This is a genomic window from Streptomyces sp. NPDC023723, assembly GCF_040639815.1.
In the GTDB taxonomy this organism is placed as follows: domain Bacteria; phylum Actinomycetota; class Actinomycetes; order Streptomycetales; family Streptomycetaceae; genus Streptomyces.
The window spans coordinates 1-56,548 of sequence record NZ_JBFAAP010000029.1 but is presented as its reverse complement, the minus strand read 5'-3'; the positions used below and the strand labels follow the sequence as shown (position 1 = coordinate 56,548).

51 protein-coding genes (1 of these 51 cut by a window edge) are annotated in these 56,548 nt (G+C 72.6%); 27 read left to right on the top strand and 24 right to left on the bottom strand.

The features are described from left to right. The 3 genes from AB0G32_RS26265 to AB0G32_RS26255 all read right to left on the bottom strand — a co-directional run. On the bottom strand, window positions 1-581 hold the 5' portion of the coding sequence (locus tag AB0G32_RS26265; RefSeq protein ID WP_361168044.1) for an ABC transporter permease. Its footprint begins 376 nt before the window's first position; the window shows 581 of its 957 coding nt (coding positions 1-581); it begins with the start codon at window positions 579-581; its stop codon lies beyond the left edge, outside the window. Between the two features lie 292 nt (window positions 582-873). Further along, entirely contained in the window at window positions 874-1,524 is a 651-nt protein-coding gene (locus tag AB0G32_RS26260) for a response regulator transcription factor (protein ID WP_361168041.1), read from the bottom strand. Next, window positions 1,512-2,666, bottom strand: coding sequence for a histidine kinase (locus AB0G32_RS26255; protein WP_361168038.1), 1,155 nt, complete (start codon window positions 2,664-2,666; stop codon window positions 1,512-1,514). Before AB0G32_RS26255 ends, AB0G32_RS26260 begins: the two co-directional genes overlap by 13 nt. A gap of 273 nt (window positions 2,667-2,939) precedes the next feature. Here AB0G32_RS26255 and AB0G32_RS26250 point away from each other — a divergent pair, with 273 nt between their 5' ends. Continuing rightward, window positions 2,940-3,797: a calcium-binding protein gene (locus tag AB0G32_RS26250; RefSeq protein ID WP_361168035.1), complete on the top strand. Its 858-nt coding sequence runs from the start codon at window positions 2,940-2,942 to the stop codon at window positions 3,795-3,797. Between the two features lie 120 nt (window positions 3,798-3,917). Here the strand turns inward: AB0G32_RS26250 and AB0G32_RS26245 are convergent, their stop codons facing one another. The 3 genes from AB0G32_RS26245 to AB0G32_RS26235 form a co-directional block, all read right to left on the bottom strand. Further along, window positions 3,918-4,547, bottom strand: coding sequence for a response regulator transcription factor (locus AB0G32_RS26245; RefSeq protein WP_361168152.1), 630 nt, complete (start codon window positions 4,545-4,547; stop codon window positions 3,918-3,920). A gap of 128 nt (window positions 4,548-4,675) precedes the next feature. Continuing rightward, a complete protein-coding gene (locus AB0G32_RS26240; protein ID WP_361168149.1) occupies window positions 4,676-5,800 on the bottom strand; it encodes a histidine kinase in 1,125 nt (374 codons plus the stop codon). Window positions 5,801-5,886: 86 nt separating this feature from the next. Beyond that, window positions 5,887-6,435 (bottom strand): hypothetical protein, encoded by a 549-nt coding sequence (locus AB0G32_RS26235; protein WP_361168032.1) that lies wholly within the window; start codon window positions 6,433-6,435, stop codon window positions 5,887-5,889. A 563-nt stretch (window positions 6,436-6,998) separates the two neighbouring features. Between AB0G32_RS26235 and AB0G32_RS26230 the strand changes: the two genes are divergently transcribed. The 9 genes from AB0G32_RS26230 to AB0G32_RS26190 are packed head-to-tail and all read left to right on the top strand — an operon-like array spanning window position 6,999 to window position 21,013. Next, entirely contained in the window at window positions 6,999-8,054 is a 1,056-nt protein-coding gene (locus tag AB0G32_RS26230) for a ketoacyl-ACP synthase III family protein (RefSeq protein WP_361168029.1), read from the top strand. After that, window positions 8,038-9,180, top strand: coding sequence for an acyl-CoA dehydrogenase family protein (locus tag AB0G32_RS26225; RefSeq protein ID WP_361168026.1), 1,143 nt, complete (start codon window positions 8,038-8,040; stop codon window positions 9,178-9,180). Before AB0G32_RS26230 ends, AB0G32_RS26225 begins: the two co-directional genes overlap by 17 nt. Continuing rightward, window positions 9,177-10,643 carry an AMP-binding protein gene (locus tag AB0G32_RS26220; RefSeq protein WP_361168023.1) on the top strand — a complete coding sequence of 489 codons (1,467 nt, stop codon included), beginning with the start codon at window positions 9,177-9,179 and terminating at the stop codon, window positions 10,641-10,643. The genes AB0G32_RS26225 and AB0G32_RS26220 overlap by 4 nt, the downstream gene beginning before the upstream one ends. After that, complete coding sequence (locus tag AB0G32_RS26215; RefSeq protein ID WP_361168020.1) at window positions 10,640-11,362, top strand: methyltransferase domain-containing protein; 723 nt, start codon at window positions 10,640-10,642, stop codon at window positions 11,360-11,362. The genes AB0G32_RS26220 and AB0G32_RS26215 overlap by 4 nt, the downstream gene beginning before the upstream one ends. A gap of 27 nt (window positions 11,363-11,389) precedes the next feature. After that, the gene (locus AB0G32_RS26210) at window positions 11,390-11,668 is read left to right on the top strand and encodes an acyl carrier protein (RefSeq protein ID WP_361168017.1); all 279 of its coding nucleotides are present in this window, start codon (window positions 11,390-11,392) and stop codon (window positions 11,666-11,668) included. 20 nt (window positions 11,669-11,688) lie between these two features. Next, window positions 11,689-13,038, top strand: a complete 1,350-nt coding sequence (locus AB0G32_RS26205; protein WP_361168014.1) for an NAD(P)/FAD-dependent oxidoreductase — start codon at window positions 11,689-11,691, stop codon at window positions 13,036-13,038. A 14-nt stretch (window positions 13,039-13,052) separates the two neighbouring features. Next, a complete protein-coding gene (locus AB0G32_RS26200; RefSeq protein WP_361168011.1) occupies window positions 13,053-13,691 on the top strand; it encodes an HAD family phosphatase in 639 nt (212 codons plus the stop codon). Beyond that, a complete protein-coding gene (locus AB0G32_RS26195) occupies window positions 13,688-14,734 on the top strand; it encodes a ketoacyl-ACP synthase III family protein (RefSeq protein WP_361168008.1) in 1,047 nt (348 codons plus the stop codon). Before AB0G32_RS26200 ends, AB0G32_RS26195 begins: the two co-directional genes overlap by 4 nt. A 42-nt stretch (window positions 14,735-14,776) precedes the next feature. Then, window positions 14,777-21,013, top strand: a complete 6,237-nt coding sequence (locus AB0G32_RS26190; RefSeq protein WP_361168005.1) for an SDR family NAD(P)-dependent oxidoreductase — start codon at window positions 14,777-14,779, stop codon at window positions 21,011-21,013. A gap of 82 nt (window positions 21,014-21,095) precedes the next feature. Here AB0G32_RS26190 and AB0G32_RS26185 read toward each other — a convergent pair whose 3' ends face one another. Beyond that, window positions 21,096-21,563 (bottom strand): ArsI/CadI family heavy metal resistance metalloenzyme, encoded by a 468-nt coding sequence (locus AB0G32_RS26185; protein ID WP_361168002.1) that lies wholly within the window; start codon window positions 21,561-21,563, stop codon window positions 21,096-21,098. Window positions 21,564-21,642: 79 nt separating this feature from the next. Here AB0G32_RS26185 and AB0G32_RS26180 point away from each other — a divergent pair, with 79 nt between their 5' ends. From AB0G32_RS26180 to AB0G32_RS26170, 3 genes are read left to right on the top strand one after another with little or no spacing between them, the layout of a single operon-like run. Further along, window positions 21,643-22,089, top strand: a complete 447-nt coding sequence (locus tag AB0G32_RS26180; protein ID WP_361168000.1) for a metalloregulator ArsR/SmtB family transcription factor — start codon at window positions 21,643-21,645, stop codon at window positions 22,087-22,089. Beyond that, window positions 22,086-23,210 (top strand): ACR3 family arsenite efflux transporter, encoded by a 1,125-nt coding sequence (gene arsB, locus AB0G32_RS26175; protein ID WP_361167997.1) that lies wholly within the window; start codon window positions 22,086-22,088, stop codon window positions 23,208-23,210. Before AB0G32_RS26180 ends, arsB begins: the two co-directional genes overlap by 4 nt. Further along, entirely contained in the window at window positions 23,203-23,679 is a 477-nt protein-coding gene (locus tag AB0G32_RS26170) for an arsenate reductase ArsC (protein WP_361167994.1), read from the top strand. The genes arsB and AB0G32_RS26170 overlap by 8 nt, the downstream gene beginning before the upstream one ends. 19 nt (window positions 23,680-23,698) lie before the next feature. On the opposite strand, the gene AB0G32_RS26165 is transcribed toward AB0G32_RS26170, so the two are convergent. Then, window positions 23,699-24,625, bottom strand: a complete 927-nt coding sequence (locus AB0G32_RS26165) for an oxidoreductase (protein ID WP_361167991.1) — start codon at window positions 24,623-24,625, stop codon at window positions 23,699-23,701. A gap of 259 nt (window positions 24,626-24,884) precedes the next feature. Between AB0G32_RS26165 and AB0G32_RS26160 the strand changes: the two genes are divergently transcribed. Continuing rightward, a complete protein-coding gene (locus AB0G32_RS26160; RefSeq protein ID WP_361167988.1) occupies window positions 24,885-25,559 on the top strand; it encodes a TetR family transcriptional regulator in 675 nt (224 codons plus the stop codon). Window positions 25,560-25,714: 155 nt separating this feature from the next. Here AB0G32_RS26160 and AB0G32_RS26155 read toward each other — a convergent pair whose 3' ends face one another. After that, window positions 25,715-26,521, bottom strand: a complete 807-nt coding sequence (locus AB0G32_RS26155) for an SDR family oxidoreductase (protein WP_361167985.1) — start codon at window positions 26,519-26,521, stop codon at window positions 25,715-25,717. 449 nt (window positions 26,522-26,970) lie between these two features. On the opposite strand from AB0G32_RS26155, the gene AB0G32_RS26150 reads away from it, so the two are divergent. The 8 genes from AB0G32_RS26150 to AB0G32_RS26115 all read left to right on the top strand — a co-directional run bounded on the left by AB0G32_RS26150 (window position 26,971) and on the right by AB0G32_RS26115 (window position 35,943). Further along, on the top strand, window positions 26,971-27,732 hold the full coding sequence (locus AB0G32_RS26150; protein ID WP_361167982.1) for a methyltransferase domain-containing protein: 762 nt from the start codon (window positions 26,971-26,973) through the stop codon (window positions 27,730-27,732). Next, a complete protein-coding gene (locus AB0G32_RS26145; RefSeq protein WP_361167979.1) occupies window positions 27,729-28,682 on the top strand; it encodes a UbiA family prenyltransferase in 954 nt (317 codons plus the stop codon). The genes AB0G32_RS26150 and AB0G32_RS26145 overlap by 4 nt, the downstream gene beginning before the upstream one ends. A gap of 433 nt (window positions 28,683-29,115) precedes the next feature. Continuing rightward, on the top strand, window positions 29,116-29,907 hold the full coding sequence (locus AB0G32_RS26140; RefSeq protein WP_361167976.1) for a GntR family transcriptional regulator: 792 nt from the start codon (window positions 29,116-29,118) through the stop codon (window positions 29,905-29,907). A 35-nt stretch (window positions 29,908-29,942) separates the two neighbouring features. Beyond that, a complete protein-coding gene (locus AB0G32_RS26135; protein WP_361167973.1) occupies window positions 29,943-30,170 on the top strand; it encodes a ferredoxin family protein in 228 nt (75 codons plus the stop codon). Window positions 30,171-30,184: 14 nt separating this feature from the next. Further along, window positions 30,185-31,525, top strand: coding sequence for an ABC transporter substrate-binding protein (locus AB0G32_RS26130; protein ID WP_361167970.1), 1,341 nt, complete (start codon window positions 30,185-30,187; stop codon window positions 31,523-31,525). After that, entirely contained in the window at window positions 31,522-32,406 is an 885-nt protein-coding gene (locus AB0G32_RS26125) for an ABC transporter permease (protein ID WP_361167967.1), read from the top strand. Before AB0G32_RS26130 ends, AB0G32_RS26125 begins: the two co-directional genes overlap by 4 nt. Then, on the top strand, window positions 32,390-33,157 hold the full coding sequence (locus AB0G32_RS26120) for an ABC transporter ATP-binding protein (protein WP_361167964.1): 768 nt from the start codon (window positions 32,390-32,392) through the stop codon (window positions 33,155-33,157). The genes AB0G32_RS26125 and AB0G32_RS26120 overlap by 17 nt, the downstream gene beginning before the upstream one ends. A gap of 29 nt (window positions 33,158-33,186) precedes the next feature. Continuing rightward, window positions 33,187-35,943: a fumarate reductase/succinate dehydrogenase flavoprotein subunit gene (locus AB0G32_RS26115; protein WP_361168146.1), complete on the top strand. Its 2,757-nt coding sequence runs from the start codon at window positions 33,187-33,189 to the stop codon at window positions 35,941-35,943. 90 nt (window positions 35,944-36,033) lie between these two features. Here the strand turns inward: AB0G32_RS26115 and AB0G32_RS26110 are convergent, their stop codons facing one another. Beyond that, window positions 36,034-36,891 (bottom strand): helix-turn-helix transcriptional regulator, encoded by an 858-nt coding sequence (locus AB0G32_RS26110; protein WP_361167961.1) that lies wholly within the window; start codon window positions 36,889-36,891, stop codon window positions 36,034-36,036. 146 nt (window positions 36,892-37,037) lie between these two features. On the opposite strand from AB0G32_RS26110, the gene AB0G32_RS26105 reads away from it, so the two are divergent. From AB0G32_RS26105 to AB0G32_RS26090, 4 genes are all read left to right on the top strand, one after another. Beyond that, window positions 37,038-37,991, top strand: a complete 954-nt coding sequence (locus tag AB0G32_RS26105) for an aldo/keto reductase (RefSeq protein ID WP_361167958.1) — start codon at window positions 37,038-37,040, stop codon at window positions 37,989-37,991. A gap of 327 nt (window positions 37,992-38,318) precedes the next feature. Beyond that, on the top strand, window positions 38,319-38,591 hold the full coding sequence (locus AB0G32_RS26100; RefSeq protein ID WP_361167955.1) for a hypothetical protein: 273 nt from the start codon (window positions 38,319-38,321) through the stop codon (window positions 38,589-38,591). After that, window positions 38,588-39,808, top strand: coding sequence for a histidine kinase (locus AB0G32_RS26095; RefSeq protein WP_361167952.1), 1,221 nt, complete (start codon window positions 38,588-38,590; stop codon window positions 39,806-39,808). Before AB0G32_RS26100 ends, AB0G32_RS26095 begins: the two co-directional genes overlap by 4 nt. Then, complete coding sequence (locus AB0G32_RS26090) at window positions 39,805-40,497, top strand: response regulator transcription factor (RefSeq protein WP_361167949.1); 693 nt, start codon at window positions 39,805-39,807, stop codon at window positions 40,495-40,497. Before AB0G32_RS26095 ends, AB0G32_RS26090 begins: the two co-directional genes overlap by 4 nt. A gap of 36 nt (window positions 40,498-40,533) precedes the next feature. Here the strand turns inward: AB0G32_RS26090 and AB0G32_RS26085 are convergent, their stop codons facing one another. The 12 genes from AB0G32_RS26085 to AB0G32_RS26030 all read right to left on the bottom strand — a co-directional run bounded on the left by AB0G32_RS26085 (window position 40,534) and on the right by AB0G32_RS26030 (window position 53,305). Next, on the bottom strand, window positions 40,534-41,751 hold the full coding sequence (locus tag AB0G32_RS26085) for an FAD-dependent monooxygenase (RefSeq protein ID WP_361167946.1): 1,218 nt from the start codon (window positions 41,749-41,751) through the stop codon (window positions 40,534-40,536). Next, a complete protein-coding gene (locus tag AB0G32_RS26080) occupies window positions 41,748-43,145 on the bottom strand; it encodes an MFS transporter (protein WP_361167943.1) in 1,398 nt (465 codons plus the stop codon). The genes AB0G32_RS26085 and AB0G32_RS26080 overlap by 4 nt, the downstream gene beginning before the upstream one ends. A gap of 209 nt (window positions 43,146-43,354) precedes the next feature. Further along, the gene (locus tag AB0G32_RS26075) at window positions 43,355-43,795 is read right to left on the bottom strand and encodes a cupin domain-containing protein (RefSeq protein WP_361167940.1); all 441 of its coding nucleotides are present in this window, start codon (window positions 43,793-43,795) and stop codon (window positions 43,355-43,357) included. Continuing rightward, on the bottom strand, window positions 43,792-44,688 hold the full coding sequence (locus AB0G32_RS26070) for an isochorismatase family cysteine hydrolase (protein ID WP_361167937.1): 897 nt from the start codon (window positions 44,686-44,688) through the stop codon (window positions 43,792-43,794). The genes AB0G32_RS26075 and AB0G32_RS26070 overlap by 4 nt, the downstream gene beginning before the upstream one ends. Further along, complete coding sequence (locus tag AB0G32_RS26065) at window positions 44,685-46,274, bottom strand: amidase (RefSeq protein ID WP_361167934.1); 1,590 nt, start codon at window positions 46,272-46,274, stop codon at window positions 44,685-44,687. The genes AB0G32_RS26070 and AB0G32_RS26065 overlap by 4 nt, the downstream gene beginning before the upstream one ends. Then, window positions 46,271-47,350 (bottom strand): acetamidase/formamidase family protein, encoded by a 1,080-nt coding sequence (locus AB0G32_RS26060; protein WP_361167931.1) that lies wholly within the window; start codon window positions 47,348-47,350, stop codon window positions 46,271-46,273. The genes AB0G32_RS26065 and AB0G32_RS26060 overlap by 4 nt, the downstream gene beginning before the upstream one ends. Before the next feature lie 79 nt (window positions 47,351-47,429). After that, window positions 47,430-48,851 carry an amidohydrolase family protein gene (locus tag AB0G32_RS26055; RefSeq protein WP_361167928.1) on the bottom strand — a complete coding sequence of 474 codons (1,422 nt, stop codon included), beginning with the start codon at window positions 48,849-48,851 and terminating at the stop codon, window positions 47,430-47,432. Next, window positions 48,848-49,696 (bottom strand): creatininase family protein, encoded by an 849-nt coding sequence (locus AB0G32_RS26050; RefSeq protein ID WP_361167925.1) that lies wholly within the window; start codon window positions 49,694-49,696, stop codon window positions 48,848-48,850. Before AB0G32_RS26050 ends, AB0G32_RS26055 begins: the two co-directional genes overlap by 4 nt. 94 nt (window positions 49,697-49,790) lie before the next feature. Beyond that, window positions 49,791-50,693: an ABC transporter permease gene (locus AB0G32_RS26045; protein WP_361167922.1), complete on the bottom strand. Its 903-nt coding sequence runs from the start codon at window positions 50,691-50,693 to the stop codon at window positions 49,791-49,793. Further along, window positions 50,690-51,463 carry an ABC transporter ATP-binding protein gene (locus AB0G32_RS26040; RefSeq protein WP_361167919.1) on the bottom strand — a complete coding sequence of 258 codons (774 nt, stop codon included), beginning with the start codon at window positions 51,461-51,463 and terminating at the stop codon, window positions 50,690-50,692. Before AB0G32_RS26040 ends, AB0G32_RS26045 begins: the two co-directional genes overlap by 4 nt. A gap of 32 nt (window positions 51,464-51,495) precedes the next feature. Beyond that, window positions 51,496-52,566 carry an ABC transporter substrate-binding protein gene (locus tag AB0G32_RS26035; protein WP_361167916.1) on the bottom strand — a complete coding sequence of 357 codons (1,071 nt, stop codon included), beginning with the start codon at window positions 52,564-52,566 and terminating at the stop codon, window positions 51,496-51,498. A 37-nt stretch (window positions 52,567-52,603) separates the two neighbouring features. After that, window positions 52,604-53,305, bottom strand: coding sequence for a FadR/GntR family transcriptional regulator (locus AB0G32_RS26030; protein WP_361167913.1), 702 nt, complete (start codon window positions 53,303-53,305; stop codon window positions 52,604-52,606). 189 nt (window positions 53,306-53,494) lie between these two features. On the opposite strand from AB0G32_RS26030, the gene AB0G32_RS26025 reads away from it, so the two are divergent. Further along, window positions 53,495-54,376, top strand: coding sequence for an amidohydrolase family protein (locus AB0G32_RS26025; protein ID WP_361167910.1), 882 nt, complete (start codon window positions 53,495-53,497; stop codon window positions 54,374-54,376). A gap of 339 nt (window positions 54,377-54,715) precedes the next feature. Here the strand turns inward: AB0G32_RS26025 and AB0G32_RS26020 are convergent, their stop codons facing one another. After that, window positions 54,716-55,762: an SPFH domain-containing protein gene (locus tag AB0G32_RS26020; RefSeq protein WP_361167907.1), complete on the bottom strand. Its 1,047-nt coding sequence runs from the start codon at window positions 55,760-55,762 to the stop codon at window positions 54,716-54,718. A 3-nt stretch (window positions 55,763-55,765) separates the two neighbouring features. After that, window positions 55,766-56,197, bottom strand: a complete 432-nt coding sequence (locus tag AB0G32_RS26015) for an NfeD family protein (protein WP_361167904.1) — start codon at window positions 56,195-56,197, stop codon at window positions 55,766-55,768. Window positions 56,198-56,548 lie beyond the last annotated feature (351 nt).

Below are 56,548 nucleotides of genomic sequence, written 5' to 3'. Positions count from 1 at the left end.
ATCTCGGTCAGGGCGATGGACAGGGCCGGAAGCAGGGCGCCGCGCAGGTTCGCTCCGAGGCCGTCCGTACTGACCCGGGACCACCCGCTGACGGGGAGCCCGCCCAGTTGCAGGGAGAAGATGTAGATCAGCAGGGGGCCCGCGATGAACGCCGGCACCGACAGCAGCACCGACGAGAGGGCGGTGGCGGCGCGGTCCACGGCGGACCCTTCCCGCGCCGCGGAGACGATGGCCAGGAGCACGGCGACGACCAGCGACAACGTCAGCGCGAGGGCCGCGAGTTCCAGTGTCACGGGCAGCCGGGCAAGGACGGCGTGCAGGACCGATTCATTGGTGACCGGCGAAGTGCCGAGATCGCCGGTGACGGCGTTCCCGAGCCAGTCGGTGTACTGGTGCCAGAGGGGCTGGTCCATGCCGAGGCTGGCGTTCAGCCGCGCGACCGCCTCCGGTGTGGCGTTCTCCCCCAGGATGACGGAAGCGGCCGATCCGGGCGCCAGACTCAGCAGCGCCACGGAACCCAGCGTGACCAGGATGATGACGACCAGACTGCGAAGGACTCGTCTCGCGGCGGTGAGCACCATGCGCCTCGCTTCCTTGTGGGTGGGGCTGAGGTGACATGTGACCGTCCGGTGGGGCGGGTGAGCACGCGCCGTACCGGAGTCGGCGCGATGGGAGCCCAGCATGGTGACGGTCCTGGCCCGATTGGCGGCGCGCGTCCGCTCAACGGAACAGATTGTCGGTACGACGGCGGGCGCGGCCGCCGGTACGGCCCGCCGTCGCGCCTTGTTCCGGGCATGCCGATGCCCCCGCCGCAGACGCGGCGGGGGCATGGACCGTACGGCTCAGAGGGTGGGTGTCAGGGCGCCTGAACCGCTATGCCCGAGGGCTGTTCAGGTAGGCCAGCACGGCCAGGACCCTGCGGTGTCCGCTGTCGCTCGGGGGCAGACCGAGTTTCAGGAACACGTTGCCGATGTGTTTGCTGACCGCGCGCTCAGTGACGACGAGCGTCCGGGCGATCGTCGCGTTGTCGTGGCCCTCGGCCATCAGCTTGAGCACCTCGCGTTCGCGCGGCGTGAGCGAGTCCAGGGGCGTGTCGCGGCGGCGGGTCAGCAACTCGGTGACGACTTCGGGGTCGAGAGCGGTACCTCCGGCGGCGACCCGCTCGAGCGCGTCGAGAAACTCGTCGACGCGGGCCACCCGGTCTTTGAGGAGGTAGCCCAGACCGCTGGCGCCGCTCTGGAGCAGTTCGGCGGCGTAGGACTCCTCGACGTACTGCGAGAGCACCAGCACGGGCAGACCGGGGATCTTCTGGCGTGCCTCACGCGCGGCCCGCAGCCCCTCGTCACGGAAATCCGGTGGCATCCGCACGTCGAGCACGGCGGCGTCAGGGCGGTGCTCCAACAGCGCTGGGAGGATCTCGGGCCCACTGCCGACCACGGCCACGGGCTCATGGCCGGCCGATCTCAGCAGCAGCACCAGCCCTTCCCTGAGCAGGGCGTTGTCCTCGGCGATCACCACACGCACGGCAACTCCACGACAATCACGGTCGGTCCTCCGACGGGGCTGGTCACGCTCAGACTGCCATCCAGCGCGGCGACGCGGCGGCGCATGCCGAGCACTCCTGTGCCGCCCGCCTCGTCCACCCCGCCGGCCCCTTCGTCCCTCACCTCGGCCCGCAGACCGGTACGCGTGCGCTCCAGATGGACGGAGGCCCGCAGAGACCCGCTGTGCTTGGCGGCATTGGTGAGTGCCTCGGCCACCACGAAATAGGTGGCCGCCTCCACGGCGGCGGGAGCGCGCACCCCGGGATCGTCCAGACCCGCTACGTTCAGGGTCGCGTCGAGCCCGCTACCGGCGGCCAGCGCCTGTACGGCGCCGACGAGTCCCCGGTCGGTGAGGATCGGTGGGTGGATGCCGCGTACCACGTGCCGCAGGTCGATCAGTGCCTCGTCGGCCAGATCCTGTGCTTCGTCGAGCATCCGGCGCGCGGTGCGGGGATCGCTCTCGTAGGCCCGCTTGGCCAGACCGATCCGCATGGACAAGGACACCAGACGGGCCTGGGTGCCGTCGTGGAGATCCCGTTCGATCCGGCGCAGCTCGGCACCGTGCGCGGCGACCGCGCCCGCCCTGGTCTGCGTCAGCTCCTCCACCCGGACGGCGAGCCGGACCTTCGGAGAAGGCTTGAGAAGGGCCTCGGACCAGCGGGCCTCCAGATCCGCGAGACGGGTGATGAGGGGCAGCACCACCGCCTTCCGACGCAGCATTCCGCACCACATTCCGTCGACGGCCAGCCCGAGGGGCCACAACGGCACCACAAGGAGTGCCAGCAGACCATAGAGACAGTAGGCGCTCAGCCAGCGCAGGTCGGCGTAAGTGCCGGGGTCCGTCACCGCGGCGCGCAGGCGCTCCCGGATGGTGCCGGTCAGCGGGAGGTACGCCTCCGGGATCTCCCGGCCCGTCCAGGCGGCCACCTGCCGGCGTTTCGCCCCGGCGATCCTGCGGATCAGCAGCACCGTCTCCGGCAGCATCCATGCCCCGACCACCGCCAGCGTGGCGACGACCGTGATGATCAGCACGGTGGTGAACAGGTAGAGGCCGAAAAGCATCGCTGCGGTCAGGACCGACTGGCCTGTGGCCCGTGCGGCCTGCCGCGTCGTTTTCCACATGCTGTCAACGTTAGATGAACGCGTGCCCACCTACAGGGGAGGGGCCGCCACCTCCTGGGTGTAGCTGGCTACACCCAGGAGGTGGGAGAACTCGAGGGAGGCTTCGGCGTGAGTCCGGACAGATGTGCAGAGGCGCGTGTTCGAATCCGGGGGCAACGGTTGGGCCGGTTCGGTGGTCGTAGGGAGCAATACCCGTAGGTCTCCCGCGTCCGCCACCGATGGCCCGTGTTCACTGGGTGGCCGGCGATGAGGCCTGTCTCCCTGGGAGGGTTCATGAGCCGTGTCGCCGTACCACCTGATGGCGGACGGAACGGCAGAGGTGGCGCCGCCCCAGCCGTCGCCGCCGCGCATGTTCCGCCGCGCGCACCCGTGCGGCGCGCCGCGAGCGGTGTCGCGGTCGTCGGGACCGTAGCCGTCCTGCTGGCGGGCGCCGGCGCAGCGGCCGGTGCCGTGGCTGGTGATCCGGTGGTCGAAGGTGCCACCGTCAACGGCGGACGTGACGTGATCGTGGGGATCACGCACGACGTGCGGTTCTCGGTCACGGTCACCGGAGCGGACGACTCCGGTCTGTCGTTCGCCGACGTGGACCTCAAGGGGCCGCACGGCGGCTTCTACACCACCGACGCCTTCTGCGAGACGGCGACGGCGTGCACGACGGTGTTCACCGTCAACGCCCACCTGGCCCCGGGCAGCGACGACCCCGTGGACCTGTCCAACGCACAGGCGGGCAGGTGGTCGGTCGACGCCCTGGTCGACGCCGGAGACGGCGACAGCGCCTTCGCCCCCGGTGTGGGCACGTTCGGTCTCAAGCGGGCCGCGCGGCTCACGGTCAACGCCTCGCCGGAGCCGGTGGCCAAGGGCGCCCGGATCACCGTCACCGGCAAGCTCGTGCGGGCCAACTGGGACACCTACCGGTACGCGGGCTACGCGGGCCGCGCCGTGCAACTCCAGTTCCGCCCGAAGAACAGCGACACCTACACCCCGGTGGCCACGGCGAAGACGAGTGCCACCGGTGCGCTGCGCACCACGGTCAAGGCGGTCAAGGACGGCTACTGGCGGTGGAACTTCGCCGGCACCGGCACCACCGGGCCGGCCAAGGCCGCCGGTGACTACGTCGATGTGCGGCCCTGAGAGGAGATCGCCTTCGCGGTGTTCCACCGCCGCCTCGGCGGTGACCAGCCGGCCCGGGAGAGGGCGCATCCTCCCCTTCTGACGCACCGACGGGCCGGACTGGCCCGACCCGGGGCCGGGTCAGGCCAGTCCGGCGGCGATGGCGCGGCGGACGGCGTCGGCCCGGTCCTGGATGCCGGCCTTGGCGAACAGGTTGTTGATGTGGGTCTTGACCGTGGCCTCGCTGATGAAGAGCTTCTCGGCGATGGCCCGGTTGGGCAGGCCCTGGCCGATGAGGGTGAGCACCTCGCGTTCGCGGCGGGTGAGGTCCGCGGGGAGTGGCTGCGCGTCGGCCGGCGGGCGCGTGCGGACGGTGGCCAGCAGGCGGTTCTGGACCTCGTGGTCGAGTACGGACTGTCCCGCGGCGGCGGCCCGGATCGCGCGCACGATGTCCTGGCGCCCCGCGTTCTTCGTCAGATAGCCGCGGGCGCCGGCACTCAGGGCCGCCAGGATCGAGTCGTCGTCGGCGAAGGTGGTCAGCACGACCACGGCCGTCCCCGGGTGCTCCTCGCTCAGCCGGCGGGTGGTCTCGGTACCGTCCATCACCGGCATGCGCAGATCCATCAGGACGACGTCGACGGGCGCGGCGGCCACGGCGGCGAGTACCTCGGTGCCGTCCGCGGCGGCGGCCACGACGTCGATGTCCTCGGTCAGGTCGAGCACCGCGGCCAGGGGCTCGCGGACGGCGGCCTGATCGTCGGCGACGATCACCCGCAACGGCTGCGGGTTCCGCGGTTCCAGCGGTTCCTGTGAGTAGTGCGGGTTCTGCGGGTTCTGCGGGTCCCGCGAGTTCTGCGGGTCCCGCGAGTTCTGCGGGTCCCGCGCCGATTGATTCGCCGTCATCCCTGAATCACTGCCTCCACCTGCCAGCCGCCGCGGTCCGGTCCCTCGGTGAGCGGCCCCGCGGTGAGGGTGCCGCCCAGCAGGGCGACGCGCTCGCGCATTCCTATCAGTCCCATGCCGCTGCCGGCACCCGCGGTCCCCGCACCGGCCGCGGGTCCGTTGCGGACGGCGAGGGTGGTCGAGGCGGCGTCGAACCTCAGCTCCACCGCTGTCCCGGCCCCGGGAGCGTGCCGGGCCGCGTTGGTCAGCGCCTCCTGCGCGATGCGCAGTACGTTCTGGGTGACCTGGACCGGCAGCTCGCGAACGGTCCCGGTGACGGTGAGCACCTCGCGGTGGCCGGACGACTCGATCATGGCGGTCAGGCTCTCCAGCAGCGGAAGGGAATCCTCACGCAGCGCGTGCACCGTCCACTGGGCCTGCTTCAAACTCTCCTTGACCAGGCTCTGCGCCTTGTTGTGCGCCGCGCGGACCTTCTCCAGGTCACCGGTGTCGATCAGGGCGTCCGCCAGTTCCAGGTGCATGTTGATCCCGGCCAGCGAGTGCGCCAGCACATCGTGGACGTCGCGGGCGATGCGGCCGCGTTCGGTGAGCACGGCCGTCCGCGCCTCGGCCCGCGCGGCCCGCTCGGCGGACTCGGCGGCCTCAAGTCTCGCCTCCACCGCCTGTTGCCTGCTGCGACCCAGGATTCCAGCCACCACCGGGATGCCCGTGCTGAGACCGAAGGTCCAGGTCAGCACCTCGTGATCGGGGCCGATGTAGAAGTAGAAGACGGCGCCGCACAGCAGGCTGGACAGGGCCGCGACCGCCAGGGCCGGCTTGAGGCGGAGGCGGTAGCCGGCGTGGCCGGCAAGGAAGTAGGCGAACAGATAGCCGGAGCCGCTGTCGCTCACCTTGAGCAGGGCGGCCGACGCCACGACACCGGTGGTCAGCCAGACCAGCGCGGCCCGGGGCGGGAAGGAGGGCGGCAGGTGTCTGGCCGTCAGGGCGGCGGAGTTGACCACCAGCAGGGCGACCACGGCCAGGCCCTGGCCACTGACGCCCACCGGCCGGACGGTGCCGACCGCGATGGCGATGATCAACAGGGTGACGGCCCACTGGAGAGAGGCGTCGTGCCGGGACACGACCCGGGGGCCGGGCTCCTGTTCGGGAGCCGGCCCGGGGGCTGGGCGATGGTCGGAAGCAGACACAGCGCGACGATAACCCGTACTCAGACCGCCCGGTCCGCGGCGACCGCCGCGGACCGTCCGTCCACGGCCGGCTCCCGCTGCTCCCGGACGGCCATGCGGCCGCGGACGAATATGGTGCCCAGCCGGGTGACCACCTCGGTGAGCGCCATCAGCACGAACGCGGCCACCCACGCGTCCCCGGTGGTGATCTGGTGGGCCACGCTGAAGCGGGCCACGTCGTCGGAGCCACCGTGGTCCACCCACAGCTGGAAGCCCATCCGCGCCCCCATGCCCAGCACCCACAGGATCGCGGAGACCGCGCCCGCCTTGATGAAGAGGTGCTCGCCGGCCCTGCGTATCCGGGTATAGACGCCGCCCGCGATGCCAAGAGCCGCGCCGACGGCGACCAGTGTGCCGATCAGCACCAGGTCGTTGCCGGCCGTGGGCACGCTGTCCAGGTAGCTGTGCGCGACGAACGCCACGATCGCCAGCGGGATCAGATACGACTTGGCGTCGAGGCGGCCCTCCCGCAACTGCCGGAAGACGACGAGGAGGAGGGCGATGTCGGTGATCCAGTCGGTCGTTGTCATGCTGCAAGCCTGCTGGCACAGGACCGTGCCCGCCTGGACCCACGGGTGGAACTTCGGGTGGAGACCGGTCAGCCCCGCTGGAGCCCCACCGCGCGGCGCGACGCGGAAACGGCCGGCGCCCACCGTGGTGGTGAACGGCGGCCCAAGGACTTCGGCCGATGCCGCCGCCACCCGGACCGGCCGCCGGCCACACCGGGACGGACATGATCAACCAGCAGGGAACCCCAACCGTCGCTTTCCGCACCAGGCGATATCGCTGGCACCTTGACGCACACCGGAACCCAGTGCACCCTTACTTGCAGGAATGCCGTTACCCCTTCCGGTCGGACCGTGCCGGGTTTGCCGGGTCGGCATATGAGCGAGTCGGCGCACAGAAGAGACCACACGTTTCCTGTCCCCCCTCTTTCCCAGTCCCCGTACCGGCTTTCCCCGTCCCCGTACCGGCCTTTCTCCGTTGCGAGTCGAACGGTCGCAGCCGAGCATGATGTGCCATCGCAGCACCCTGCCCGATCAGCCTGATGGGGCGCCTCATCGCACGCGACCGAAAGAATCCGGGGTGGGCCGTGAAAACGTCCGACGTGCTGATCAGCGGTCTGGGCTCCTTTCTTCCCGACCGGGTCCCCATCGAATGGGCGGTCGAACGGGATCTGATCGACCGGAGTGCCGCGGAGCAATACGGCATCACCAGCGTCACGGTCGCCGGTGACGTCCCCGCCCCCGAAATGGCCGTCCGGGCCTGCCGGCAGGCACTCGAACGGGCTGGACAGGACCCCGAGTCCCTCAGTCTGCTGCTCTACGTCAGCGTCTGGTACCAGGGCCCGCACGGCTGGTGCCCGCAGTACTACGTGCAGCGGCACACGGGCGCCGGCCGGGCCACCGCGGCCGAGGTCAGACAGGGCTGCATGGGCATGTTCTCCGCCCTGGAACTGGCGGCGAGTCATCTCATGGCCTCGCCCGAGCACGAGGCCGCGCTGCTCACCTCCGGCGACAACTTCACCTCCGACCTGCTGGAACGCTGGCGGTTCAGCCCGCACTTCGTCATGGGTGACGCCGGCTCGGCCATCGTCCTCAGCCGCCGCGAGGGCTTCGCCCGGCTCAAGTCGGTCAACGCGGTCACGCTCCCCGAGTACGAGGCCATGCACCGCGGGTCCGAGCCGCTGTTCCCGCCGGGGGCGGGCCGGGCGGGCCGGCTCGACTTCGGCGAGTCCAAACACCGCTGGCTCGACGGCCCGGACCGGGACCCGGCCGGCCCGCTGAAACTCGTCGCCGCCCAGGACGAACTCGTCAGCCGCACCCTCGAAGAAGCCGGCATCACCATGGACGACATCTCCCGTGTCGCCTACGCCAACGGGTCACGAGAACGCGTCGAAGACCGCGCGATGGTACCGCTCGGGCTGCCGATGTCCCTTTCCACCTGGGAACAGGGGCGTACCGTCGGCCATATCGGCGCCAGCGACCAGACGGTGGCACTCGAACAACTCCTGCACACCGGTGAACTGCGAGGCGGGGACCATTTCCTGATGCTCGGCGTCGGCCCCGGACTGAATATCGCCGCCGCCGTCATCGAGATCACCGAAACCCCGCACTGGTCCGCCGCCGGTCATGCCGCCGCTTCGTGAAAGGCGCCTCATGGATTTCAGCCTGAGCGCGGAACAACAGGAAATACATGCGCGGGTGCGGGCGGCCGCGCAAGAAATCAGCGACCCCCGCGGAATGCGGCAGTGGAAGGAACTGGCCCGCCTCGGTTTACCAGGGGCCGCCGTTCCGAAGGAGTACGGCGGCAGCGGTCTCGGCGCCCTCGACACGGCCCTGCTCTACGAGGGGGCGAGCGACGGCGGCGCGGACACCGGGCTGCTGTTCGCCGCGGCGGCCCACCTGTTCGCCTGCGCCAGGCCGATCGTGGAGTTCGCGTCCGCGCGGACCCGGGAGGCACTGCTGCCCGCCCTGTGCTCGGGCGACCTGATCGCGGGCAACGCCATGACGGAACCGGACGCCGGATCGGACATCTCCCGGCTGGCGACCACGGCCACCAGGGTCGACGGCGGGTATCTCCTCGACGGCGTCAAGAGCTTCGTCAGCAACGGCCCGTCCGCCGGCCTCTACGTCACCTACGCCACCACCGACCCGGACGGCGGCTATTTCGCCGCCACCGCCTTCGCCGTGGACCGCGACAGCCCGGGACTGGTCGCGGGCGAGCCGCTGGACAAGTCCGCGCTGACCGCCTGCCAGGCGAGCGAGGTCCGCTTCACCCGGTGCTTCGTACCGGACGACCGGGTGCTGGGCAGCCCGGGCCAGGGCCACCTGGTGTTCCAGACCTCCATGCGCTGGGAGCGGTCCTGCCTGTTCGCCCTCTACCTCGGCCAGCAGGAACGGCTCATCCGGCACTGCGTGCGGCACGCCCGGCAGCGGCGGCAGTCCGGCAAGCGGCTCGCCGACCTCCCGCCGGTCGCGGACCGGCTGGCCGACATGAAGCTGCGGCTGGAGAGCGGACGGCTGCTGCTCTACCGGGCGTGCGCCGAGATCGACGCCGGCGGTGACCCCGGCCTGTGGGTCGCCCTCGCCAAGCTCGCCGTCTCCGAGGCCGCCGTCGCCACCGCCCTCGACGCGAGCCGGATCTTCGGCGGCCGGGCCTTCCTGACGGAGTACGGCATCGAGGAACACCTGCGCGACGCCGTCCCCGCGACGACGTTCTCCGGCACCTCCGACATCCAGCGTCAGCTGATCGCCCGGGAGATGGGACTGTGACCCCACCGGAGCCCGCGCACCTGCACCGCCTGGTGGCGGACGCCGCCGCCCGCACCCCCGACGCGCTCGCGGTCCGCGACCTGACCACCGCCCTCACCTACGCCGGACTCGACGCGTGCGCCGGCACGTATCTGGCCGCGCTGCGCGCCCACGGCGTCCGGCCCGGCGACCGGGTCCTGGTGTGGACGGACAAGACGGCCGACGCGGTGGCCGTCGCCCAGGCGGTGCTGCGGTGCGGCGCGATCCACGTGCCCGTCCCCCGCGACAACCCCCGCGAACGGGTGGCCCGCATCGCCGCCGACGCCCGCCCGGCGCTGATCGTCACCGACCACACCGACCAGGTCCCCGGCACGACCTGCGTGCCCTGTGCGGACCTGCGGCGCGGCGCGGCGCACCTGCCGCAGAGCGCCCCGCACCCCGCCCGGCCGTCCGACCCGGCGTACATCCTGTACACCTCGGGGTCGACGGGCGTCCCGAAGGGCGTCTGCGTGAGTCACGGGGGCGCGCTGGCCTTCGTCGACTGGGCCTGCCGGGAACTGGCCCTCACCCCGGCCGACCGGCTGGCCAACCACGCCGCGTTCAGCTTCGACCTGTCCGTCTTCGACCTCTACGCGGCCTTCCGCGCCGGCGCGTCGGTCCACCTCGTGGGTGCGGCCCTCGCCCGGGCCGCGCAGCCCCTGGTCGACTTCCTGCTGGAGAGCCGGATCACCATCTGGTACTCGGTGCCGTCCGTGCTGGTGCTGATGGCCGAGTACGGCGAACTGCTGGAGCGCGGCCCCGGCGCCCTGCGCGCGTGCGTCTTCGCCGGCGAACCGTTCCCGCTGAATCCGTTGAAGGACCTGCGCCGCGCCTGGCCCGCCGGCGTCCGCATGCTGAACTGGTACGGCCCGACCGAGACCAACGTGTGCACCTCGTACGAGGTGACCGCCGCCGACCTCACCCGTACCGGACCCGTGCCGATCGGCACGCCGGTCGCCGGGAACACGGTGACGCTGGACGGCGGCGAGATCGTGGTGGACGGCCCGACCGTCATGCTCGGCTACTGGGGCGCACCGCCGCACCGCGGGCCGTACCGGACCGGTGACCTCGGCCGGTACGACCCGGGCGGCCTGCTGGAGTACCGGGGCCGCACCGACGACATGGCCAAGGTCCGCGGCCACCGCGTCGAGCCCGCCGAGATCACCGGCGTACTCGCCGCCCACGAGGCGGTGCGGGACGCGGCGGTCGTCGTCCTGGGCGCCGGCCCGGACGCCCGGCTGCACGCCTTCGTGGTCCCCGAGACCGGCCGCGGCCCCGGATACACCGAACTGCGCCGGCACTGCGCGCGCCACCTGCCGCCGTACATGGCCATCGACGCGCTGCACACCGTCGACGCCTTCCCGCGCACCGCCAACGGCAAGGTCGACCGCGCCGCGCTGGCCGGCCTGCTGACGGTCCCGGCGACCCGGGGAGCTGGCACATGACGGGCGCGAGCAGCTGGGACGCCTTCTGGTCGGCGCTGCCCGCCGAACCCGGCGCCGCCCTGTGGGACTCCGCGCCGGAACTGACCGCGGCCCGGCACCTGCCGCTGTTCCGCGACCACATCGACCCGGCCCTGCCGCTGGTCGACCTCGGCTGCGGCAGCGGACGGCAGACCCGGTGGCTGGCCCGGCACTTCCCCAGGGTCGTCGGAGTGGACATCGCCGAGGCCGCGGTGGAACTGGCCGCCGCCACACATCCCGCGCCCAACGTCACCTACCGCCGTGCCGACGTCCTCGACGAGGACACCGCGGCCGCCCTGCGCGCCGAGTGCGGCGACGTCAACGTCTACCTGCGCGGCGTCCTGCACCAGCTCGCCCCCGGCGACCGGGGCAGGATGCTGACGGCCGTCGCGCGCCTGCTCGGCCGAACGGGCGTCCTGTTCGCCCAGGAGCTGACCGAGCGCACCGGCTGGTACGTCGCCGAACTGCTGGCCGGCGGGGCGCACCTGCCGAAGACGGCCGGTCTGGCCGCCCACTTCGACTTCGGGGCCCGCGTCGCCCCCGCCCACGACGGCCGGTTGCGGCTGCTGTTCGAGCAGTACGGACTCGCCGTCGTCGACGACGGCGACATCGCCCTGCACACCACGGAGCACACCCCCGACGGACAGCCGCTGGAGCTGCCGACCACCTACCTCGTGGCACGTGCGCCGGCCCGGCCGTGACTGGCGCGCACATCTTTGGAGGAACCCATGACCGACCTCGACCGCACCACCCTGCTGGACCAGTTGCTCACGTACGTGCGGGAGGAACTCGCGACGGGGGTGCCGGCCGACGAGATCACCCCCGACGCCCCGCTGCTGGAGCTGGGCGTCCTGGACTCGGTACGCACCGCCCGGCTGCTGGCCCACATCCGGACCGTCCACGGCATACGTGTGCCGCCCGTCCACATGACCGGTGAACACTTCCGCACCCTGGAGACGATCACCGATCTGGTCCTGCGCCTGCGCTCGCAGACCGCCGCCCGCTGACCCGGCCCCAAGGAGATCAGATGACGTACGACTACGACATCGGCATCATCGGCGGCGGCCCGGCCGGCTCCACCGCCGCGTCCTACCTCGCCAAGGCCGGTCTGTCGGTGGCGGTCTTCGAGGGGGAGTTCTTCCCCCGGGAGCACGTGGGCGAGTCCCTGGTGCCGGCCACCACGCCGGTGCTGCTGGAGATCGGCGCCATGGACAAGATCGAGGCGGCGGGCTTCCCGCGCAAGTACGGCGCCGCGTGGACCTCGGCCAACGCCGACGACGTGGACCCGCTCGGCTTCCAGGTCCACGACCACGGCCTCGGCGCCGCCGACGTGCTGTTCAACGAACGCGACCAGCTGGGCGTGGACCGCGACCACACCTTCCACGTCGACCGCGGCCGGTTCGACCACATCCTGCTCAAACACGCCGAGAGCCTCGGCGCGAAGGTGTACTCCGGGGTCCGGGTGCGCGGCGTCGACTTCACCGACACCGACCGTCCGGTGCTGAAGGCGGGGCTGGGCGCGGGCACCGCCGAGGTGGCGGTGCGGATGGTCGTCGACGCCAGCGGACGCGGCACCCTGCTGGGCCGGCAGCTGGGGGTCAAGGTGCCCGACCCGGTGTTCAACCAGTACGCCGTGCACAGCTGGTTCGAGGGCTTGGACCGGGAGGCGCTGGCCAACGACGAGAACCAGGCCGAGTACATCTTCATCCACTTCCTGCCGCTCACCGACACCTGGGTGTGGCAGATTCCCATCACCGACACCATCACCTCGGTCGGGGTCGTCACGCACAAGGCCCGGTTCAAGCAGAGCGCGGGCGATCTGGAAGGGTTCTTCTGGGACTCGGTGGCCAGTCGTCCGCTGCTGCACGACACGCTGAAGAAGACCGAACGGGTCCGCCCCTTCAAGGCCGAGGGCGACTACAGCTACGGCATGCGCAAGGTGTGCGACGACGCGATGGTGATGATCGGCGACGCCGCCCGGTTCGTCGACCCGATCTTCTCCAGCGGGGTCAGCGTCGCCATGAACAGCGCCCGGCTGGCCTCGGCCGACATCATCGCCGCCGCCGAGGCCGGCGACTTCAGGGCCGCCCGCTTCGAGAACTACGTGACGAAACTGCGGCGCGGGGTCTCCAGCTGGTACGAGTTCATCTCGCTGTACTACCGGCTCAACATCCTCTTCACCGCCTTCGTCCAGGATCCCCGCTACCGCATCGACGTGCTCAAACTCCTCCAGGGCGACGTCTACGACGAACAGGAACCGGCCGCGCTGACCGCGATGCGCGACTTCGTCGCCGCCGTCGAGGCCGACCCCGGACACCTCTGGCACCCGCTGCTCGGCAGGATGAAGGTGTCCCCCGACTCCCGGGCCCTGTTCTGACCGCGCCCTGGGCGGTGCTGTTCGACCTGGACGGCACGCTCGTCGACACCGAACCCCTGCTGCACCAGTGCCTGTCGGAGGTGCTCGGCACGGCCGGCGTACCGCCCGGGGCGGTCCGGCCCGAGGAACTGCGCGGCCGGGACGTCGCCGGGAACCTGGCCCGGCTGTGCGGCCTCGCCCGCCCGCCGCTGGACCCCGGGGAGCTGTACGCGCGGGTCAGCCGCCGCCTGCTGGACCGGCTGCGGCCCGGGATCGCCCCGCTGCCCGGAGCCGTCGGCCTGCTCCGGTCGCTGCGGCGGGCCGGCGTCCCGTGCGCGCTGGTGTCGTCCTCCTACCGGGCGCTGGTGGACGCGGCCCTGCCCTCGCTGGGGGACGCGGCGTTCGCCGTGACCGTGGCGGGCGACGAGGTCACGCACCCGAAACCGCATCCGGAGCCGTACCTGGTGGCCGCCGCCCGGCTCGGCGTCGCGCCGGACGCCTGCGTCGCCGTGGAGGACTCGGCCGCCGGACTGCGCTCCGGCCGGGCCGCGGGCTGCGCCACCGTCGCGGTCGCGGCCACGGCCGAGCCGGTCACCCTCGCCGTACCGGACCTGACCGCACTGACCGTCGCACGGCTCAGAGAAACCACGCAGAGAAGAGGCGCCCCGACATGAAGCCCGCCAACGTCTTCCTGGCCGGCCTGGGCTGCTGGCTGCCCGAGCCCTACCCGGCGGCCGAGGCGGTCGCCGCCGGCCTGTACGACGCCACGGTGCACGCCGAGAGCGGCCTGCGCGGGGTGCTCGTGGCCGGACCGGAGGCACCGCCCGACATGGCCGTACGGGCCGCCCGCACCGCGCTGGAGCGGTCACCGGGCGGCGCCGCGGCGATCGGTACGGTCCTGCACGGCTCGACGTTCTACCAGGGCCCCGAGATGTGGTCGCCGGCCGCGTACATCATGCGGGAGCTGGGCATCGGCGGAGCCGGCGGTACGGAGATCCGCAACGGCTGCAACAGCATGCTGACCGGCGTCGAACTGGCCGCCGGCCTGCTGGCGCACCAGCCGGCGGACCGGCCGGACATCCTGCTGACCACGGCGGACAACTTCAACTCCCCGCTGTTCAACCGGTGGAACAGCGGACCGATGGGCGTGATCGCCGCCGACGCGGCCAGCTCCGTCGTGATCAGTCCCACCGACGGCTTCGCCCGGGTCGAGGCGGTCGTCTCCCGGGTCTACCCGCAGTTCGAGGCGATGGCCCGCGGCGACGAACCGCTCTTCCCTCCCACCGGGTCCACCGGCCACCGCGTCGACCCCGTGGAACGCGCCCAGCAGTTCAACGAGCGGGTGCGCGAGACCGGCGGCCCGGGCGTCGCCGACGGCATCGCCCGGGCCTGCGCCGAGACCGTGCGGGCCGCTCTGGACGAGGCCGGGATCAAGGGCCCCGACCTGCGCTGGGTGCTGGTGCCCAACGGCGACGAGGCCACCACCCGCAACTGTGCCACCGAACCGCTGGGCCTGGACATCACCCGGTCGCAGTACGAGTTCGGCCGCGACATCGGGCACGCCTCGGCCAGCGACCAGTTCATCGCCCTCGACCACCTGCTGCGCACCGGACGGCTCGACGCGGGCGACCACGTGCTGCTGTTCGGCGGCGCCCCGGGCTGGTCGGCCGTCGCCGTGGTGCTCACCGTCCACGCGCTGCCGCCCTGGACCGAGTGAGTGCGAGGAACCGACGATGCCGAAGCCGACAGGAGGTGCCGCGTGACGGCGCAGCAGCAGGACCCGGCCGCCCCCGCCCCGGAACCCATCGCCATCGTGGGGATGGCCTGCGAGTTCCCCGGCGCGGGCGACGTCCGGGCGTTCTGGCGGATGCAGCTCGACGGGGTCGACGCCACCTCGGACGTCCCCGCCGACCGCTTCCCGGTCGACGTCTTCCACGACCCCCGCCCCCGCACCCCGGGTCGGATCATCAGCCGCCGGGGCGGTTTCCTGCCCGACATCCGGGGCTTCGACGCCGCCTACTTCGGGGTCTCCGGCCGCGAGGCCGCCCACATGGACCCGCAGCAGCGGCTGCTCCTCCAGACCGCCGCCCAGGCCGTACGGGACGCCGGCCTGACCCGGGACCAGCTCGCCGGCAGCCGCACCGCCGTGGTCGTCGGACAGCGCACCGCCGAGTACTGGGACCTGCTGCGCGCCGCCGGGGCACTGGACATCTACGCCAACACCGGCACCTCGCGCAGCGTCCTGTCCGGCCGCCTGTCGTTCTTCTTCGACCTGCGCGGCCCGAGCACCTCCGTCGACACCGCCTGCTCGTCCTCGCTGGTCGCCGTGCACCAGGCGTGCGCCGCGCTGCGCGCCGGGGAGGCCACCCTCGCGCTGGCCGCCGGGGTCAACCTGGTGCTCACCCCCGAGGAGAGCATCACCTTCTCCCAGGCGGACATGCTCGCCGCGGACGGCCGGTGCAAGTTCGGTGCCCAGGACGCCGACGGATTCGTCCGCAGCGACGGCGTCGGCGTCGTCGTACTCAAGCCGCTGGCCCGGGCCGAGGCGGACGGCGACCGCGTGCACGCCGTCATCCACGGCTCCGCCGTCGAGAACGAGGGCCGCAGCAGCGGCTATCTCATGACGCCCTCCGAGACCGCGCAGATCGACACCATGCGGCGCGCCTGCGCCCGGGCCGGCGTCGACCCGCGCGCCGTCGGCTTCGTCGAGGCGCACGGCACCGGCACACCCACCGGCGACCCCATCGAACTGCGCGCCCTGGACGCCGTGTACGGCACCGGGACCGGGCGCACGGCGGCGGACCCGCTGCTGGTCGGCTCGGTGAAGACCAACATCGGGCACACCGAGGCCGCCGCCGGCATCGCGGCCCTCATCCGGGCGGCGCTGTGCGTGTCGCACGGCACCGTCCCGCCCGCCCTGCACAGCAGCCGGCCGACCGACGCCGTGGACTGGGACCGCATGGCCCTGCGCATTCCGCGGGCCGCCCGCGAGTGGGGCCAGGACGGCACCCCGCGGCTCGCCGCCGTCAGCTCCTTCGGCATCTCCGGCACCAACGCCCACGTCGTCCTCGGCGAACACCGCCCCGCGCCCGTGCCGGCCCCGGCCGGCGGGCCACGCCCGTACCTGCTCGCGCTGTCCGCCCATGATCCCGGCGCACTGCGTCAACTGGCCGCCGCCTACGCCGACTTCCTCGGCCCGGACGGCGAGGGCCGCCACCATCTGCTGCGCGACGTCAGCTTCAGCACCCTGACCCGCAGCGCCCACCACCGGCACCGCCTGACCGTCCTCGCCCACGACCACGACCAGGCCGTACGGCAACTGCGGGGCGACCGCCCGATCGCCGCCGCCGCCGGACCCGGTACCCGGTGGAAGACCGTCTTCGTCTTCCCCGGCCAAGGCTCGCAATGGGCCGGCATGGGACGCGAACTGCTGCGCACCCAGCCCGTCTTCCGGGAGACCGTCGAGGAGTGCGACCGGCACGTCCGCGCCGAACGCGGCTGGTCGGTGATCGAGCAGCTGACCGGCGCCGACGACGAGCCGGACTGGCCGATCGACGTCGTACAGCCGCTGCTCTGGGCGGTGGAGGTCGGCCTGGCCGCGCTGTGGCGGTCCTGGGGCGCCGAACCCGACGTGGTGATCGGCCACAGCATGGGCGAGGTCGCGGCGGCCTGCGCCGTGGGCGCGCTCAGCGTCGCCGACGGCGCCGCCGTGATCTGCCGCCGCAGCGCCCTGCTGAAGACCATCGCCGGCACCGGGTCCATGGCCGCCGTCGACCTGCCCGCCGACGAACTGCGCCGTGAACTGGACGGCGTACCCGACGTCGACGTCGCGGTGAGCAACGGCCCGCGCCGCACCATCGTCTCGGGCAGCGCCGCGGCGGTGGCGAAGATACTGGAGACCCTGTCCGCCCGGGACGTCTTCACCCGGACCGTCAAGGTCGACGTCGCCTCGCACAGCAGCCATGTCGACCCCCTGCTGGACGAGCTGCGCACCATCCTGGCGGCGGTCCGGCCGCGGGACGGGCGGACCCCGCTGCGCTCCACGGTGACCGGGGGCCTGCTGACCGGCGCGGAACTCGACGCGGACTACTGGGTGCGCAACCTCCGCGACGAGGTCCGCTTCCACGCGGCCGTCGACGCCGAGACCGCCGCTCCCGGCCCGGTGGCGGTCATCGAGATCAGCCCGCACCCGGTCCTCGCCGCGGCCGTCAAGGAGTGTCTGCCCGCCGAACGCACCGACCACCAGGTGACGCCCTCGCTGCTGCGCGCCACCGACGACCTGACCGCCCTGCTGACCTCGGCCGCCCAGCTCCACCAGGCCGGCTACCCGCTGCGCCTGGCCGCGCTGGTCGACAGCCCGGCCGTCTGCCTGGGTCTGCCCGCCTACCCCTGGCAGCGCACCGAGTTCTGGTACGAGGAGCCGCCCACCGCGACACCGGCCGCGGGCACCGCCCCGGGACCCCACCCCCTGCTCGGCCGGCACACCGCCCTCGACGACGGCACCCACCGCTGGGAGGGCCCCCTCGACCTGGCCGGCAACGCCTACCTCCTCGACCACCAGGTGCAGAACCTGGTCATCCTCCCCGGCACCGCCTACCTGGAACTGGCCCTGGCCGCCGCCGCCCGCGTCACCGGCCCCGGACCCGCCCTCAGGGACATCCACTACGACAAGGCGCTCTTCCTCGCCCGAGGGGCCGAACCGCCCCGGCTGCGGGTGACTCTGCGCCCGTCGGCACCGGGCTGGACCTTCGACATCGCCACCGCCGACGGCACCGAGTGGACGCGGCACGCGCACGGCCGGGTCGAACCCGCCCCCGCCGGCGCCGCACCACCGCCCCCGGCCCCGCCCCACCGGACCGCCGAACGCCTCCCCGCCCGCCTCACCGGCACCGAGTTCTACCGCCGGTTCGCGGCCCGCGGCAACGACTGGCACGGCGTCTTCCAGGGCATCGCACAGGTGTGGCACGGCGACGGTGAGGCGCTGGCCAAGATCGCCGTACCGGACCGGCTGACCGGCCGCGAACACCACCACGCCCACCCGGCGGTCCTCGACGCCTGCGGCCAGCTCCTCGCGGCCACCCTGCCCGACACCACCGCCCCCGGCGACCAGCACGCCTTCGTGCTGGGCTCGATCGACGCCTTCCGCCTGCACGGGCCGCTGACCGGCAGCACCCTGTACAGCCACGCGGTGCGGCGCGAACTGACCGCCGGACACTTCAGCGGCGACCTTGTCATCAGCGACGAACAGGGCACCCCCCTGGCCGAGTTCACGGGCCTGCGCATCCGCTGGCTCGTGCCCCGCGAGCAGCCCGGACACTTCACCGACTGGCTGTACCGGCCCCGCTGGACAGCGGCCCCCGCCCCCGCGGCACCGCCGCGGCCGGCAGCCGGCGCCTGGCTGGTCCTCGAGGACGAGGACGTCGGCCCGCGCGTCGCCCCGGCCCACGGCGCCCGGATCGCCGTACGCCCCGGCGAGCGGTACGCGCGCGACGACGACGGGACGTACCGCATCGATCCGTCCCGCCTCGACGACTACGCCCGGCTGTTGTACGAGACCGGCCGGGACCACCCCGGGGGCATCGCCGCCGTCGTGCACCTGTGGAGCCTGCGGCCGACCGGGCCGGCGGGGACGGTACCGCTGGGCCTCGGCAGCGCGCTGCTGCTGGAACAGGCGCTGTCCGTGGCGCGGAGCGCCGGCCCGCGCCCCCGGCTCGTGCTCGTCACCCGGGGTGCCGAGGCGGTCTCCGCGGCCGACGGGGCGCCCGACCCGGAACAGGCGGCGGTACGGGGCTTCGGCCGCACGGCGGCGAGCGAACTGCCCGTCGTCCCGCACACCCTGATCGACCTGGACCCGTCCCGGGGCGCCGAACAGGCGGCGGCCCTGAGCCGGGAGATCACGGCCGCCGGCCCCGCCGAGGACCAGATAGCGCTGCGCTCGGACACCCGGTACGTCCTGCGCCTGCGCCGCGTCTCACCGGCGGGGCGCGTTTCCGGGACCGCGCCGCCCCGGACCGCGCCGGCCGCCGACGAGGTGCGCATCGTCCCGTCCCGGTCGTCCCGCTGGGGAACCGCCGGCACGGTGACGGCCGTCGGCACCGCGGTACGCGGACTGACCGTGGGCGACCACGTGGTCGCCGTGGCGTCCTCCGGGCCGGCTCCCCAGGTCCACGCCGACCGCCGGCTGACCCACCGTCTGCCCAGCGGCCTCGACGACGCCGAGGCCGCCACCCTCCCGGTCCCCTACCTGACCGCCTGGTACGCCCTGATGGAACCCGCTCCGCTCCGCGCGGGCGACAAGGTCCTCATCCACGCGGGCACCGGACCGGTCGGCCTGGCCGCGATCCAACTGGCCCGGTGGCGCGGTGCCGAGGTGCACGCCACCGCCGGCGGCGCGGACGAACGGGCCCTGCTGCGGGCCCTGGGCGCCACCCAGGTCGCCGACATCGACGGGGACTTCGCCGGCCGGCTGCTGTCCGGCACCCGGGGCACCCGCATGGACGTCGTCCTCGACGCATCGGCCGGGACACCCGTCGACCAGAACCTGAGCCTGCTCGCCCCGTACGGGCGCCTGGTATCCCTCGCGCCGACGGCGTCCGGGTCCGGGTCCGGGTCCGGGTCCGCCGGGAACCTGCCGCACAACGCCTGTCTGCGGATCCTGGACACCGCCGCGTACTGCCGCGAGCAGCCCGAGCGGGCCGGCGAACTGCTCGGCCGGGTACTGCGCCTGGTCGCGGCCGGCGAACTGGCGCCACTGCCGCTCGACCCGCGTCCGGCCGACCTCGCCGCCCCGGCGACGCCCCCGTCCCCGCCGTCCCCTCCCTCCCCGCCGTCCCCACCGTCCCCGCCGTCCCGCATGCGGCCGGACGCCACCTACCTGGTGACCGGCGGCGCCGGCGGCATCGGCTCCGAACTGGCCCGCTGGCTCGTGGCACGCGGCGCCCGGCATCTGCTGCTCACCGGCCGCACCGTGCCCGGCCGGACCGCGGGCCCGGGGGACGACATCACCACCCTGCTGACCGAACTGCGCGGGCGGGGCGCCGAGGTCCAGTACGCCCCGGTGGACGCGGCGGACGAAACGTCGATGAGCCGGCTGATCGAGACCCGCCGTGCCGCCGGCCGCCCACCGGTCCGGGGTGTCTTCCACACCGCGGGCGTGTTCCAGTACCGGCCGGTCGCCGACACCACGCTGCGCGACCTGCGGACCGTCCTGCGCCCCAAACTGGACGGCGCTCGTGTCCTGGACCGCCTCTTCGACGCCGACCTCGACCACTTCGTGCTGTTTTCCTCCGGCAACGCCCTGCTCGCCTCGCCCCACGTCGCGGCGGGCGCCGCCGGCAACGCGGCCCTCGACGCGATCGCACGCGGCCGCCGCAGCCGGGGCTACAAGGCTCTCGCCGTCGGCTGGGGTTTCTGGACCGGTCGCGGCATGGCCGCCGAGGCGGGCACCGAACTGGGCCGGAACCTGATCCCCCGGGGCATGTCCGGTTTCACCCCGGCGGAGGGACTCGCGGTCCTCGACCACCTGCTGGCCACCGGCGCGGACGACACCCTGGTCATGCCGGTGGACTGGGCACGGTGGCGGGCCTCCTACCCTGCCGCGGCGGCCTCCCCGTTCCTCCGGGACGTCGTCACCGGCGACGGCACCCCGGAGACACCGGCCGCCCCCACGCCCGAGCCCGCCCCCGCCCCTGCCCCTGCTGCATCCGCGCCGGCGCCCGCCCCGGTCCGAGCCGTTGTCCAGTCCCCCGCTCCCGACCTCCCCACCGACCCGGCGGCGCTGTTCCGGTCCGGCGTCGCGGCCATCCTCCGCGTCGACACCGACCGTCTCGATCCGGACCTGGATCTGACCAGCCAAGGACTCGACTCACTGATGGCGGCCCAGTTGCGACAGGAGGTGCAGCGTTCGCACGGTGTGCTGCTGCCGGTCGGCAAGATCCTCAGCCGGACGACGCTGCGCGAACTGACGGACCACCTGCTCGCCGCGTCCCGTCCCTGACGAGCGTCGCGGCGCCGCGGGCGGCTGGACGTCGCCCCGGCGGCCTTTGAGGGGGAGCCGGAAGAAGGGCGAGCGCCGTCGTTCAGCCGCCGCAGGCGCAGCCCGCCGCCGCCGGCGCGGTGGTCTCCTCCTGCCCGGCGCAGCAGGCGTCCCCGCCGCCGACGGGGCTCTTGCCCAGCTGGCCGGCGTCGGCCTTGACGGTGTAGACCTCCCAGGGCTCCTTGCCGGGGCCGGTCACCCAGACCTTGTCCTGGAGTGCGTAGCAGCAGGAGGTGTCGTTCTCCTCGAACGTCGCGAGCCCCGCTGCCTTGAGGCGGTCGGTGGCCGCGGCGACCTCGTCGGTGCTCACCACCTCGACGCCTAGATGGTCCAGGCGGGTTTCCTGGCCCGGCTCGCCCTCGATGAGGACGAGCTTGAGCGGCGGGGTGGTGATCGCGAAGTTGGCGTAGCCGGGGCGTCGCTTGGCGGGCTCGACGCCGAACAGCTTGGAGTAGAAGGCCACCGACGCTTCGAGGTCGGCGACGTTGAGCGCGAGCTGGACACGGGACATGACGATCTCCCGATCAGGTTGTATTGATGTCTCTCGATTCAACCTTGCGCCCTGGATCGATAAACGTCAGCATAGAAGCATGTCGAAACACGAACTGGCGGTGCTCGGGCAGGACGGCGTCGAGGGCTGCTGCCCCACCCTGCTGACCGCCCCGCTGGACGAGGACCGGGCCGAGACGCTGGCGAAGGTGTTCAAGGCGCTGGGCGACCCGGTCCGGCTGAGGCTGCTGTCGATGATCGCCTCCCGTGCGGGCGGGGAGGTCTGCGTCTGCGACCTGACCCCCGCCTTCGACCTGTCCCAGCCGACCATCTCCCACCACCTCAAACTGCTGAAGCAGGCCGGTCTCATCGACTCCGAGCGGCGCGGAACCTGGGTGTACTACCGGCTGCTGCCGCAGATGACCGACCTTCTCGCGCAGGTTCTCACCCGCCCCGCCGAGCAGCCGCTGCCCGAGGCCGCAGCTGCCGGAGCCACATCTGCCGAGGCCGCATCTGCCGGAGCCACATCTGTTGGCGCCGCCTCATGAGCGCCGAATCCGCCACCGCGGCAGCGCCCGCGGGGCGGGTCGCCGGGCGGCTGTCCTTCCTGGACCGGTTCCTCGCCGTGTGGATCCTCACCGCGATGGCGGCCGGCCTCGGCCTGGGCCGCCTGGTGCCCGGCCTGGGGGACACGCTCGCGAAGGTCACCGTCACCGGCGTCTCGCTGCCGATCGCGTTCGGCCTGCTCGTGATGATGTACCCAGTGCTCGCCAAGGTCCGCTACGACCGCCTCGACACCGTCACCCGCGACCGGCGCCTGCTGATCCCGTCCCTGGTCCTGAACTGGGTCGTCGGCCCGGCCCTGATGTTCGCCCTGGCCTGGATCTTCCTGCCGGACCTGCCCGAATACCGAACGGGCCTGATCGTCGTCGGCCTCGCCCGCTGCATCGCCATGGTCGTCATCTGGAACGACCTGGCCTGCGGCGACCGCGAGGCAGCCGCCGTCCTGGTCGCCCTGAACTCCGTGTTCCAGGTGTTCGCGTTCAGCCTGCTGGGCTGGTTCTACCTCTCCGTGCTCCCCGGCCGACTCGGCCTGGCGCAGACCGCGCTCGACGTGTCCGTCGCGGAGATCGCCCGCAGCGTGCTCATCTTCCTCGGCGTCCCGCTGCTGGCCGGGTTCCTCACCCGCCGCCTGGGCGAGAAGGCCAAGGGACGCGCCTGGTACGAGGCGAAGCTGATCCCCCGTATCGGGCCGTTCGCCCTGTACGGACTGCTGTTCACCATCGTCGTGCTGTTCGCCCTCCAGGGCGACGCCATCACCTCGCAGCCTCTCGACGTCGCCCGGATCGCGCTGCCGCTGCTGGTGTACTTCGCCCTCATGTGGGCCGGGTCCCTGGCCGTCGGCCGCGCCGTCGGACTCGACTACCCGAAGGCGGCCACGCTGGCGTTCACGGCCGCGGGCAACAACTTCGAGCTGGCCATCGCGGTCGCCATCGCCACCTTCGGCGCCACCTCCGGCCAGGCCCTGGCCGGAGTCGTCGGACCCCTCATCGAGGTACCCGTCCTCATCGGCCTCGTCCACGTCGCCCTGGGCGCCCGCCGTTTCTTCCCCCAGCCGGTCCCGGCGGTCCGGCCGGCCGGCTCCCCGGAAAGCTCCGCCCATGTCTGAGACCAAGCCGTCCGTGCTGTTCGTGTGCGTCCACAACGCGGGCCGCTCCCAGCTGGCCGCCGCCTTCCTCACCCACCTCGGCACAGGCCGGGTCCAGGTCCGCTCGGCCGGCTCGGCCCCCGCTAGCACGGTGAACCCGGCCGTGGTGGAGGCTCTGGCCGAGGTCGGCATCGACATCTCGGCCGAGACGCCCAAGGTTCTCACCACCGAGGCCGTGCAGGCGTCCGACGTGGTGATCACCATGGGCTGCGGCGACGCCTGCCCCTACTTCCCCGGCAAGCGGTACCTGGACTGGCAGCTCGACGACCCGGCCGGACAGGGCATCGCCGCCATCCGGCCGATTCGCGACGAGATCGAACGCCGCATCCGCGGCCTGCTCGCCGAGCTCGGCATCGAGGCGAGGTCAGAGACGACGAGTTCGGCATGCGGACCGAAATCCGGCGGACCTCCGGCGGACGAAGTGGAGTGAAGACGGGCCCTGAATGACCCTAGATGGCGGCCCCGGCCTGGAGGTCGAAGGGGACGCCTGTGAGCTGTTCACTCGCCGCCCACAGCCGCCTGCCCTCCGCGGGGTCGTCGGCGCCCGTGGGGAGCTTGGCGGGCTTGGGGGTGCCGGAGGTCTGGTCGCGTCCGGCGGGGCCGATGAAGCGGCCCGACCGGACATGCGGGCTGGTCGCCGCGTACAGGGACGGCCAGGCGGCGCCCTCGGCCGAGCCCATCAGAAGGCGGGCGGCGATCGGGGTCACCATACGGCTCAGGGCGCCGGTGCCGTGCTGCTGCAGATTGGTCATCGCCGACCCCGGGTGGACGACGAGCGCCTCGACGGGACTGCTTGCGGTGCGACGCGCGAGTTCCAGGGTGTAGACGATGTTGGCGCGTTTGGACTTGGCGTAGGCGCCCATGGCGCGGTAGCTCTTCTCGCTCATCAGGTCGTCCAGTCTGCCCATCGGCCACCGCGCCGCGATGGCGCTGACGGTAACCACACGCGGCGCGGCCGAGCGGCGCACGGCGGGCCAGATCCGGGCGTTGAAGGCGAAGTGACCGAGGTGATTGGTGCCGACCGTCATTTCAAGGCCGTCGTGGGTGGTTCGGCGCTCGGGCAGGTTCATCACACCGGCGTTGTTGAACAGCAGGTCGACCGTCTCGGTCTCGGCGATCCGGGTGGCCGCGTCGCGGACGGAGGTGAGGTCGGCGAGGTCGAGCACGAGGGTGTCCGTCCGGGCCCCGGGGTTCGCGGCGCGCACCGCCTCCGCGGCCTGGTCCAGCCTGGTCCGGCTGCGCCCGGCCAGGATGACGCGGGCCCCGTGCCGGGCGAGCTCGCGGGCGGTCACGAGTCCGATTCCGCTGTTCCCCCCGGTGATCAGCGCAGTGCGGCCGGTCTGATCGGGGATGTCGTCGGGAGTCCAGTGGTTCACCAGTGTCACGCTCCTCGGATGCGTTGATTGTGTTCTCTCCCAGGCCGCCGCCGTGCCGGATCATGTCGTCCGTCCAGAGCTGCTCGGCAGTGCCGAGACAGCCCGGTTGACGACTTCGTCGATGGAGGACGTCGGTCCCGGTGCGCAGCCCAAGACCCGCCTCCCCCTTTTTTCAGACCGGTGGTCTGTTCGGCTGCGACCCCAACGTAGAAGACCACCGGTCTGATGTCAAAAGACCGGCAGTCTGTAGCCTGGGAGCATGACGAACTTCCAGCGCGCACGCAGTGAGGAGCAGCGTGAGATGCGGCGCCAGGCCATCCTCGACACTGCCGCCGCCATGCTCGAGGAGACGCCCGCCGGCGAGATCAGCCTGAACGAGATGAGCCGCCGTGTCGGGCTGGCGAAGTCCAATGTGCTGCGCTACTTCGAATCGCGTGAGGCGATCCTGCTGGAACTGCTCGACCGTGCCTGGCGGCAGTGGGTGGCCGACCTGCCCGCCCTCGTGCACGCCGGCGTCGACCAGGACGCTCCGGTGAGCCTGCGTGCGGAGCAGTTCGCCGCCGCCGTCGCGGGCTCCCTCGCCGAACGCCGGGTCCTGTGCGACCTGCTGAGCGCTCAGGCGGGCGTACTGGAACACAACGTCTCCCCGCAAGTGGCCGCCCGCTACAAGCGCGCGGCCGTGGCCAACGTCGCCGACATCGCGGCCTTGGCCCACCAGCACCTTCCTGAACTGGGTAACGAAGCACCGCGGTTGACCGCAGCCATGATCATGTCCATCGGCGCCGTGTGGACCCACGCACGGCCCTCACCGGCGATGCTCGCCGCCTACGAAGCCGACCCCTCACTCACCGCGTTCAAACTGGACTTCGTGACCACCCTGCGGGAGATGCTGGCCACACTCACCGCAGGCACCATCGCCCGCGCCCGCGCCTGAGCCCGTCCAGGCAGCAGCCGAGGGCCGGGCCCGCGGTGGCCGGCGCACGGCGCGGAGTTCATGGCGAGCACGTCATCGGAGGCGCCGGCGAGACTGCCGCACCCGTGGCCTGACGGTTGCCGGGCCCTCCCCTCACCGCAAGCCCGCCCCGCGAGCTAAGGGGTGCCCGATGCGGTCGTCGCGATGCCGCCGTCCACCGGGATGATGGTGCCCGTGAGGTAGGACCCGGCCCGGCTGGCGAGAAACACGGCGATACCCGCCATGTCGTCGTCGCGGCCGAGCCGGCGCAAAGGGGTCGCCGCCGCGATCGTGTCGCCGATGGCGTCGAGCGTGGACGCCATCATCCGCGACGGGAACACTCCCGGTGCCACCGCGTTCACCGTCACGTGCTGCGGGCCCAGTTCCCTGGCGAGCACTCTGGTGAGTTGATGGAGCGCCGCTTTGCTGCCGGCGTACGAGTAGTTGGGCGACTGGGCGACGTGAATGGCGGCGATACTGCCGATGTTGATGATCCGCGCGGGATCATCGGCGGTGCCCGCCTTGCGAAGTGCGGGGAGCAGCGCCTGCACCAGCCAGAACGGCGACTTGAGGTTGAGGTCGATCACCGCGTCCCACGCCTCGTCCGGGAACGTCGCCAGCGGCTCGCGCCACATCGCTCCCGCGTTGTTGACAAGGATGTCCAAGCGATCGGAGTCGGCCTCGACAAGGTCAGCGAGGCGCCGGCACTCGTCGTGCCTGGACAGGTCTGCGGGGATTGCTCGCACGTCGCCGAATTCGGACAGCAGACGCTGTGCCTCCGCGCACGCGTCTGCCTTGCGTGAGCTGATGACGACACGGGCACCCGCCTGGAGAAGGCCGCGCGCCATCATCATCCCAATGCCCCTGGTGCCGCCAGTGACAAGGGCGTACTTCCCGCTCAGATCGAAAAGTTCTGCGCGAGTGGTGAATTGATTGTCCACCATTGATCTCCGTCTCTTCTGTCGTGGAAGAAAGAATTGGCCGACACGGACGCGTATGCGGAGCAACTGAATTCAGCTGATGAAGGCAAGCTGCATACGTGTCCAATGGAGTGTTGTCGGCGCTTCCAACTCAACCAGGTTGACAGGTGTTTGAGACGCCTGGGAGATCCTGGTAATACAGGTACTGCGGGATCCTCCCTTGCCTGGTGCGCTGAATCACCCCGGGCCGGATGGGCGGGCACGTTGATTGTTGTGCGCCAGGGCCGCCAACCCAGCCGGGGCGTCTCGTCACCGTGACGCTCGAAATCCCGGCTCGTTGGTACGGCAGTGTGACCGTCACCCGCGGAACGGGCCGGATCATGTCCCAGGGTGGAGCGGGGCCGCGTGTCCGGCGGCGCCGCTGTACCGGGAGATCGCCGTGCCCGGGCCCGGCCTACCCTTCAGGGAGTCTCATGCCCAGCCCGCACGTCCCGGCCCCGGCGGCCGGCACCGCCGCCGAGCCGTTCACCGATCCCCACGCACCGTTCGAGACCGGCCTGCGGCTGGTGGAACGGCACGCCCGTGCGGACACCCCCCGGGAGTTCACGATGTTCGGCCTGCGGTGGGAGCTGCTGCCGGGGGTGTTCGCTCCCGTACACACCGACTCCACCGAGCTGTTCACCGCATGGCTGCCGTTCCCGGTGGGAGGGAGGTTCCTGGAAGTGGGCTGCGGCACGGGGGTGACGGCGGTCATGGCGGCCCTCGCCGGCTGCGCACACGTGACCGCGGTGGACATCACCACGGACGCGGTACGCAACACCGAGGCCAATGCCGCACGCCACGGTGTCGGCGACCGGGTCCGGGCCGTGCACAGCGACCTCTTCGACGCTCTGGCCCCCGACGACCGCTTCGACCTGGTGTTCTGGAACTCGAACGTCGTGCCCGCCCCCGAGGAATTCGTCTACAGCCGCGGGCTCCAGCACGCGATCTTCGACCGCGGCTACACAGCACACCACCGCTACCTGCGTGACGGCCTGACGCGTCTGACCGAAGCGGGCCGGCTGTTCCTCGGCTTCAACAGCCTCGGGGACCTGCCCCGGCTGACCTCACTGGCCACACGGTCCGGAGCGCGGATCACCGCCCGACAGGACAGCGCCCGTCACACGTCCGACGTCCCGGTGACCTTTCAGCTGCTGGAGATCACCGCCGACCCCGGCGACCGGGCGGCCACATGAGCGCCGAGCACCCGATCGCCGGAGCGGTCGCACCAGTTCCCAAGGCCGTCAGCTACCTCAGACTCGGCAAGGCACGCATCTACCACTACGTGTACGGGTGGGCGCTCGGCCTGGTACTCCTGCACACCGACGGCATCGCCGTCAACACCAGAGCCGTCCCCCTGGCCCTCCTGCTCGTCGGCATCCTGGCGTTCCAGTGGAGCACCTCGGCGGCCGATGACATCTGCGGATTCCTCGACGGCAGCGACGCCCGCAACTACGCGGGCCGGCCGGCGATCACGCGCGTACGAAAGCCCCTGCTCACCGGCGCGCTGACGCTGCCGGAGGCGACGCGGTTCGCCGTCGTCGCATGGTGCGCCGGCCTGGCCGCCATCCTGCTCGCCGCCGCCTCGCTCGGCTGGCACGTCCCCCTTCCGGCGCTGGCGGTGGCCGTCCTCACCCCGGCCCTCGCCGTCCAGTACTCCTGCGGCGTCAAGCTCAGCTACCGCCCGCTCGGACTGGAATCGACGGTCCTCTTCACCGGCGCCTACACCGTTTTCGTGCCCTACTGGTTCGTCACCGCCACACTCAGTCCCACCACGCTCCTGGTCAGCGCCCTGGTCGGACTGTGGCTGCTCCTCGTGGTCGCCTACGGCAACGCCTCCGACCAGCAGGGGGACCGTGCCGTCTCGCGCAGAACCCTCGCCGTGCTCCTGCCGCCCGCCTGGTTCGCCGCCATGCTCCACCTGCTGGTCCTCACCAACGCGGTGCTGCTCGTCCTGCTGTCCACGGCACTGCGCCGCCCCGACCTGATCCTCCTCACCGCTCCCGTCACGGGCCTGCAACTGGCCCAGCTCTACTTCGGCGTGTACCGCCGGGAACTACGCAAAGCACGGTTCCTGGTCCTTGTCTCCATCGACATCGGATCGGTCGCCCTGGCCACGGCACTTCTCACAAGCAGATCTCCATGACAACCACAGCGCCCCGGCTCCGCCATAGTGGACGCCTCCCCCGCCGACGGAGCTTCACCGGTGCGGTCAGGGCGACGACTTCGAGGGGCGTCCCGCCCCAGTGGATGCCTTCAGGGGTCCTGGCGAACTAGGGCATCGGCGTCTCGGGGGACGGGGAATCTCAGCCCGAACCAGGCGGCGCTGAAACCGAGCCGTGTGCGGTGTGAGCACGTCCGCCGTGGTCAGCGGGTGCTCCTCGCCGCCCGGGGCCCCGGCGAGGACGCGGTGACGGGCGCGTCGGGCGCGGGGGGTTTCCGTGCGGTGTCGGCGGGGCCTGGCAGATCTCCCCTCGCGTCCACCGAAAGCCCAGGTCAGCGACGTATCCGGCGGTGTGTCAGGTGGCGCAACACCTCCGCAACACCCATATCCCTACCGGATCGGTATGGTTTCGCACATGCCACCCGCCGACCGCATCCGAGACCACGCCGGCCTGGGCGCGCCCACCGTCACCGCCCAGCGCGCGCGGCGTCGGCTGCGCGCGGACCGGGCCCGCCAGCTCGCCGATCTCCTGCGTCACCAAATCCTCACCGACGGCTTCCCGGCCGCCGGCACCCTGCCGCACGAGTCGATCCTCGCCACCGAGTACCGCGCCTCCCGCAACACCGTCCGTCAGGCCCTCGACCTCCTGCGCGCCGAGGGCCTGGTGGAACGCCTCCCCGGCGTCGGTACGGTGGTCGTCGCCCAGAAGTACCCCCACGGGCTCGACCGGCTGATGGGACTCGCGGAGACCCTGCACGAACACGGCCGCGTCAGCAACGAGGTCCGCACCATGGGACCGGTCCCGGCTCCCGCCCCGGTCGCCGAGCGCCTGCGCGTCCCGCCCGGCACCGACGTCCTCTACATCGAACGCCTGCGCCGCCTGAACGGCCTCCCGCTGTCCCTGGACCTCACCTACATCCCCCTGGACCTCGGCACCGCCCTGCTCAGCTGCGACCTGGAGAACACCGACGTCTTCCGGCTCCTGGAGTCCCGCACCGGCCGGCGTCTGGGACACGCCGACATCACGCTGGAGGCGGTCAACGCGGACGCCCATACCGCCACTGTGCTCCAGGCCCCGCGCGGTGCGGCCGTACTGATGCTGGAGCGGCTCACCCACCTCGCCGACGGACGCCCCGTCGACCTGGAGTTCATCCGCTTCCGCGGCGACCGCATCACGATGAGCGGCCTGCTGCACCGCTCCCTCTGACACCGCCTCACTGAAGCACCTTCCAGGAGACAGCCATGCCCTTGACGCCCCAGCGGGCCGACGTGCCCGTGACCATCGACGAGTCGAAGTGCATCGACGGCTGCACCCTCTGCGTGGACATGTGCCCGCTGGACTCCCTCGCCATCGACACCAGCAGCGGCAAGGCGTACATGCACGTCGACGAGTGCTGGTACTGCGGCCCGTGCGCGGCCCGCTGTCCCACCGGAGCCGTCACGGTCAACATGCCCTATCTGCTCCGGTGAAAGGCCCAACCACCATGAAACGCACGGCAGTCGCGGCAGCCGCGGTCGTCCTGCTGCTCCCGCTCAGCGCCTGCGGTGCCGCCGAGGCCGGCGACGGCTCCACGGTCACCGTCACCGTCGGCTACCAGTCCAAGACCATCAACACGGTCACGGCCGGCACCCTGCTCCGCTCCCTCGGTTACTTCGAGAAACAGCTGGCCTCGCTCGGCGACGGCCGCACCTACAAGGTCGTCTGGCAGGACTACGCCACCGGCGCCCCCATCACCGCCCAGATGACCGCCGGGAAGATCGACATCGGCTCGATGGGCGACTTCCCGCTGCTCATCAACGCCGCCCGGGGCAAGCAGCTGGACCGTCCCACCCGGCTGGTCTCGGTCACCGGCTACAACCTGCGCGGCGGCCTCAACACCATCGTCACCGCACCCGGCTCCGAGCTCACCTCCCTGCAGGACCTGAAGGGGAAGAAGGTGTCCACGAGCGTCGGCTCCGCCGCCGACGGCACCCTGGTACGGGCTCTGCAACGGGCCGGCATCGACCCGGACGAGGGCATCGAGAAACTCAACCAGCAGCCCGCGGTGGGCGCGTCCGCGCTGGCCGCGGGCAGCGCCGACGCGCTGTCGCAGTTCGTCGCCTGGCCCGGCCTGCTCACCTACCAGGGCAAGGCGAAGGCCCTGTACGACGGCGCCCAGCTGAACCTGCCGACCTTCCACGGGGTCACCGCCCGCGAGGACTTCGCCGAGGACCGGCCGGCCGTGCTGGAAGCCTTCCTGAAGGCCCAGGCACAGGCCACCGAGTACCTCAACACGCGTCCGGTCACCGCCGCCGAGAAGGTCGCCGAGGCCACCGGCCTGCCCGCCGAGGTGGTGTACCTGTACAACGGCGCCCACGGCATCGCCACCTTCGACCCGGCGGTCAAGCCGCAGCTGGTCGCCGCGCTGAAGCAGGACGTGTCGGTGCTGAAAGCGGCGAAGCTCACCGGTGACGTGGACGTCGACGCGTTCGTCGACGACCAGTACGTGAAGAAGGCGCTCGGGGCGTCGTACGGCAAACAGCTCGCGGCCACGCCGCCCGCCGCCGCGAGCGAGGTGTGGCCGAAGGGCGCCGAGCAGACCAAGACCTTCAAGTCCCCGGCGGAGCTGCTGGCTTACCTGGCCGCCCACCCCGACGGCATCCGCGCCGCCTACGTGCCCGACGCCACCACCGGCACCCTCTGGTTCGCCGACAAGGCGGTGTGGGTGGCCGACAGCGGCAAGCTGCTGCCGTTCGTCGCCCCGGCGACCGCGCGGGCGTACGCCGACCGGCACGACGGGGCGCGGGTGATCAGCTACGCCGACGCCCTGGAGCGTGTCTCGTGACCCGGCCCGCGCCACCGGCCGCCCGGTACGCGCTGCGGGCGGCCGCGCTGGCCGCCGCCCTCGGCCTGTGGCAGTTGCTGACCGCCCTGGACGTCGACCTGTGGCTGCGCTTCTCGCAGTTCCCCACGGTCACCGACGTCGCCCACGCCTTCGCCGACCGCCTGGCCGGGGCCGACTACTGGACGGACCTCACCGAGAGCCTGACCCGCATCCTCACCGGCTTCCTGCTGGCGGCGGTGCTGGGGGTGGCGGGGGGTGTGCTGGTGGCCCGCTCCCCACTGGCCGAGGACCTGCTGGGCCCCCTGCTGGAGGTGGTCCGCCCGGTCCCGGCCATCGCCCTGGTGCCCGTCGCGATCCTCCTCTTCCCCTCCAACGAACAGGGCATCGTCTTCATCACCTGCACCGCCGCCTTCTTCCCGGTGCTGGTCTCCACCCGGCACGCGGTCCGTGCGCTGACGCCCGTGTGGGAGGAGGCCGTGCTGACGATGGGCGGCGGCCGGTGGCGGGTCCTCGGCTCGGTCGTGCTGCCCGGCGCCCTGCCCGGCGTCTTCGGCGGTCTGTCGGTCGGCATCGGTGTCTCGTGGATCTGCGTGATCTCCGCCGAGATGATCTCCGGCCAGTACGGCGTGGGCTACCGCGCCTGGCAGGACTACACGGTCGTCGACTATCCGGGCGTCTTCGTCGGCATGGTCACGATCGGTGTGCTCGGCTGGCTCACCTCCACGTCCGTGGAACTCCTGGGCCGCCGCCTGACCCGCTGGCTGCCGCGCACGTCGTACACCGCCGGCCCGCGTGTGCCGCGGCGGACGCGCGAGACCTCCGCCCCGGCACCGGCCGGTCCCAGTCCCAAGGAGAACGTGTCTCATGACCAGCTCGTCTGACGTCCGTTCACCGTCTCGCACCGGCACCCGCCTCGCCCTGCGCGACGCCGCTGTCGGACGCCCCGGCGCGCCCGTGCTGGACAAGGTCCACCTCGACGTGGCCCCCGGGGAGATCCTGACCGTCGTCGGCTCCTCCGGCTGCGGCAAGTCGACCCTCCTGCGCACCCTGGCCGGTCTGCTGCCCCTGCTCGGCGGAGAGATCACGCAGGACGGACGGCCCCTGACCGCCCCGTCCGCCGAACGCGCCCTGGTGTTCCAGGAGGACGCCCTGCTCCCCTGGCGCACCCTGCGCGCGAACGTCGAACTCCCCCTGGCCATCGCCGGATCGTCCCGCGCCGAACGCCGGGCCCGGGCCGAGGCGTGGCTCGGCCGGGTCGGGCTCGCCGAGCACGCCCGGCGCTGGCCGCACCGCGTCTCCGGCGGCCAGCGCCAGCGCGCGCAACTGGCCCGCGCCCTGGCCGCCGGACCTCGTGCCGTCCTGATGGACGAACCGTTCGGCGCCCTCGACGCCCAGACCCGCGCCGGCATGCAGGACCTGCTGGTGGAGGTGCTGGGCGGCACGGGCGCCACCGTCGTCTTCGTCACCCACGACGTGGACGAGGCGCTCTTCCTCGGCGACCGCGTCGCCCTGCTGGGCGCGGGCCGCCTCATCGCCGTACGGGACGTACCGCGCCCGCGGGAGCGCGCCCGGCGCGACGATCCGGCGCGGCTGGCCCTGCGGCGCGAAGTCCTCACGTCACTCGGTTCCTGAAAGGCTCCCCGGTGGACACCCCCTTGCAGATCCCGGCCCTGACCGACGCGGACGAGATCACCTGTGACGTCCTCGTCATCGGCGGCGGCACCGCCGGCACCATGGCAGCCCTGACCGCCGCCGAGCACGGCGCGGACGTCCTGCTGCTGGAGAAGGCGCACGTACGCCACTCCGGCGCGCTGGCCATGGGCATGGACGGCGTCAACAACGCCGTCGTCCCCGGCCGGGCCGAGCCCGACGACTACGTCGCCGAGATCACCCGCGCCAACGACGGCATCGTCGACCAGTCCACCGTCCGCCAGACCGCCACCCGCGGTTTCGCCATGGTCCAGCGGCTGGAGTCCTACGGCGTGAAGTTCGAGAAGGACGAGCACGGCGAGTACGCGGTACGCCGGGTCCACCGTTCCGGCTCCTACGTGCTGCCGATGCCGGAGGGCAAGGACGTCAAGAAGGTCCTGTACCGGCAGCTGCGGCGGCGCGAGATGCGCGAACGCATCCGGATCGAGAACCGGGTGATGCCGGTGCGGGTCCTGACGGCGGCGGGCCGAGCCGTGGGCGCGGCCGGCTTCAACACCCGTACGGGGCGGTTCGTCACGGTCCGCGCCGGCGCCGTGATCCTGGCGACCGGCGCCGCCGGCCGGCTCGGCCTGCCCGCCTCCGGCTACCTCTACGGCACCTACGAGAACCCCACCAACGCGGGCGACGGCTACGCCATGGCGTATCACGCGGGCGCCGAGCTGACCGGCATCGAGTGCTTCCAGATCAACCCGCTGATCAAGGACTACAACGGTCCGGCCTGCGCCTACGTCGCCAACCCCTTCGGCGGCTACCAGGTCAACCGGCACGGCGAGCGCTTCGTCGACTCCGACTACTGGTCGGGCCAGATGATGGCCGAGTTCGCGGCGGAGGTCGCCAGCGACCGCGGCCCGGTCTACCTGAAGCTGAGCCACCTCCCGGAGGAGTCCGTCTCCGCCCTGGAGTCGATCCTGCACTCCACCGAACGCCCCACCCGGGGCACCTTCCACTCCGGCCGGGGCCACGACTACCGCACCCACGACATCGAGATGCACATCTCCGAGATCGGCCTGTGCGGCGGCCACTCCGCGTCGGGCGTACGGGTCGACGACCACGCCCGTACGACGGTCCCCCGTCTGTACGCCGCCGGCGACCTGGCCTGCGTCCCGCACAACTACATGATCGGCGCGTTCGTCTTCGGGGACCTGGCGGGCGCGGACGCGGCCCAGTACCGGCCGTTCGAAGGGGAGCTGCCCCTGGACCAGCTCCAGGAGGCGCACGAGCTGGTCTACCGCCCGCTGCGCCACCCGGACGGCCCGCCGCAGCCCCAGGTCGAGTACAAGCTGCGCCGCTTCGTGAACGACTACGTGGCGCCGCCGAAGTCCGGCGCCCGGCTGTCGCTGGCGCTGGAGGCGTTCGAGCGGATGCGCGCCGACATCGCCGCGATGGGCGCCCGTACCCCGCACGAGCTGATGCGCTGCGCGGAGGTGAGCTTCATCCGCGACTGCGCGGAGATGGCCGCGCGGGCCTCCCTGGCCCGCACGGAGTCCCGCTGGGGCCTCTACCACGACCGTCTCGACCACCCCCGTCGTGACGACGCGTCCTGGTTCCACCACCTCGACCTGCGCAAGTCCCGCACCGGTGCGATGGAGTTCACGGCGCGTCCGGTGGCTCCCTACCTGGTCCCGGTCGACGGCCTCACCGCGGTCGGCGGGCCCTCCCGCCACCTCGGGGAGGTTCATCCGGAACAGGTGGCGACCGCCGGGGCCCGGGAGGCGGCGCCAGTGGCCCTGCGCCTGGAGCCCGCCGGGACCCGTCCGACGACCCGCCCCGGTCCCGACCCGGACCCGCCGGCCACGCCACGCCTGCTCGAACTGCTCGCCCTGGCGGAGGACGAGCCCCGGCTCTCCGTCCTCGCCCCGTACCTGACCGACCCCGAGCCCACCGTTCGCCGAACGGCCGTCACCGTGCTGACGGAGACGGTGCCGCCGGGCACCGGACCGGCACTGGCCGCCGCGCTCGCCGACTCCGACGCCGGCGTCCGCGCCGCCGCGGCCGCCTCACTGCGCGAACTGGTCGAGACGCTGGACGCGGAACCGGCCCTGCGCGACGGCCTCGTCGCCGCCCTGTCCGAAGCCGACCCCGTCGCCCGTGCCGCCGCACTCGACGTGCTGCGGGCCCTGCGCCTCGGTGACACCGGGCTGTTCACGGGCTCCCTGTCGGACGCGGACATCGCCGTGCGCATCGCGGCCGTGCGAGCCCTCGTGTCGGTGGACGCCGCCGGGGAGCTGGCCCGCGCGGCGGGCGCCGACCCGTCCCGCGAGGTCCGCGTCACCATCGCCAAGGCCCTGGCCACCGTGACCGCGGGACAGTCCGACGGCACCACGTCGGCGGGCCCCGCGCCCGAGACGGTCCTGTCGGCCCTCACCGGCCTCATCGACGACCTCGACGCCCTGGTGCGTGCCGCCGCCTACGAAGCACTGGGCACGACCGGCTGCCCGGCACCACTGGCCGCACGCGCGCGGACGGCCCTGTCCGATCCGGCCTGGCAGGTCCGGGCCGGGGCCGCCACCGCGCTCTCCCGCGCGGCCCCCGGCCTCGCCGTACCCGGCCTCGCCAAGGCCCTGGCCGACCCCAACGCGGACGTCCGCAAGGCCGCCGTGACGGCACTGGCCCGCCACCGTGCCGCCGACGACGCCCGGGCGGCCCTGGCCACGGCGACCACGGACCCGGACGCGGACGTCAGGGCCCATGCGGCCCGGGCCCTGTGAACGAACCGCTGCGACCAGGACGGCGGCAACGGCCCGACCGTGCCGCCGGCCCTCTCAAGATCACCTGTTGCGGGCGCGTCGGCCTTGTGCTCAGGTGGCGAGGAGTCTGAGCCGGTCCTCGGACTCGGTGCCGGGCTCGGCGGTGTAGGTGACCAGGTCGTGCCCGGCTCGGCCCGACAAGGGCAGGCCGAGAGACTGGAAGGTCAGCTCCAGGTGCCCGGCTTCGGGGTGCTGGAGCCGTTTGACGCCGTCGTGGCGCATCAGGACGTCGTGCGCGGCCCATTGGCCGCGAAACTCCGGGCTGAGGGTGGACAGCTCGCCGACGAGTTCGCGCAGTGCCCGGTCCCGGGGCTCGCGCCCCACCTCGGCGCGCAGCAGGGCGGCGGTGGCGGCGCCGGCGGCCGCCCAGTCGACGAAGAAGTCGTGGGCGCCGAGGTCGAGGAAGATGTAGCGGGCCAGGTTGGGGCGGCCGCGCCTGTCGATGGTGGCGCTGTCGAACATCGGCGCGAGCAGGGCTCGGGCCAGGGGGTTGCCGGCCACGATGTCCGTGCGGCCGTTGCGTACGAACGCCGCGGACATCGTCATGGAGTCGAGCAGCCACTGGACCCGGGGCGGGACCTCGACGTCCCTGCGACGCGACGGCGTACGGCTCTCCTGCCGCGATGACCGGGCCAGGTCGAACAGGTAGGCGCGTTCGTCGTCGTCCAGTCGCAGCACGCGAGCGACCGCGTCGAGGACGTCTTCGGACACGCCGCCGATGTGCCCCTTCTCCAGCCGCGTGTACCACTCCGTGCTCACCCCGGCGAGGACGGCGACCTCCTCGCGCCGCAGCCCGGCGACCCGGCGACGGGCGCTGGTCGGCAGTCCGGCCTGCGCCGGAGTGATTCTGGCGCGCCGGCTGACGAGGAAGTCCCGGATCTCGCCGCGGGTTCCGGGCTGTCGGTCCATGCCGGTCAGGGTAACCGCTGGTCAGGCGTGAGAGGGGGTAGAGGTTGTACCCCCCATAGACGCAGCCTCCCGCGGGGGCGGCGATCGCGGGTCTCCTGGGTTCGAACGTTCCGACCCGATTCCTGAAGCGATCAACGGAGACAAGAATGACGAGCAAGGCGCCGGCGGTGCCGGCGGTGGCGTTGGGCACCTGGGCCTGGGGAGACAGCGGCGAGGCAGGCGACGGCTACTTCGGCAGTCGGCTGAGCGAGGCCGGGCTGCGCGAGGTCGTCGACAAGGCGCAGGCTAACGGGTTCACCCTGTGGGACACCGCCGTGGCGTACGGCATGGGCCGCTCGGAGACCGCCCTCGCCCAGGCGCTGACCGGCTATGACCGCAGCGAGTACCAGTTGTCGACGAAATTCACCCCGCAGCTCGCGGGCGACGGCGACGACCCGGTCGCGGACCTGCTGGAGCAGAGCCTGGACCGGATGCGTACGGACTACGTGGATCTCTACTGGATCCACAATCCCGCCGACGTGGCGCGCTGGACGCCGCCCCTGATCCCGCTGCTCAAGAGCGGCCGGATCAAGCATGTCGGCGTCTCGAACCACAACATGGAGGAGATCGCGCTGGCCGATCGGATCCTCGGCGAGGCCGGTTTCCGCGTGGAGGCGGTCCAGAACCACTACAGCCTCCTGCACCGGAGCTCTCAGCGGGCGGGCATCCTCGACCACTGCCGCGAGCACGACGTGCGGTTCTTCTCCTACATGGTCCTCGAGCAGGGAGCGCTGTCCGGCAGGTACAGCCCGGCGAATCCGTTGCCGGAGGGCAGCAGCCGGGCTGACGTGTACAACGGCATCCTGCCCCAGTTGCAGGCGCTGACGGACCGGATGGCGGTGATCGGCAAGGACCGCGGCGCGTCGGCCGCCGATGTCGCCACCGCCTGGGCCATCGCCAAGGGCACCACCCCGATCGTCGGGGTCACGAAGGCGGATTACATCGACGGGTTGGTCCGAGCTCGCGGCATCGAGCTCGCCGAGGAGGAGATCGCGGAACTGGAGGGGCTGGCGGACGCCGCGGATGTCGACACGCGCGGCTGGTGGGAGCAGGAGATGTAGCGGTCGCCGGGACCGACAGGAAGGGGCCGCGTCTGTTCCGGGCGCGGCCCCTTCCCCACGGCCCTGGCCTGCCGGAGGCACGATCTCGGACTGGGGGCGGCCTGTCCGGTCGTGCCGCCCCGGCCGATCCACCGCCGTCGGCCCGAGTCGGGTCCGTGGTGCCTGGTGCGCAGGCACCAGGACAGGTGGACGGCTGGTCCGCGTGCACCAGGGCAGGACGGCGGCGGAGGACGATGCCCGGCGGGGCGTCCGAGGGGAGGGTGGGAGGCGCGCGGACCCGCGCGTTCCCCTCGTCCACCGCCCAGCGGTGTCTGGAGTGATCAGCACGTGGCGACCTACCGTTACCGGGGCGGACGGCGGGCCTTCGGGCCCCGGTTGCAGGCCCGTCCGCTGTTCCGGGCACCGGACGGGCGGCGGGGGACGGACCGGGAGAACCGGGCGGCGGTCCAGCACACGCTCGGCGCGTCGGCCGGCGGCGACCAGATCGCGTCGGCCACCGCCCCACCGGGCCTGGTTGGTGCCGCCTATCCTGAACGTGTGCTGCCGAACATGGACATCGAGGGTCAGGCACTGAACAGGCCGGGGCTGAGCCGGCCATGACGGACCCGGGTGGCGGTGGCCCGCGACCGCGCGGCGCGTGGTGGCGGGAGGCGGCGGTCACGGCGACGGCGTTCGTGCTCTGTCTGCTCGGCGGCGTGGTGCAGGTCGACGACACGCTGGCACCGCCGTCCGCCGTCGCCTACGTAGTCGCCGTGATGTCCTGTGCGGTGCTGCCGGCGCGGCACCGGGCACCGGTGGCCGCCCTGGCGGGCACCACCGGGGTCGGTGTGCTGGTGCAGCCCGTGGGTCTTCTGCTGAGCCCGCTCAGCATGGCCCCCGCCGTGTTCGCCGCCTACTCCTGCACGCTCGCCGCGCGCACCGAACGGCGCGCGGCGGGCGCGGTGTCGCTGAGCGCCGCGGTGCTGCTGGCCGCCGCCACCCCGCTGTCCGGGGGCCTGTCGTGGCAGGACGCGAGCAGGATGGCGTCGGTGGCGGTGTTCCCGCTGATGGCCGGCGTACTCGGTCACTCGGTGCGCAACCGGCGGGCCTACCTGGCGGCGGTGGAGGAGCGGGTCCGGCGGGCCGAGGAGAGCCGGGAGCGGGAGGCGCGCCGCAGGGTGGCCGAGGAACGGGTGCGCATCGCCCGGGAGTTGCACGACCTCGTGGCCCATCAGATCACCCTGGCCAACGCGCAGGCCACGGTCGCCGCCCACTTCTTCGACACCCGACCGGAGCAGACCCGCAAGAGCCTCGGCGAACTCGTCGAGACCACCGGCCACGCGCTCGACGAGTTGCGGGCCACGGTCGGTCTGCTGCGTCAGTCCGGGGACCCGGCCGCGCCCGCCGAACCGGCACCCGGGCTGGCCCGGCTGCCCGCCCTCCTGGAGACCTTCCGCCGGGCGGGCCTGGCGGTGACGTTGCGTCAGGAAGGCACGGCCAGGCCACTGCCGCCCGGGGTGGACCTCACCGCCTACCGCATCGTCCAGGAGGCACTGACCAACGTGGCCAAGCACGCCGGTGCCGGCAGTGCGCGGGTGGTTCTCGGGTGGAGCTGTGCTCGCGTGACCATCACCGTCGCCGACGACGGCCCGGGCGCCCCCGGAGGGCCGGCCGCGGGGCCGGGTGCGGGGCCGGACCGTCCGCCCGGTTACGGTCTGATCGGGATGCGGGAACGTGCCACCGCGGTCGGCGGACAGCTCTCCGCGGGCAGCCGCCCGGACGGCGGTTTCCTCGTCTCCGCCCACTTGCCGCTCCCGCCCGCCAAGGACACCCCGTGACACTGCGTGTGCTGCTCGCCGACGACCAGGCCCTGCTGCGGGGCGCGTTCAGGATGCTGCTCGACAGCGCCGACGACATCACCGTGGTCGGCGAGGCCGGCGACGGCCGGGAGGCGGTGCGACTCACCCGGGAACTGCGCCCGGACGTGGTGGTCATGGACATCCGGATGCCCGAGGTGGACGGCCTCACCGCCACCTCGCAGATCTGCGCGGACCCTGAACTGCGGGCCAGCCGCATCCTGATCCTCACCACCTACGAGACCGACGAGTACGTCGCTCAGGCGCTGCGCGCGGGGGCCGGCGGCTTCATCGGCAAGGGCATCGGGGCCGCGGACCTGGCGGACGCGGTGCGGACCATCGCCGCCGGCGACACCCTGCTCTCCCCCGCCGCGACCCGCTCCCTGGTCGCCCGTTTCCTGGCCACCCCGGACGACACCCCCTCGCGGCACTCCGAGCGGCTCGCCGTGCTCACCCCGCGCGAACGCGAGATGGTGGCCCTGGTCGCGACCGGCCTGTCCAACCAGGAGATCGCCGAGCGGATGTTCCTCAGCCCCTTCACGGTCCGCGCCCATGTGCAGCGCGCCATGACGAAGCTGGACGCCCGGGACCGGGCGCAGCTCGTCGTCATCGCCTACCGGACGGGCCTGGCCCGCGCCGCCCCCGACGGCGGCACGGACCTCCTGCCGTAGTCCGCCGCCGGGTCCCTGCGGTGGCTCCCCGCTACGTCAACGCCGGACGGCGGCGAAGTCGGGCAGGGTGAGGGCCGAGTGGGCCGGCCGGGGCGTCCCGGAGGGCAGCGTGACAAGGCCGCGCAGCATCGTGTTGCGTCGCTTCAACGCCCGCTCCGTGGTGGGGAAGAGGGTGGCCCCGCCGTTGTCGACCAGGGCCTGGTTCATGGCCACGAACTCGCGCAGACCGCGTTCGCAGGCGGCGAAGGCCGCGGTGTGGTCCCGGTGCGTGGCCAGGGCATCGGCCAGCATGTAGGCACCCACCAGGGCGAGGCTGGTGCCCTGGCCGGTGAGGAAGGACGGCGCGTACGCGGCGTCGCCGACGAGCGCTGTCCGGCCGCTGGACCAGTGCGGCATGCGGATCTGTCCGGCGGTGTCGAAGAACAGGTCGTCCGCGTCGCGCATGGCGTCGAGCATGCCCGGGACCTCCCAGCCGGCGTCCGCGAAGGTGGTGGCGACCAGGTCGCGCTGGGCGTCGGGGTCCCGCAGGACGTCGACCGGCTGGTGCGGCCGGTGAAAGGTCAGGAAGGCGTGCAGTTCGTCGCGGTCCCCGACCGCGTACAGCGCGGCGGCCCTGCCCGGGGTGTTCCACATCATGAGCTCGTGGGAGAGGCCGGCGGTGTTCGGCATGGTGAACAGGGCGAAGCAGTGGCCGAGGTAGCGGTGGAACCGTTCCTCGGGGCCGAACAGTGCCTCGCGGGTGGCGGAGTGCATGCCGTCGGCGCCGACCACCAGGTCGAACGTACGCCGCCGCCCGCTGCGGAAGGTGACGTCGGCCGCCCCTTGGGACTGGTCGAGGGTGTCGACGCGGTCGCCGAACAGGAACTCCACGTCGTCGCGGACCGCGGCGTAGAGGCTCGCGGTCAGGTCCCCGCGCCGCACCTCCAGGTCCTGGCCCGCGACGCCGCCGGCCACGGCGCTCGGGGTGACCGAGGCGATCACGCCGCCGCCGGCGTCGAGGAAGGTGCAGCGGCGGACGTCGATGTGCGCGTCCCGCAGCCGCGGCAGTATCCCCATCCGCCGGACCACCTCCGTCGCGGTGCCGCGGACGTCGACCGGGTAACCGCCGGCGCGCGGCGCGGTCGCCTTCTCCACCACGGTGACCGCGAATCCGGCCCGGTGCAGCCAGTACGCCAGCGCGGGACCGGCGACACTGGCTCCGGAGATCAGGACACTACGCTTCGCGGTACTGCTCGGGTTCGCAGGCGTGGTCATGCCTGGACTTCCTTCCTGGTGAGACGGACGACGAACAGGGACAGCGCGGCGACGAGACCGGCCACGGCGAAGCCGGTGACGAAGGCCGACTCGGCCGGCCGGTCCGTCAACGGGTCGGCGCCGGCCGCGAGGATCGCCCCGCCGAGCTGGACGCCCAGGGCGATGCCGATCACCCGGGTCACCACCAGCAGACTGGTGGCGATGCCGGTGTCCTCGGTCTCGACGGTGGTGGCGGTGCCGGCGAGCAACGCGGTGGTGCCGACGCCCGCCGCGAACGCGGTCAGCACCTTCGCGAGGGCCAGTTGCCAGGCCGCGGTGTGCACCGCCGCCAGCACCAGCAGCGTGGCCGCCGTGACGACGGTGCCCGCGACGACCACGGCCCGCGGGCCGAAACGCCGCGCCGCGATCCCGCCGACCGAATCACTGAGCGCCCCGGCGACGGCGCCGGGCAGCAGGAGCAGTCCGATGTCGGTGGTGTCGGCGCCGAAGCCGTAGCCGCCGCCCGAGGTCGCGAACAGTTGCGGCAGCAGGAAGAGCACCATCCCCGAACTTGCGGTGATGACCAGGGTGAACACGCACGCGTGCCACATCGCGGGCTTCGCCAGCATGCGCAGATCGACCATCGGCGCGACCGCCCGGCGCTCGACGACGACCCAGCCGGTCGCGAGGCCGGCCACGGCCAGCGCGAGGGCACCGGCCGCGAGGGGCGGCAGGCCGCCGTCCCTCGTGACCGTCACCAGCCCGAGCATGAGCGCGAGCAGCGTGCCGCTGAGCAGCAGCACGCCGGGCCAGTCGATCCTGGCGTCCGACCGGGCGGGCGGATCATGCGGCATCAGCCGTGTCACCACCAGGGTCGCCGCCATGATCACGATCGTCGGCAGCGCGAACATCCAGTGCCAGGACAGTGCTTGTGCGATCGGTCCAGCGACCGTCGTGCCCACCATGCCGCCGCCCGTGAACAGCGCGACGACCACTCCGATCGCCACCTGCCCGGCCCCGGCCGGGAGGTGTTTGCGCACCAGGATGAAGGAGAGGGGCAGCGCGCCCACCATGGCGCCCTGGAGGACCTGGCCGAGCAGCAGGACCGGCAGGTTCGGCGCCAGGCCGGCCAGCAGACCGCCGGCCGAGACCACGGCCATCAGCCACAGCAGCACCCGCTTGCCGCCGTGGCGGTCGCCGAGTTTGCCGACGACGGGGGTGAGGACCGCGCCGGTGATGAGCAGCGTGTTGGCGACCAGTGCGCCTTCGGCGGGACTGACTCCCAGTTCCCGTTGGAGCAGCGGGAGCGCGGGCTCCACCACTGACTGCAAGGTGCCGAGGGCGAGGGCCAGGAGGCCGAGGGCGCCGATCGGCAGCCGCCCGATACGGACCGGGGACAGCACGGCTTCGGACATGGATGTCCTTCCAGCGTTGGTACGGCATGCCTGCCGAGGAGAGGAACGCGCGATTGCACGTGCCTTCGAGACTCCTCCGCGGCGCCCCCGCCGGGCATCGTCCCGCGCTGCCGTACGCACCTGGTGCGGCCGGACCAGCCCCTCACCGGCCCTGGTGCCTGTGCACTACGGGCCGGCCCGCACCGGGAGGGGCCGGGTACTGGACGTGCTCAACTGCCGCCCAGTACCGCCCGGTCGGCGCCGTCCCATGCGACCGGGGTGCCGGCGGCGACCAGGGCGGCGAAGCCGCCGGGCATCGCGCCGCCGTCCTCCGCCATGATCGTGACGGTGTACATCCGCTCCGCCGGTGAGGTGTTCTCGATGCGGTGCACCGAGCCCGGCGGCAGCACCAGCACATCGCCGGGGCCGAGCGGCACGGAGTGCTCGTCGCTGTGCGCGGTGCCGTGTCCGGCCAGCACCACGAAGATCTCGGTGGAGTCGGGGTGGGAGTTGTCGGGCTGGGCGCCGCCCGGCTCCCACACCTCGTAGAAGACGCTGGCCGGCGAGTTGTCGTCGGGGCCGGCCAGCAGGGCCAGCTTCACCGTGTCGGCGGGGGAGATCAGCCGGGGGACGGCCTGGTCCAGGCGGCGCACGGTGGGCGGGGTGCTCATACGGTGTCCTTCGGGGTGAGGGGGCCGGCGCCGGCCAGGGCGTCCAGCAGATCGGGGGTGGTGGCGGTGAAGCCGTAGCACTGGCGGACGTTGTAGAGCGTCGCGTCGTGGCAGTAGGACGGTGAGGTGGTCGCCGACGCGTCGGTGAGCAGCACGACGTCGTAGCCGAGGCAGGCGGCGTCCACGAGCGTGGCGTACACGCACTGGTCGGAGTTGACGCCGGCGAAGAGCAGCGTGTCGACGCGCAGGTTGCGCAGCACGCTGTCCAGCGGGGTGTCCCAGAAGCCGCTCATCCGGTACTTGTCGATGTGCAGGTCGCCGGGTTCGGCCGGCAGGCCGTCGGTCAGGGCCGCGCCCCAGCTGTCCTTGGTCAGCACCGGGGCGCCGGAGGGCGCGGTGCGCGAGCCGATGCCCTGGCCGGTGCCGCGCGGGTCGTAGACGTGGGCCACGCCCGGCGGGACATTGGCCTGGTCGGGACGGTTGCCCCAGTTCAGCCAGAGGACGGGTACGCCGGCCGCGCGGGCGCCCTCGACGGCCCGGGCGCTCAGCGCGAGGGCCGGTGCCAGTACCGACACGTCGACGCCGATGCCGGCCAGCCAGCCGTCCGGGGCGCAGAAGTCGTTCTGGAGGTCCACCAGCACCAGGGCGGTGCGCGTCGGGTCGAGGATCAGCGGGGCGGGCGCGGCGGGCAGCCGGGCGGTGCGGGCGGGCCGGGGCGGCCGGTGCAGGTCCACGGCGTCGCCGGGGAACTGCCAGCGGTTGCGGTGCCGCAGCGGGGCACGGCCGTCCGCCGTCCCCTGGTTGGTCGGCGTGTTCGTCGGCGTGTTCGTCGCCGTTCCGGTCGGGCGCACCGGCGTGTGGCTCCCGGCCGGCGCCGTCTCGTTCGTACTCATCGGCGTTCCTCCAAGGCGGCGGCCAGGGCCAGCAGGGTGTGGTCGGCGCCGGGCGGGCCCAGCAGGCACACACCGGCCGGGCGGCCGTCCGGCAGCCGCAGCAGCGGCAGGGACAGGGCGGGCGCGCCGGCGAGTCCCGCCAGGCAGGTCATCCGCAGGGTCGCCGCCCGTTCCGCCTCGATGCGCGCGCCGGTCGCGCCGCGGGACGGCGCCGGGCCGGACGCCGAGGGGAGCACCAGCACGCTCCCGGCCAGCCGGGCCCACAGCTCCTCCCGGGCCTCGGCGACGACCTTCCGGGCGTCCCCCGCCTCGGCCTCGGTCACCTCGGCGGCCTGCGCGAACCGGCCGCCGACGGCGGCGCCGAGCGTGCCCGGGTGGGCAGTGATCCAGGCGCCGTGCGCCTGCCACGCCTCCCACGCCTGGACGGTGCGGAACGCCGTGAACCAGTGTTCCAGCAGCTCGCTAGGGAGGTCCTCGGTCTCGGCCGGCGGCAGCGCGCCGGTGCCGGTCAGTTCGCGGACGGTGGTGCCGAAGGACTCGCGGACTTCCGGTCCGGCCAGCGCCTCCACCACCGGCAGCCGCACCGTGCGGCGGACGGCCGGCGTCCGCGCGCCCGCGGGGCCGAGCAGGACGCGGGCGACGGCCGCGCTGGTGACGACGTCCCGGGTGAGCCAGCCGACGGTGTCGAAGGACGGGGCCAGCGGCAGGACACCCGCGGCGGTGACGGCGCCGTGGGTGGTGCGCAGTCCGACCAGGCCCTGGTAGGAGGCCGGGACCCGGATCGAGCCGGCCGTGTCGGTGCCGAGCCCCACGTCCGCCTGGCCGAGGGCGACGGCGGCGGCCGGGCCGCTGGTCGACCCGCCGCTGACGCCGTCCGGCGCGGCCGGGTTGGGCGGTGTGCCGTAGTGGGCGTTGTCCCCGGCCAGGCTGTAGGCGAACTCGTCGGTGCGGGCGATGCCGACGACATGGGCGCCGGCGCCGAGCAGCGCGGCGACGGCCGGGGCGCTGCTGGTGCGGGGCCGCTGTCCGGCCAGCCACGCCGGCACTCCCCCGCCGACCGGGTGTCCGGCGACGTCGAAGAGGTCCTTGACGGCGACGCCGAGCGCGTCGAGCGGGCCGGGCGCGGTGGCGGGCAGCAGCGGATCGCCGACCACCCGCCAGACCGTACGGTCGAAGGCGGGCGGTGGCGGCGGGGCGGACGGCAGGCTCACGTGCGCGGCGGACACCAGCCAGCCCGCGCCGTCGGCCAGCCGCCACAGCTGCGTCTGGAGTCCGGTGGCGGCGCCGTCCCGGGTGCTCGCCAGCACCAACGCGGCGTCGGGGGCGATGACTTGGACATGGAGCGCGACGACGGCGCGGGTGGGGATCCGGGCCCGCGCGGAGCGGAACCCGGCGATCGCGTCGTGGCCGACGAGCAGCGCCCGGCCGTCACCGCGCAGGGTGTGCGGGCCCGGCATGAACAGCGCGTCGAGGGTGGTGCGGTCGTTGGCGAGCAGGGCCGCGTCGTAGCGCCAGAAGGCGGCCAGGAGGCCGGCCGGCACTCCCTCGGGGGCGTGCACCTCGCAGGCCCGGGGCTGGTCCGTCACCACGCGCCTCCTTCCACCAGGGCGAAGTCCGAGAGTCTGATCCGGGCGTGGACGCCCTTGACGACGTCCACGACCTGCGAGATGTCGAAGTCGGTGGCCGCGCTCAGATAGGCGTAGGCCAGTTCCCGGTCCATGCCGAAGGAGGCGCCCAGCACCTCCAGGGCGTTGCGGGCGCAGGCGGCGACCGCCTCGTCCAGGTCGGGGTCGAGACCGGTGGGGACCAGGAACCGCGGGGTGCGCACCACGGGTCCGCGGGCCGCGCCGAACAGTTCGGCGGCCCGTGCCTTCGGCAGCACGTCGAACGTCAGGGTCGCCCGCAGCGGTGCCTCCAGGGCCGTCAGTGACACCTCGCCGTTGCCCTGGGCCAGGTGCGGGTCGCCGGCGTAGAACCCGGCGCCCGGCACCTGGACGGGCAGGTAGAGGGTGCTGCCCTCGCCCAGCAGCGAGATGTCGAGGTTGCCGCCGTGCAGGCCGGGCGGGGTGGAGTGCAGCCGGCCCGGGCCGGGGGTCGCCACGCCCATCACGCCGAGGAACGGCGCGATGGGGAAGCGGACCGGGCGGCCGGTACCGCCGGGGGTGAGCGGCAGGGTGGCCAGGGCGGCGGCCTGGCCGGGCGCGTCCAGTCCGAGGACCGAGCAGAAGACGCTGGTCAGCGGGGAGTCGAGCGGGAAGGTGTCCGGGAGCAGTCCCTTGGCGTGCCGGCTGGAGATCACTCCGTAGGCGGTGCGCGGGAGGAGTTCGTCGACGTGCACGACGAGGTAGTCGCCGGGTTCGGCGCCGCTCACCTCGATCGGTCCGGTCACCACGTGCGGGCCGTCGGCGGGGGTGTGCGCGCCGTGCGCGGCGATCGCGACGGCGTCGGCCAGGACGTCCTCGCGGGGCACCCCGTGTCCGGCGAAGAAGGCGACCGGGTCGCGACCCTGGTCCTCCAGGATGCCCTCGTGGCTGACGGTGTCCAGGCAGACCCGTTCGCCGGGCTCGACGGTGAGGACCGGCGGGTCGTCGGCGCAGGGCAGCCGGCCCCACAGCGTGGTGGCGACCGTGGCACCGAGATGCCGGCGTACCGCGGTGGTCATCGTTCCTCCGGGTGGTTCAGCGGGGGGCGGCGGGGTGCGGCGGGTGGTTCAGTGGCGGGTGGCGGGGTGCGGAATGGGCTCATGCGGTCGTCCCGGTGGTGGTGCGGGAGAGCGGCGCGACGGTGGTCAGGACGGGTGCGGGCAGTCCGCGGTCATGGGCCGCGCGGGTCATCCGGGTGTGCAGTTCGGGTCCGGTCTCGGCCGCCCGGGGATGGCTCGGGCGACCGTCGACGGCGGCCCGGCGGCCGCCGATCCAGACCTCCTTGAGGTTGCGCGGTCCGCAGGCCAGCACATATCCGGCGTAGGCGTCCCACAGCGGTCCGGTGTCCGGGTCGGCCGGGTCGACGACCAGGAAGTCGGCGTACTTGCCCGGCTCCAGACTGCCGATCCGGTCGTCCGCGCCGAGCACCTCGGCCGCGCCCAGGGTGTGCATGCGCAGCACCTCCCTGGGCATCATGACGGACGCCCGACGGTGCGCGGCGCGCAGCGCGTACAGGCCGATCCGCATGTTCTGGAAGGGGTCGGAGACGTCCGTGCAGGACTGGTCGTCCAGGCCCATGCCGACCCGGACGCCGCGCTCGCGGTAGCGGACGATGTCGGCGAACCCGGAGCCCAGCCGCCCGTTGGAGGCGGGCTGCCACACCACGGCGCTGCCGCTGTCGGCGACCGCGTCCAGCATCGCGTCGGTGGGGTGCACGAAGTGCCCGAACAGCATGTCCGGGCCGAGCGCCCCGGCCTCGGCGTACCAGGCGAACTTGGCGCGCTGGGCCTCGATGTTCTCGGTGGTCTCCACGAAGTGCGCCTGGTTCGGGATGCCGTGCCGGCGCATCGTCTCGGCCTCCAGGACGGCGGTGCGGGCTGCGGACGACCACTGCACGGAGCCGTAGACGGAGACGCCGAGGAAGGTGTCGGCCGGGGTGCGCTCACGGGCCTCGCGGGCCATCCGGTCGAAACCGGCCCGCGCCCGGTCCGGGCCGAAGTGCTCGTCGTCCAGACGGATCGCGGTCATCACCCGCAGCCCGGAGTCGGCGGCCGCGTCGAACTGCCGGGTGAGGAACTCCTCGGCGTGCACGGCGCCCGGCACGTCCCGGTGCGTGTGCTGGTCGTACAGCCACAGCACCCGGTTCTGGGCGAAGTTGTACGCCGAGGTGATGCCGTTGCCGACGAAGTCCAGGCAGCCGTGCAGGGCGAACCAGTACATGTCCTCGGCGCCGGCGCCGAGCAGGATCTCGTTGTTGGCGCGCACCCAGGGGTAGAGCGTCTCGCCGGCCGCCAGTCCGCGCAGTCCGGAGGTGTGCAGATGGCTGTGGGCGGAGACGAACCCGGGGGCGATGATCTTCCCCCGCGCGTCGAGCACGGTGCCTTCGCGGGCCGGTGGTTCGCCGGGACCGAGGCCGGTGATCCGGCCGTCCGGGCCGGCCGTCAGCCAGCCGGTGAACGGCTCCTGTCCGTCGGCCATGGTCAGCAGCAGCCCGCCGGTGACGGTGAGCGCGGCCGTCATACGGTGCTTCCGTCGTGCGGCACGGGGAGTGGTCCGCCGAGCGGTGCGGGCAGCGGTTCCGCGAGCCGGGGGAACGCGAAGTCCCGTACCTCGGTGAGCGCTTCGGCGAGCAGGCCGCTCCAGTGGTCCAGCAGCAGCTCGCCGGTCCTGGCGTCGGCGCCGGTGGGATCGCCGACGACGCCCGAGGCGGACACGTCGTCGATGAGCCACGCGGTGGGCACCACGCCCTCCAGGGTCAGGTGCCGCTGGGCCCGGTAGAACGCGCCGGCCGCCAGTCCGTCGGCGACGGCCCGGTCCAGCCGGACCAGTTCGGGCGCGATCGCCATGACCAGGGAGGTCTCCACGAAACCGCCGTGGATGCCGAACGGGTCGGGGTCCTCGACGCCGTCCGGCAGACCGAACCGGGACGGCATGAGGGAGAAGACCTCCAGGCCGAAGCGGTGCCGGATGTCGCGGGAGACGACGTCGAGCAGGCTGGGCTGGCCGCCGTGGCCGTTGACGAAGACCAGCTTGCGCACCCCGCAGGCGGCGAGCGACTCACCGAGGTCCAGACAGACCGACAGCAGGGTGTTGGCCGACATGGCGATGGTGCCGGGCCTGCCCAGGTGTTCGGTGGACTTGCCGTAGTGCAGGGTCGGCAGCACCCAGGTGCCGGAGTCGGGGCCGAGCCGCCGGACGGCGGTGCGGGCGATGGTCTCGGCGGTCAACGCGTCGGTAATCAGCGGCAGATGGGGGCCGTGCTGTTCCACGGCGCCGATCGGCTGGACCACCACGGTGCGGTCCTTGGCCAGGTCCGCCACGTCCTCGGTGGTGAGGTCGGCCCACAGCCGGCGGTCGTTGGTCATGGTGACTCCCGGTCACTCGTAGGGGGGCGGGTCACTCGTAGGCGAGACGGGTCACCCGTAAGGGGGACGGGTCACCCGCGTCGGTTGGGTCGGCTCACTCGTCGGTGGGCAGCGCCGACTCGTGCCACTTGCCGAGCAGAAACCTTTCGGCAGCGACGACGGCACCGAACAGCAGCAGCGAGACGACGCTCGCGCCGAGCACCGCGAGGAACAGCTGCGGGGTGCGCAACTGCACCGCGCTCTCGGTGATGACATAGCCGAGGCCGCCCGCGCCGCCGCCGACCCCGGCCACGAACTCGCCGACGATCGCGCCGATCACCGAGGCGCCGGCGGCGACCCGCAGCCCGGTCAGGATCTCCGGCAGCGCGCCCGGCAGCCGCAGGAACAGCAGCTGGACCCGGGCGGGGGCACCGGCCATCGAGTACAGCTGCACCAGGTTGCGGTCGACGGACTTCAGTCCCTGGAGGGTGTTGGCGGCCACCGGGAACAGCGCGATCATCGCCGCCACCAGGGTGTTGGTCGCCATGCCCGGGCCGAGCCAGACCACGAACAGCGGCGCCACCGCCACGATCGGGATGGTCTGGAGCAGGATCAGATACGGGTAGAGGCTGCGTTCCATCAGCCGCCAGCGGCCCATCACCAGCGCGCTGGCCACCCCGACCGCACCGGCGATCAGGAAGCCCAGCACCGACTCGCGCAGCGTCACCCAGGTCGGGGTGAGGACGCAGTCGAACTCGCCCGTGACGGTGTCCAGCATCGTCGCCGGCGAGGGCAGCATGTAGCCGGGGACGTCGAAGGCGACGATCACCAGCTGCCACAGCGCGATCATGACGACGAGAGCGCCCAGCGGCGGCAGCACGGTCCGCAGCGCCGGCGTCCGCCCGCGCCGCCCCGCCGGCCCGCCGCCCGGCTCCGGCCCGGTCGCCGCCGTATCTGTCCTCGCGGCGGCCTTCGAGGCGCTCTTCGCCGCGGTCTTCGCCGTGTCGATGGCTGTCATGTCCCGGCACCTCCCAGCACGGTCGAGATCTCGGTACGCAGGTCCCGCAGCGCCGCCTCGTCGCGCGGCGCGCCGGGGTCGGTGGTGGGCGGGCTGGGCGAGCGGAACACCTCGATCACGCGGCCCGGCCGGGTGCCCATCACGGCGACCTGGTGACCGAGCCGGACCGCCTCGGGGATGGAGTGCGTGACGAACATGACGGTGACCTGGCGGGTACGCCACAGATGGATCAGCTCGGCGCCCATCTTCTCCCGGTTGAACTCGTCCAGCGCCGCGAACGGTTCGTCCATCAGCAGCAGTTCGGGATCGCTGGTCAGCGACCGGGCGAGCGAGGCGCGCATCTTCATGCCGCCGGACAGTTCCCGCGGATACGCCTTCTCGAAGCCCTGGAGGCCGACCAGGTCGATCGCCTTGCGGGCCCGCTCCCGGCGCTCGGCCTTCGGCACGCCCTGGAGCCTGGCGACCAGTTCGACGTTGGCCCGGACCGACCGCCACGCCAGCAGCGTCGGGTCCTGGAAGACGTACGACATCCGTTCGGTACGGCGGGTCATGGCGCCGCTGGTCGGGGTGGTCAGGCCGGCCGCCATCCGCAGCAGTGTGGACTTGCCGCAGCCGGAGGGGCCGACCAGCACGGTGATCTCGGCGCGGGGCAGCCGCAGGTCGATGGGGGCCAGGGCCCGCAGGCCACTGCCGTAGACCTTGTCGGCGCCGGTGAAGTCGACCAGCGGGCCGAGGCCGGTGGCGGGGGTTTCGACGGGGGCTGTACTCATGTGGGTCACTCCTTCCGGATGTCCGCGCCCGCTCAGTAGGAGCCGTCCGGCGCGGCGGGCAGCGAGGACGGCGCGGCGACCTTCGGCAGCAGCGAGGCGTCGTAGAGGTCGGACGCCTTCGGGGTGGTCTTGAGCTGGCCGAGCTGCTTCATCTGGCTGATGAGGGTGTTCCAGCGGGCGGCTGTCATCGCGCCGAGCCGCTGCTCGCCGTCGCCGGCGACGACGTATTCGCGCTGCTTGTCCCAGGCGTACCAGACGCTCTGGCTGGTCTGCTGGTCGTTGGCCTCGAGGATGGCGGCGTTGGCGGTCTTGGCCACGCTCACGTCGCCCATGTAGTCCTGCCAGCCCCGCATGCTCGCCGCGAGGAAGGCCGTCAGCTCCTCGCGGTGGCTCTTGAGGTAGGACTCGGAGGTGAAGAAGACGTCGTTGTAGGGGTTGTAGCCGGAGTCCGAGAAGGGGACGAAGTTGACCTGCACGCCGGACTTCTGGGCCTGGTATGCCTCGTTGGTCGGCCAGCCCTGCTGGACCAGGTCGTCCTTCTTCAGGAAGTTGGCGATGGAGCCCTGGTAGGCCTGCGTGGTGAAGTCGATGCCGGTCTGCCGCTTCACCCAGGCCGGGCCGAGCTGACCGGTCTGGGTGACCCAGGTCCTGCCGTCCATCTGGTCGAAGGAGGTGATGCCGGTGTCCGCGTGCACCATCACGCCGACCGGATTGTTCTGGTAGAGGGCGCCGATCGCGACGATCGGAATGCCCTGCTGCTGGGCCTGGACGACCCCGGCGGCGTCGGCGAATCCGATCTGGGCCCGTCCGGCGGCGACGAGTTGGGTGGCCGAAACCTGTGGTCCGCCGGACTGGAGGGTGACGTCGAGCTTCTGGTCGTCGTACAGGCCCTCGGACTTGGCGGCGAAGAAGCCGCCGCCCTCGGCGTCGGCGTACCAGGGCAGCACCACCTTGAACGCGGTGGCGCCGCTCGCGGCGGAGCCGGACGTGGAGCCGGTGCCGGAGCCGCAGGCGGCGACCGCGACCAGGGCCATGAGGGCGGCCGCGGCGGCGGTCGCGGTGCGGGGCAGGCGGGCGCGCCCGCGCGGGAACTTCGATGTCATGACGTGCTCTTTCACGGGAATGGCCGGTGAAGCCGGATCAGAACGAAGGCAGGCTGCTCTTCGTGAGAACCGCGACGTCGGCGAGGTGCGCCAGCATCGCGTCCCGGGCCGCGGCGCCATTGCCGCTCCGTACTGCGTCGAGGATGAGACGGTGGCCGCGGTGCGAGGAGCGCCGGGCCGCGGCGTCACCGTGGGAGTAGGCGCGCACCGACTCCGTCCAGCGGTTGGACAGTGAGTTGAGGGCCACCATCAGGGGGTTCTGCGAGGCCTGGGCCAGCAGCATGTGGAAGGTGATGTCGGCCTTCAGCGACTGCTCCCGCGACAGCTCGCGGGCGCTGGTCTCAAGGACGCGTTCCAGGGCGTAGAGACTGGCCCGGGTGGCCCGTTCCGCGGCCAGCTGTGCGAACTTCGGCTCGATCGTCTCGCGCAGCTCCGCGACATCGCGCAGCGTGCGCTCGGACTCCGACATCTCCTCGTACATGACGCGGACGTGCGCGGGTGCCTCCAGGACGATGGTGCCCCGGCCGGGCCGGCGCTCGACGACCCGCTTGGCCTCCAGCTCGTGCATCGCCTCGCGCAACGAGGCGCGCGAGACCTTGAGCACCCGCGCCAGCTCACGTTCCGGCGGGAGCTTGGTGCCGGGGGCCAGGGTGCCGTTGCTGATCAGCGTCTCGATGTGGGCGACGATCTCACTGCTCACACTGATCGACTGACGCACGAACGCGTCGAAACCGTCCAACGCCGGTCCTCCGACCATGGGATTGTGGTGGGTGTGATGGTCAGACCATCCGATGAAGCGAACGTACGGCCGATCGTTTTCAGCCGGAAGACTTCACGGCAACTGGGAACCAGGTGTTTACACGGGTCACATGCCCGCAACATGGGCGGCGTCTCCAGCACTTGCCCGCCCTCTTCCAAAGGAGCGCTCATGTCCGCCCGCGGCACCGTCCTCGTCGACGCCCATCACCACGTCTGGGACCTGTCCCGGCGCCCGCAGCCCTGGCTGGACGCGCCGGAACACGCCCCGATCCGCCGTTCGTTCGGCATGGACGACCTGCGCACCGCCGCGCGCCGGGGGCCGGCCGGCCGCCGGCTGACCCGTACCGTCCTCGTGCAGTGCGTCGCCTCGGTCGCCGAGACGGTGGAGCTGCTGGCCCTCGCGGAACGGGACCCACTGGTCGGCGCGGTCGTCGGCTGGGTGGATCTCACCGCGCCGACCGTGCGGGACGACCTCGACGCACTCCTCGCCGCACCCGGCGGCGACCGGCTGCGCTCGATCCGGCACCTCGTGCAGGACGAGCGGGATCCCGGCTGGCTGCAACGCCCGGACGTGGCGAACGGCCTGGCCGCCGTACGGGACCGGGGGCTCGCCTACGACGTGCTGGTCCGCGCCCCGCAGCTGCCGAGCGTGCTGCGGCTGGCGGAGCGGTTCCCCGGTCTCCCGCTCGTCCTCGACCATGCCGGCAAGCCGGATCTGCGCTCCGGTGCCGGGCTGCGGGCGTGGGGCGACGGCATCCGCCGGCTCGCCGCTCGTCCGCAGGTGACCTGCAAGGTGTCCGGTCTGGTGACCGAGGCGGAGTGGCACCGGTGGACCGCCGAGGACATCCGGCCGGCCTGGGAGGTCCTGTTGTCGGCGTTCGGGCCGCGGCGTCTGATGTTCGGTTCGGACTGGCCGGTCTGCGTGCTCGCGGGCGGCTGGGAGCGGTGGGCCGCGACGGTCGAGGAGTTCCTCGCCCCGCTGCCCGAGGCGGACCGGCAGGCGGTCCTCGCGGACACCGCCGGCACGTTCTACCGGCTGCCACCGCGCTGACCCGGGCTGCCGGGCGGTGTCACCGCTGCCGTGCGGGGGTGACCGTGCGCGGCGTGCGGGTCAGCGCGCCCGTGCGGGGGGGGTGACCGTGCGCGACGTGCGGGTCAGCGCGCCCATGCACGGGTGACCGTACTCGGCATACGCGTCACCGCGCCCATGCACGGATGACCGTACTCGGCATACGCGTCACCGCGCCCAAGCGGGGCGACCGTGCGCGGTGTGCTCCGGGCCGGTGTGTCGCGGCCTCGGCAGGGTGCGCGCCGGTCGCTGCGGGAGCCGTCCGGTCCCGAAGCACGCCGGCGTCCGGTGGGACGGTCGCGCCGGCCCGCGCGGGCGCCGTCACGTCCCCGGGCGACCGGAGGGGAAGGGTTCCGCCGGCGCGGTGCCGTCCGCCTTGGCCGCGTCGGCGAGGGCCTCGGCGGCGGCCTCGGCGGCCCGTGCCGTGTCGTCCGCGGCCTGGGCGGACGTGTCGCCGTCGGCCGGCTTGTCGCGGGTGGCCGGGGACGGCGGCAGTACCTCGCTGAAGGCCCGGGACACCCCTTGCAGCGCGGAGGTGATCTCGCTGGGGATCACCCAGAAGTTGTTGCCCTGGCCCTGGGCGAGCTGCGGAAGGGCCTGGAGGTACTGGTAGGCGAGGAGTTTCGGGTCGGGGTCGTTGCGGTGCACGGCCTGGAACACCTCGTCGATGGCCCGGGACTGGCCCTCGGCCTGGAGGATCGCGGCCGTCCGGTTGCCCTCCGCCCGCAGCACCGCGGCCTGCTTGTCGCCCTCGGCCGTGAGGATCTGCGACTGGCGCTGCCCCTCGGCCCCGAGGATCGCGGCCCGCTTGTCCCGCTCGGCCCGCATCTGCTTCTGCATCGCGTCCTTGATGGACTGCGGCGGGTCGATGGCCTTGATCTCCACCCGGTTGACCCGCAGCCCCCACTTGCCCGTGGCCTCGTCCAGGACGCCCCGGAGCTGGCTGTTGATCGTGTCGCGCGAGGTGAGCGTCTTCTCCAGGTCCATGGATCCGACGACATTGCGCAAAGTGGTGACGGTGAGCTGCTCGACGCCCTGGAGGAAATTGGCGATCTCGTAGAACGCCGCCCGGGGATCGGTGACCTGGAAATAAAGGACGGTGTCGATCTCGACGACCAGGTTGTCCTCGGTGATGACCGGCTGCGGTTTGAAGGACACCACCTGTTCCCGCAGATCGATCAACGGGTGCACCCGGTCGATATAGGGAATGACGACGCTGAGTCCGGGAGTCAGCGTCCGGTGATAACGGCCGAGGCGCTCGACATTGCGCGCTCTCGCCTGCGGCACGATACGGACCGCCCGGACCAGAGTGAAGATCACTATGACGGCGACGATCAGGCCGGCGATCAGAGCAGCTGAGATATCCATCGTTCAGTCCCGGGGGTAGACGAGCGCCGTGGCGCCTCTGATCTCGATGACGTCGACGGTCGCGCCGGCCGCGATCACCAGGGTTTCGTCATAGGAGCGGGCCGTCCACTCCTCGCCGTCGATACGCACCCGGCCGTCGGCGTCCGTCACCTCCGAAAGGACCTTGGCGGGTTTGCCGACCAATGCGTCGGTGCCGAAGCGGGCCGCCTGCGGCTGGCCGATGTGGCGCAGTGCGACGGGGCGGACGAACAACAGGCTGGCGGCGGCGAGAACGCCGAATGCCAGGAACTGGAAAGGCAGCGGCAGCCCGATCGCCGCGAGTCCGGCGGTGACCAATGCGGCGGCACCCAGCATTCCGAGCGCGGCGGTGAGCGTAAAGATCTCCACGACGACCAGAACCGCCGCGACGATCAACCAGATCAGCCAGGGATCCATGACGCGCCTCTCACCGGTCGGGGAATGCGCGAGACTCGGTGCTCGATCTTTTCCTTCACTTTAGGCTTTCTTCTCCTGCGGTGAGAAGTGAAGGGACGGTCGCAGTTGCGGCGACCGCCTGCCGTGGCGCCACGACCCGGAGGCGGTGCACCGGACGGCGGCCGGTGTTCCGGGTGCGCCACCCCGACGATTCGGGCGTAATCTGCGCGTATGGGCGATGTTCGGTGCGGCTGGTGCGGTGCGGCCCCGCCAGAGTCGGCCGGACCGGACGGCCGCTGCCGCCGTCCGGCGCACCGGCAGGGACGGTGGCGGGCACGGGGCCACCGCGCGGTCGTGCACGCGGCCCCGGCC

Coding starts and splice junctions, on each gene's coding strand:
- AB0G32_RS26020 (WP_361167907.1), bottom strand. CDS start 55,762: ATGGATATCTCAGCTGCTCTGATCGCCGGCCTGATCGTCGCCGTCATA.
- AB0G32_RS26070 (WP_361167937.1), bottom strand. CDS start 44,688: ATGAGTACGAACGAGACGGCGCCGGCCGGGAGCCACACGCCGGTGCGC.
- AB0G32_RS26050 (WP_361167925.1), bottom strand. CDS start 49,696: ATGACCAACGACCGCCGGCTGTGGGCCGACCTCACCACCGAGGACGTG.
- AB0G32_RS26140 (WP_361167976.1), top strand. CDS start 29,116: ATGCCACCCGCCGACCGCATCCGAGACCACGCCGGCCTGGGCGCGCCC.
- AB0G32_RS26045 (WP_361167922.1), bottom strand. CDS start 50,693: ATGACAGCCATCGACACGGCGAAGACCGCGGCGAAGAGCGCCTCGAAG.
- AB0G32_RS26210 (WP_361168017.1), top strand. CDS start 11,390: ATGACCGACCTCGACCGCACCACCCTGCTGGACCAGTTGCTCACGTAC.
- AB0G32_RS26170 (WP_361167994.1), top strand. CDS start 23,203: ATGTCTGAGACCAAGCCGTCCGTGCTGTTCGTGTGCGTCCACAACGCG.
- AB0G32_RS26155 (WP_361167985.1), bottom strand. CDS start 26,521: ATGGTGGACAATCAATTCACCACTCGCGCAGAACTTTTCGATCTGAGC.
- AB0G32_RS26135 (WP_361167973.1), top strand. CDS start 29,943: ATGCCCTTGACGCCCCAGCGGGCCGACGTGCCCGTGACCATCGACGAG.
- AB0G32_RS26055 (WP_361167928.1), bottom strand. CDS start 48,851: ATGACGGCCGCGCTCACCGTCACCGGCGGGCTGCTGCTGACCATGGCC.
- AB0G32_RS26225 (WP_361168026.1), top strand. CDS start 8,038: ATGCCGCCGCTTCGTGAAAGGCGCCTCATGGATTTCAGCCTGAGCGCG.
- AB0G32_RS26120 (WP_361167964.1), top strand. CDS start 32,390: ATGACCAGCTCGTCTGACGTCCGTTCACCGTCTCGCACCGGCACCCGC.
- AB0G32_RS26130 (WP_361167970.1), top strand. CDS start 30,185: ATGAAACGCACGGCAGTCGCGGCAGCCGCGGTCGTCCTGCTGCTCCCG.
- AB0G32_RS26215 (WP_361168020.1), top strand. CDS start 10,640: ATGACGGGCGCGAGCAGCTGGGACGCCTTCTGGTCGGCGCTGCCCGCC.
- AB0G32_RS26160 (WP_361167988.1), top strand. CDS start 24,885: ATGACGAACTTCCAGCGCGCACGCAGTGAGGAGCAGCGTGAGATGCGG.
- arsB (WP_361167997.1), top strand. CDS start 22,086: ATGAGCGCCGAATCCGCCACCGCGGCAGCGCCCGCGGGGCGGGTCGCC.
- AB0G32_RS26035 (WP_361167916.1), bottom strand. CDS start 52,566: ATGACATCGAAGTTCCCGCGCGGGCGCGCCCGCCTGCCCCGCACCGCG.
- AB0G32_RS26205 (WP_361168014.1), top strand. CDS start 11,689: ATGACGTACGACTACGACATCGGCATCATCGGCGGCGGCCCGGCCGGC.
- AB0G32_RS26110 (WP_361167961.1), bottom strand. CDS start 36,891: ATGGACCGACAGCCCGGAACCCGCGGCGAGATCCGGGACTTCCTCGTC.
- AB0G32_RS26085 (WP_361167946.1), bottom strand. CDS start 41,751: ATGACCACGCCTGCGAACCCGAGCAGTACCGCGAAGCGTAGTGTCCTG.
- AB0G32_RS26195 (WP_361168008.1), top strand. CDS start 13,688: ATGAAGCCCGCCAACGTCTTCCTGGCCGGCCTGGGCTGCTGGCTGCCC.
- AB0G32_RS26015 (WP_361167904.1), bottom strand. CDS start 56,197: ATGGATCCCTGGCTGATCTGGTTGATCGTCGCGGCGGTTCTGGTCGTC.
- AB0G32_RS26105 (WP_361167958.1), top strand. CDS start 37,038: ATGACGAGCAAGGCGCCGGCGGTGCCGGCGGTGGCGTTGGGCACCTGG.
- AB0G32_RS26095 (WP_361167952.1), top strand. CDS start 38,588: ATGACGGACCCGGGTGGCGGTGGCCCGCGACCGCGCGGCGCGTGGTGG.
- AB0G32_RS26180 (WP_361168000.1), top strand. CDS start 21,643: ATGTCGAAACACGAACTGGCGGTGCTCGGGCAGGACGGCGTCGAGGGC.
- AB0G32_RS26255 (WP_361168038.1), bottom strand. CDS start 2,666: ATGTGGAAAACGACGCGGCAGGCCGCACGGGCCACAGGCCAGTCGGTC.
- AB0G32_RS26060 (WP_361167931.1), bottom strand. CDS start 47,350: ATGACCACCGCGGTACGCCGGCATCTCGGTGCCACGGTCGCCACCACG.
- AB0G32_RS26145 (WP_361167979.1), top strand. CDS start 27,729: ATGAGCGCCGAGCACCCGATCGCCGGAGCGGTCGCACCAGTTCCCAAG.
- AB0G32_RS26075 (WP_361167940.1), bottom strand. CDS start 43,795: ATGAGCACCCCGCCCACCGTGCGCCGCCTGGACCAGGCCGTCCCCCGG.
- AB0G32_RS26040 (WP_361167919.1), bottom strand. CDS start 51,463: ATGAGTACAGCCCCCGTCGAAACCCCCGCCACCGGCCTCGGCCCGCTG.
- AB0G32_RS26080 (WP_361167943.1), bottom strand. CDS start 43,145: ATGTCCGAAGCCGTGCTGTCCCCGGTCCGTATCGGGCGGCTGCCGATC.
- AB0G32_RS26235 (WP_361168032.1), bottom strand. CDS start 6,435: ATGACAACGACCGACTGGATCACCGACATCGCCCTCCTCCTCGTCGTC.
- AB0G32_RS26250 (WP_361168035.1), top strand. CDS start 2,940: ATGAGCCGTGTCGCCGTACCACCTGATGGCGGACGGAACGGCAGAGGT.
- AB0G32_RS26025 (WP_361167910.1), top strand. CDS start 53,495: ATGTCCGCCCGCGGCACCGTCCTCGTCGACGCCCATCACCACGTCTGG.
- AB0G32_RS26185 (WP_361168002.1), bottom strand. CDS start 21,563: ATGTCCCGTGTCCAGCTCGCGCTCAACGTCGCCGACCTCGAAGCGTCG.
- AB0G32_RS26150 (WP_361167982.1), top strand. CDS start 26,971: ATGCCCAGCCCGCACGTCCCGGCCCCGGCGGCCGGCACCGCCGCCGAG.